Annotated in this window: 62 protein-coding genes (2 of these 62 cut by a window edge); 35 read left to right on the top strand and 27 right to left on the bottom strand. The window is 65.2% G+C overall.

The window, feature by feature from the left end; translation table 11 throughout:
* The 3 genes in view from OWC48_RS23150 to OWC48_RS23160 are tightly spaced (at most 10 nt apart) and all read left to right on the top strand, a layout consistent with a single transcriptional unit that may run on beyond the window.
* Window positions 1-232, top strand: partial view of a VWA domain-containing protein gene (locus tag OWC48_RS23150; RefSeq protein WP_282522024.1) — the end only. Its footprint begins 977 nt before the window's first position; the window shows 232 of its 1,209 coding nt (coding positions 978-1,209); its start codon lies beyond the left edge, outside the window; its stop codon occupies window positions 230-232.
* Between the two features lie 10 nt (window positions 233-242).
* Window positions 243-1,082, top strand: a complete 840-nt coding sequence (locus OWC48_RS23155) for an XdhC family protein (protein ID WP_282522025.1) — start codon at window positions 243-245, stop codon at window positions 1,080-1,082.
* A gap of 10 nt (window positions 1,083-1,092) precedes the next feature.
* Window positions 1,093-1,551, top strand: coding sequence for a carbon monoxide dehydrogenase subunit G (locus tag OWC48_RS23160; protein WP_282522026.1), 459 nt, complete (start codon window positions 1,093-1,095; stop codon window positions 1,549-1,551).
* 147 nt (window positions 1,552-1,698) lie between these two features.
* Here OWC48_RS23160 and OWC48_RS23165 read toward each other — a convergent pair whose 3' ends face one another.
* From OWC48_RS23165 to OWC48_RS23205, 9 genes are all read right to left on the bottom strand, one after another.
* Complete coding sequence (locus tag OWC48_RS23165) at window positions 1,699-2,733, bottom strand: ATP-grasp domain-containing protein (RefSeq protein WP_282522027.1); 1,035 nt, start codon at window positions 2,731-2,733, stop codon at window positions 1,699-1,701.
* Window positions 2,730-3,758, bottom strand: a complete 1,029-nt coding sequence (locus tag OWC48_RS23170; RefSeq protein WP_282522028.1) for a putative zinc-binding metallopeptidase — start codon at window positions 3,756-3,758, stop codon at window positions 2,730-2,732. Before OWC48_RS23170 ends, OWC48_RS23165 begins: the two co-directional genes overlap by 4 nt.
* Window positions 3,759-4,083: 325 nt before the next feature.
* Window positions 4,084-5,037: a ribose-phosphate pyrophosphokinase gene (locus OWC48_RS23175; RefSeq protein WP_014492003.1), complete on the bottom strand. Its 954-nt coding sequence runs from the start codon at window positions 5,035-5,037 to the stop codon at window positions 4,084-4,086.
* Window positions 5,038-5,220: 183 nt separating this feature from the next.
* On the bottom strand, window positions 5,221-5,844 hold the full coding sequence (locus tag OWC48_RS23180; protein WP_282522029.1) for a hypothetical protein: 624 nt from the start codon (window positions 5,842-5,844) through the stop codon (window positions 5,221-5,223).
* 120 nt (window positions 5,845-5,964) lie between these two features.
* Window positions 5,965-6,897, bottom strand: a complete 933-nt coding sequence (locus OWC48_RS23185) for a MerR family transcriptional regulator (protein WP_282522030.1) — start codon at window positions 6,895-6,897, stop codon at window positions 5,965-5,967.
* Window positions 6,898-6,969: 72 nt separating this feature from the next.
* On the bottom strand, window positions 6,970-7,737 hold the full coding sequence (gene pgeF / locus OWC48_RS23190) for a peptidoglycan editing factor PgeF (protein WP_282522031.1): 768 nt from the start codon (window positions 7,735-7,737) through the stop codon (window positions 6,970-6,972).
* Window positions 7,734-8,852: an SAM-dependent methyltransferase gene (locus OWC48_RS23195; protein ID WP_282522032.1), complete on the bottom strand. Its 1,119-nt coding sequence runs from the start codon at window positions 8,850-8,852 to the stop codon at window positions 7,734-7,736. Before OWC48_RS23195 ends, pgeF begins: the two co-directional genes overlap by 4 nt.
* 21 nt (window positions 8,853-8,873) lie before the next feature.
* Window positions 8,874-9,719: a prolipoprotein diacylglyceryl transferase gene (gene lgt / locus OWC48_RS23200; protein WP_282522033.1), complete on the bottom strand. Its 846-nt coding sequence runs from the start codon at window positions 9,717-9,719 to the stop codon at window positions 8,874-8,876.
* Window positions 9,720-9,733: 14 nt separating this feature from the next.
* Entirely contained in the window at window positions 9,734-10,465 is a 732-nt protein-coding gene (locus OWC48_RS23205; protein WP_282522034.1) for a dienelactone hydrolase family protein, read from the bottom strand.
* A 167-nt stretch (window positions 10,466-10,632) separates the two neighbouring features.
* Between OWC48_RS23205 and OWC48_RS23210 the strand changes: the two genes are divergently transcribed.
* The 4 genes from OWC48_RS23210 to ychF all read left to right on the top strand — a co-directional run bounded on the left by OWC48_RS23210 (window position 10,633) and on the right by ychF (window position 13,760).
* Complete coding sequence (locus tag OWC48_RS23210; RefSeq protein ID WP_028151569.1) at window positions 10,633-10,884, top strand: accessory factor UbiK family protein; 252 nt, start codon at window positions 10,633-10,635, stop codon at window positions 10,882-10,884.
* Between the two features lie 343 nt (window positions 10,885-11,227).
* Window positions 11,228-11,944 (top strand): 50S ribosomal protein L25/general stress protein Ctc, encoded by a 717-nt coding sequence (locus OWC48_RS23215; RefSeq protein ID WP_282522035.1) that lies wholly within the window; start codon window positions 11,228-11,230, stop codon window positions 11,942-11,944.
* 58 nt (window positions 11,945-12,002) lie between these two features.
* Entirely contained in the window at window positions 12,003-12,608 is a 606-nt protein-coding gene (gene pth, locus OWC48_RS23220) for an aminoacyl-tRNA hydrolase (RefSeq protein ID WP_282522036.1), read from the top strand.
* 54 nt (window positions 12,609-12,662) lie between these two features.
* Complete coding sequence (ychF, locus tag OWC48_RS23225) at window positions 12,663-13,760, top strand: redox-regulated ATPase YchF (RefSeq protein ID WP_028151572.1); 1,098 nt, start codon at window positions 12,663-12,665, stop codon at window positions 13,758-13,760.
* Between the two features lie 125 nt (window positions 13,761-13,885).
* Here ychF and OWC48_RS23230 read toward each other — a convergent pair whose 3' ends face one another.
* Window positions 13,886-14,182, bottom strand: coding sequence for a DUF4282 domain-containing protein (locus OWC48_RS23230; RefSeq protein ID WP_063985551.1), 297 nt, complete (start codon window positions 14,180-14,182; stop codon window positions 13,886-13,888).
* Between the two features lie 181 nt (window positions 14,183-14,363).
* Between OWC48_RS23230 and OWC48_RS23235 the strand changes: the two genes are divergently transcribed.
* From OWC48_RS23235 to OWC48_RS23245, 3 genes are all read left to right on the top strand, one after another.
* Window positions 14,364-14,816 (top strand): MaoC family dehydratase, encoded by a 453-nt coding sequence (locus OWC48_RS23235; protein ID WP_282522037.1) that lies wholly within the window; start codon window positions 14,364-14,366, stop codon window positions 14,814-14,816.
* Window positions 14,816-15,295, top strand: a complete 480-nt coding sequence (locus OWC48_RS23240; RefSeq protein WP_282522038.1) for a MaoC family dehydratase — start codon at window positions 14,816-14,818, stop codon at window positions 15,293-15,295. The genes OWC48_RS23235 and OWC48_RS23240 overlap by 1 nt, the downstream gene beginning before the upstream one ends.
* A gap of 239 nt (window positions 15,296-15,534) precedes the next feature.
* The gene (locus OWC48_RS23245; RefSeq protein ID WP_166103493.1) at window positions 15,535-15,681 is read left to right on the top strand and encodes a hypothetical protein; all 147 of its coding nucleotides are present in this window, start codon (window positions 15,535-15,537) and stop codon (window positions 15,679-15,681) included.
* Window positions 15,682-15,720: 39 nt separating this feature from the next.
* On the opposite strand, the gene OWC48_RS23250 is transcribed toward OWC48_RS23245, so the two are convergent.
* The 5 genes from OWC48_RS23250 to OWC48_RS23270 form a co-directional block, all read right to left on the bottom strand.
* Entirely contained in the window at window positions 15,721-15,858 is a 138-nt protein-coding gene (locus OWC48_RS23250; RefSeq protein ID WP_212484281.1) for a hypothetical protein, read from the bottom strand.
* 317 nt (window positions 15,859-16,175) lie between these two features.
* The gene (locus OWC48_RS23255) at window positions 16,176-16,598 is read right to left on the bottom strand and encodes a hypothetical protein (RefSeq protein ID WP_282522039.1); all 423 of its coding nucleotides are present in this window, start codon (window positions 16,596-16,598) and stop codon (window positions 16,176-16,178) included.
* A gap of 252 nt (window positions 16,599-16,850) precedes the next feature.
* Window positions 16,851-17,774, bottom strand: a complete 924-nt coding sequence (locus OWC48_RS23260) for a hypothetical protein (RefSeq protein WP_282522040.1) — start codon at window positions 17,772-17,774, stop codon at window positions 16,851-16,853.
* Between the two features lie 382 nt (window positions 17,775-18,156).
* Window positions 18,157-18,597: a nuclear transport factor 2 family protein gene (locus OWC48_RS23265; protein WP_028158003.1), complete on the bottom strand. Its 441-nt coding sequence runs from the start codon at window positions 18,595-18,597 to the stop codon at window positions 18,157-18,159.
* A 232-nt stretch (window positions 18,598-18,829) separates the two neighbouring features.
* On the bottom strand, window positions 18,830-19,282 hold the full coding sequence (locus OWC48_RS23270) for a nuclear transport factor 2 family protein (RefSeq protein WP_282522041.1): 453 nt from the start codon (window positions 19,280-19,282) through the stop codon (window positions 18,830-18,832).
* Window positions 19,283-19,577: 295 nt separating this feature from the next.
* Between OWC48_RS23270 and OWC48_RS23275 the strand changes: the two genes are divergently transcribed.
* Window positions 19,578-19,814, top strand: a complete 237-nt coding sequence (locus OWC48_RS23275; RefSeq protein ID WP_282522042.1) for a hypothetical protein — start codon at window positions 19,578-19,580, stop codon at window positions 19,812-19,814.
* A 120-nt stretch (window positions 19,815-19,934) separates the two neighbouring features.
* Here the strand turns inward: OWC48_RS23275 and uvrB are convergent, their stop codons facing one another.
* From uvrB to OWC48_RS23295, 4 genes are all read right to left on the bottom strand, one after another.
* Window positions 19,935-22,895, bottom strand: coding sequence for an excinuclease ABC subunit UvrB (gene uvrB / locus OWC48_RS23280; protein WP_282522043.1), 2,961 nt, complete (start codon window positions 22,893-22,895; stop codon window positions 19,935-19,937).
* 89 nt (window positions 22,896-22,984) lie between these two features.
* On the bottom strand, window positions 22,985-23,212 hold the full coding sequence (locus tag OWC48_RS23285; protein WP_282522044.1) for a hypothetical protein: 228 nt from the start codon (window positions 23,210-23,212) through the stop codon (window positions 22,985-22,987).
* A 54-nt stretch (window positions 23,213-23,266) separates the two neighbouring features.
* On the bottom strand, window positions 23,267-23,494 hold the full coding sequence (locus OWC48_RS23290; RefSeq protein WP_282522045.1) for a hypothetical protein: 228 nt from the start codon (window positions 23,492-23,494) through the stop codon (window positions 23,267-23,269).
* A 124-nt stretch (window positions 23,495-23,618) separates the two neighbouring features.
* The gene (locus OWC48_RS23295; protein WP_282522046.1) at window positions 23,619-24,536 is read right to left on the bottom strand and encodes a LysR substrate-binding domain-containing protein; all 918 of its coding nucleotides are present in this window, start codon (window positions 24,534-24,536) and stop codon (window positions 23,619-23,621) included.
* Window positions 24,537-24,802: 266 nt separating this feature from the next.
* On the opposite strand from OWC48_RS23295, the gene OWC48_RS23300 reads away from it, so the two are divergent.
* The 3 genes from OWC48_RS23300 (at window position 24,803) to OWC48_RS23310 (ending at window position 26,635) form a co-directional block, all read left to right on the top strand.
* Window positions 24,803-25,582 carry a sulfite exporter TauE/SafE family protein gene (locus OWC48_RS23300; RefSeq protein ID WP_282522047.1) on the top strand — a complete coding sequence of 260 codons (780 nt, stop codon included), beginning with the start codon at window positions 24,803-24,805 and terminating at the stop codon, window positions 25,580-25,582.
* Complete coding sequence (locus tag OWC48_RS23305) at window positions 25,579-25,809, top strand: hypothetical protein (RefSeq protein WP_282522048.1); 231 nt, start codon at window positions 25,579-25,581, stop codon at window positions 25,807-25,809. Before OWC48_RS23300 ends, OWC48_RS23305 begins: the two co-directional genes overlap by 4 nt.
* Window positions 25,810-25,936: 127 nt before the next feature.
* Complete coding sequence (locus OWC48_RS23310; protein ID WP_282522049.1) at window positions 25,937-26,635, top strand: glutathione S-transferase family protein; 699 nt, start codon at window positions 25,937-25,939, stop codon at window positions 26,633-26,635.
* A 64-nt stretch (window positions 26,636-26,699) separates the two neighbouring features.
* On the opposite strand, the gene OWC48_RS23315 is transcribed toward OWC48_RS23310, so the two are convergent.
* The gene (locus OWC48_RS23315) at window positions 26,700-26,924 is read right to left on the bottom strand and encodes a cysteine-rich CWC family protein (RefSeq protein WP_282522050.1); all 225 of its coding nucleotides are present in this window, start codon (window positions 26,922-26,924) and stop codon (window positions 26,700-26,702) included.
* 114 nt (window positions 26,925-27,038) lie between these two features.
* On the opposite strand from OWC48_RS23315, the gene OWC48_RS23320 reads away from it, so the two are divergent.
* The 3 genes from OWC48_RS23320 (at window position 27,039) to OWC48_RS23330 (ending at window position 30,225) form a co-directional block, all read left to right on the top strand.
* Window positions 27,039-28,595: a DUF1800 domain-containing protein gene (locus OWC48_RS23320; RefSeq protein ID WP_282522051.1), complete on the top strand. Its 1,557-nt coding sequence runs from the start codon at window positions 27,039-27,041 to the stop codon at window positions 28,593-28,595.
* Window positions 28,596-28,597: 2 nt separating this feature from the next.
* Window positions 28,598-29,815 carry a DUF1501 domain-containing protein gene (locus OWC48_RS23325; RefSeq protein WP_282522052.1) on the top strand — a complete coding sequence of 406 codons (1,218 nt, stop codon included), beginning with the start codon at window positions 28,598-28,600 and terminating at the stop codon, window positions 29,813-29,815.
* An 86-nt stretch (window positions 29,816-29,901) separates the two neighbouring features.
* Window positions 29,902-30,225 (top strand): antibiotic biosynthesis monooxygenase, encoded by a 324-nt coding sequence (locus tag OWC48_RS23330; RefSeq protein WP_085399303.1) that lies wholly within the window; start codon window positions 29,902-29,904, stop codon window positions 30,223-30,225.
* An 18-nt stretch (window positions 30,226-30,243) separates the two neighbouring features.
* Here OWC48_RS23330 and OWC48_RS23335 read toward each other — a convergent pair whose 3' ends face one another.
* The 6 genes from OWC48_RS23335 to OWC48_RS23360 all read right to left on the bottom strand — a co-directional run bounded on the left by OWC48_RS23335 (window position 30,244) and on the right by OWC48_RS23360 (window position 34,141).
* Window positions 30,244-31,185, bottom strand: a complete 942-nt coding sequence (locus tag OWC48_RS23335) for an aldo/keto reductase (RefSeq protein WP_282522053.1) — start codon at window positions 31,183-31,185, stop codon at window positions 30,244-30,246.
* A 260-nt stretch (window positions 31,186-31,445) separates the two neighbouring features.
* Window positions 31,446-31,901, bottom strand: a complete 456-nt coding sequence (locus OWC48_RS23340) for a GNAT family N-acetyltransferase (RefSeq protein WP_282522054.1) — start codon at window positions 31,899-31,901, stop codon at window positions 31,446-31,448.
* Window positions 31,902-31,988: 87 nt separating this feature from the next.
* Window positions 31,989-32,801 (bottom strand): PAS-domain containing protein, encoded by an 813-nt coding sequence (locus tag OWC48_RS23345; protein ID WP_282522055.1) that lies wholly within the window; start codon window positions 32,799-32,801, stop codon window positions 31,989-31,991.
* A 128-nt stretch (window positions 32,802-32,929) separates the two neighbouring features.
* Window positions 32,930-33,088 (bottom strand): hypothetical protein, encoded by a 159-nt coding sequence (locus tag OWC48_RS23350; RefSeq protein WP_282522056.1) that lies wholly within the window; start codon window positions 33,086-33,088, stop codon window positions 32,930-32,932.
* A gap of 73 nt (window positions 33,089-33,161) precedes the next feature.
* On the bottom strand, window positions 33,162-33,338 hold the full coding sequence (locus OWC48_RS23355; protein WP_187387820.1) for a hypothetical protein: 177 nt from the start codon (window positions 33,336-33,338) through the stop codon (window positions 33,162-33,164).
* A gap of 152 nt (window positions 33,339-33,490) precedes the next feature.
* Window positions 33,491-34,141 carry a glutathione S-transferase family protein gene (locus OWC48_RS23360; RefSeq protein ID WP_282522057.1) on the bottom strand — a complete coding sequence of 217 codons (651 nt, stop codon included), beginning with the start codon at window positions 34,139-34,141 and terminating at the stop codon, window positions 33,491-33,493.
* A 619-nt stretch (window positions 34,142-34,760) separates the two neighbouring features.
* Here OWC48_RS23360 and OWC48_RS23365 point away from each other — a divergent pair.
* The 9 genes from OWC48_RS23365 to OWC48_RS23405 all read left to right on the top strand — a co-directional run bounded on the left by OWC48_RS23365 (window position 34,761) and on the right by OWC48_RS23405 (window position 44,152).
* Complete coding sequence (locus tag OWC48_RS23365; RefSeq protein ID WP_039157959.1) at window positions 34,761-35,963, top strand: pyridoxal phosphate-dependent aminotransferase; 1,203 nt, start codon at window positions 34,761-34,763, stop codon at window positions 35,961-35,963.
* A gap of 186 nt (window positions 35,964-36,149) precedes the next feature.
* The gene (locus OWC48_RS23370; RefSeq protein WP_282522058.1) at window positions 36,150-36,632 is read left to right on the top strand and encodes a DUF992 domain-containing protein; all 483 of its coding nucleotides are present in this window, start codon (window positions 36,150-36,152) and stop codon (window positions 36,630-36,632) included.
* Between the two features lie 153 nt (window positions 36,633-36,785).
* The gene (locus OWC48_RS23375; RefSeq protein ID WP_282522059.1) at window positions 36,786-38,834 is read left to right on the top strand and encodes an elongation factor G; all 2,049 of its coding nucleotides are present in this window, start codon (window positions 36,786-36,788) and stop codon (window positions 38,832-38,834) included.
* A 263-nt stretch (window positions 38,835-39,097) separates the two neighbouring features.
* Window positions 39,098-39,370, top strand: coding sequence for a helix-turn-helix domain-containing protein (locus tag OWC48_RS23380; protein WP_014492044.1), 273 nt, complete (start codon window positions 39,098-39,100; stop codon window positions 39,368-39,370).
* Between the two features lie 95 nt (window positions 39,371-39,465).
* The gene (locus tag OWC48_RS23385; protein ID WP_282522060.1) at window positions 39,466-41,220 is read left to right on the top strand and encodes a SulP family inorganic anion transporter; all 1,755 of its coding nucleotides are present in this window, start codon (window positions 39,466-39,468) and stop codon (window positions 41,218-41,220) included.
* Window positions 41,221-41,286: 66 nt separating this feature from the next.
* Window positions 41,287-41,931 (top strand): YoaK family protein, encoded by a 645-nt coding sequence (locus tag OWC48_RS23390; protein ID WP_282522061.1) that lies wholly within the window; start codon window positions 41,287-41,289, stop codon window positions 41,929-41,931.
* A gap of 52 nt (window positions 41,932-41,983) precedes the next feature.
* Window positions 41,984-42,823, top strand: a complete 840-nt coding sequence (locus tag OWC48_RS23395) for a shikimate dehydrogenase (RefSeq protein ID WP_282522062.1) — start codon at window positions 41,984-41,986, stop codon at window positions 42,821-42,823.
* 67 nt (window positions 42,824-42,890) lie between these two features.
* Window positions 42,891-43,517 carry a hypothetical protein gene (locus OWC48_RS23400; RefSeq protein WP_282522063.1) on the top strand — a complete coding sequence of 209 codons (627 nt, stop codon included), beginning with the start codon at window positions 42,891-42,893 and terminating at the stop codon, window positions 43,515-43,517.
* 14 nt (window positions 43,518-43,531) lie between these two features.
* A complete protein-coding gene (locus tag OWC48_RS23405) occupies window positions 43,532-44,152 on the top strand; it encodes a hypothetical protein (RefSeq protein WP_282522064.1) in 621 nt (206 codons plus the stop codon).
* Window positions 44,153-44,276: 124 nt separating this feature from the next.
* Here OWC48_RS23405 and OWC48_RS23410 read toward each other — a convergent pair whose 3' ends face one another.
* Entirely contained in the window at window positions 44,277-45,413 is a 1,137-nt protein-coding gene (locus OWC48_RS23410) for an alpha-hydroxy acid oxidase (protein ID WP_282522065.1), read from the bottom strand.
* A gap of 119 nt (window positions 45,414-45,532) precedes the next feature.
* Between OWC48_RS23410 and OWC48_RS23415 the strand changes: the two genes are divergently transcribed.
* From OWC48_RS23415 to OWC48_RS23455, 9 genes are all read left to right on the top strand, one after another.
* Window positions 45,533-45,700 (top strand): hypothetical protein, encoded by a 168-nt coding sequence (locus tag OWC48_RS23415; protein WP_208084565.1) that lies wholly within the window; start codon window positions 45,533-45,535, stop codon window positions 45,698-45,700.
* 220 nt (window positions 45,701-45,920) lie between these two features.
* Entirely contained in the window at window positions 45,921-47,264 is a 1,344-nt protein-coding gene (gene glmM / locus OWC48_RS23420) for a phosphoglucosamine mutase (protein ID WP_071909589.1), read from the top strand.
* 272 nt (window positions 47,265-47,536) lie between these two features.
* The gene (locus OWC48_RS23425; RefSeq protein ID WP_282522066.1) at window positions 47,537-48,784 is read left to right on the top strand and encodes an MFS transporter; all 1,248 of its coding nucleotides are present in this window, start codon (window positions 47,537-47,539) and stop codon (window positions 48,782-48,784) included.
* Between the two features lie 229 nt (window positions 48,785-49,013).
* On the top strand, window positions 49,014-49,889 hold the full coding sequence (locus OWC48_RS23430; protein ID WP_282522067.1) for an outer membrane protein: 876 nt from the start codon (window positions 49,014-49,016) through the stop codon (window positions 49,887-49,889).
* 168 nt (window positions 49,890-50,057) lie between these two features.
* Window positions 50,058-50,939 (top strand): outer membrane protein, encoded by an 882-nt coding sequence (locus tag OWC48_RS23435; RefSeq protein ID WP_282522068.1) that lies wholly within the window; start codon window positions 50,058-50,060, stop codon window positions 50,937-50,939.
* Window positions 50,940-51,014: 75 nt separating this feature from the next.
* Window positions 51,015-51,605, top strand: a complete 591-nt coding sequence (locus OWC48_RS23440) for a glutathione S-transferase family protein (protein WP_028151832.1) — start codon at window positions 51,015-51,017, stop codon at window positions 51,603-51,605.
* 30 nt (window positions 51,606-51,635) lie between these two features.
* Window positions 51,636-52,100 (top strand): GNAT family N-acetyltransferase, encoded by a 465-nt coding sequence (locus OWC48_RS23445; protein WP_282522069.1) that lies wholly within the window; start codon window positions 51,636-51,638, stop codon window positions 52,098-52,100.
* Window positions 52,101-52,371: 271 nt separating this feature from the next.
* A complete protein-coding gene (locus tag OWC48_RS23450; protein ID WP_014492058.1) occupies window positions 52,372-52,563 on the top strand; it encodes a hypothetical protein in 192 nt (63 codons plus the stop codon).
* A gap of 79 nt (window positions 52,564-52,642) precedes the next feature.
* Window positions 52,643-53,647, top strand: the 5' portion of a protein-coding gene (locus OWC48_RS23455; RefSeq protein ID WP_014492059.1) for a phosphoserine transaminase. Its footprint extends 168 nt past the window's final position; the window shows 1,005 of its 1,173 coding nt (coding positions 1-1,005); its start codon is at window positions 52,643-52,645; the stop codon falls past the right edge of the window.

The following is a 53,647-nucleotide window of genomic DNA, read 5'->3' on the forward strand; positions in this document are numbered from 1 at the left end:
GTTCGTGTCGGATGGCTATGAGACCGGCGACGCCGCGCTGCTCGGTCGCGAAATGGCGGCGCTGCACCGGCGCTGCCGCCGCATCGTCTGGCTCAATCCGATGATGGCGTGGGAAGGCTACACGCCCGAAGCGCGGGGCATCAAAGCGGCGCTGCCGCATGTCGATCTCTATGCGCCCGCCAATTCGTTGCAAAGCCTGCGTGCGCTCGAACCCTATCTGGCGAAGCTCTGAGGATACGCCGATGACCGCCCATGTCGAAGTACTCGATCTCATTGCGCAGATGAAGGCCGCCGAGCGTGCCTTCGTGCTCGCGACGGTGGTGCGTACGGTGTCGGTGACCGCGGCGAAGGCTGGCGCCAAGGCGATCATTGCCGCCGACGGCACCATCGTCGCGGGTTGGATCGGCGGCGGCTGCGCCAAGGGCGCGGTGCTGAAGGCGGCGCGCGAGGCGCTCGCCGATGGCGAGCCGCGCATGGTCTCGGTGCAGCCGGAAAACCTGCTGGCCGAGCTCGGTGTCAGTGCAGGCGAGAGCCGCGACGGCATCCGCTTTGCCAGCAACATGTGCCCGAGCAAGGGCACGATGGACATCTTTGTCGAGCCGGTGCTGCCGCATCCCTCGCTCGTCATTCTCGGTGCGAGCCCGGTGGCGCTGTCGCTTGCGGCGCAGGCGCGCGTGCTCGGTTATCACGTCACGCTCGCCGCGCCCGCTGCCGATCTCACGGCGCAGCCGGATGTAGACGCGGTCATCGATGGTTATCACCTCAGCGAGCTCAACGACGCAAAGCGCTTCGTCGTGGTCTCGACGCAGGGCAAGGGCGACGAAGTGGCGTTGCGCGCGGCAGTCGCGACCAGGGCCGACTATCACGCCTTCGTCGGCAGCCGCCGCAAGATGGCTTCGCTCCGGGCAAAACTGATCGCGGAAGGCGCCAGTAGCGCCGCGATCGACGATTTCAAAGCGCCGGCCGGGCTCGATCTCGGCGCCATCACGCCGGAGGAGATCGCGATGTCGATCCTCGCCGAGATCACAAGGGAACGCCGGCGTGGCCAGCGCGCGGCCAATCAAACAGCAAGCAGAGAGTGAGACACCGATCATGCAGATGAACGACAGCCAGCGTATTCCCGCCTCGCGTGAACAGGTGTGGGCGGCGCTGAACGATCCCGCTGTGCTGAAGCAGTGCATCCCCGGTTGCCAGTCGCTCGATGTGACCGCGCCGAACGAGATGACGGCGACCGTGGTCTTCAAGGTCGGCCCGGTGAAGGCGACGTTCAGCGGCAAGGTGACGCTGTCCGATCTCGATCCGCCCAACTCCTATCGCATCTCGGGCGAAGGCTCCGGCGGCGTCGCCGGCTTCGCCAGGGGCGGCGCGCTGGTGCGGCTGGAATCCGAGAGTGCCGACGTGACGGTGTTGCATTACGAGGTCGATGCGCAGATCGGCGGCAAGCTCGCGCAGTTGGGAGCGCGGTTGATCAATTCGACCGCGACGAAGCTGGCGGGGGAGTTCTTCAAGTCGTTCGCCGACGTGATGAGCGCGAAGGCCGAGGCAGGCTAGCTGCTGTAGGGTGGGCAAAGCGACTTGTCCGCCGTAGCTCGAAGAGCGAAGGCGGAAGCGTGCCCACCATTCTCTATCGCAAACAAAGACGGTGGGCACGGCGCTTCGCGCCTTTGCCCACCCTACGATAGTCGCGCAAGCCCGCGCTCACCCCAGCGACACCCCAGCTTTGGCCCGGCTTATTCCGAGAGTCAGGATGCGCTGCAGGAGATCCGGATATTTGAGCCCGGCATGTAGAGCCGCCGTGGCGAACTCCTGGCTCTTGGCGATCTCGGGGTTGGGATTGGCTTCGATGAAATACGGCGTCCCGTCGGCGGCGAGACGAAAATCGATCCGCGCGTAGCCGTCGAGGCCAAGCGCTCGGTAGATGCGCTTCGCGGCGCGCTGGATGCGCGCGGTGACTTCGGGCCCAAGGTCCTTCGCCGGCCCGTCGACGATGCCGAGCTTCTCCTGATAGTCGGTGTCGTGCTTGGCTTTCTCCGTGGCGATGTGCCGTGATCTGCGCCCGCCCATGCTGCCGAATTTCAGTTCCCAAACCGGCAGGACGCGTAGCCGGTTGTTGCCGAGCACGCCGACATAGAGCTCGCGCCCCTCGATGAACTGCTCGGCGATCGCGGCGGATTCGACCCGCTCGTGGATGAAGGCGACCCGTTCCGCGAGCTTCTCGTCGGTATCGACGATCGAGGCCTGCGAGATGCCGAACGACCCGTCCATGTTCAGGCTCTTGACGATCAGCGGCAGCGCAAGGCGCGTCGGGCGTTTCACCTTGCGGCGCATCGGGAAGACGGCGAAGGCCGGCGCCGCGATCCGGCGGTGATGCACCAGCGTCTTGGACAAATCCTTGCCGCGCGCCAGGATCAGGCCGCGCGGATTGCACCCGGTATAAGGGACCTTCATCAACTCGAGATAGCTGGCGATGTGCTGGTCGTAGGCAACGTTGTTGTGGAATTCCTCCAGTAACGTGAAGACCACGTGCGGCTTGAACTCCTCGATCGCCTCGCGCACCGGCTTGATTTCGTCCTGCGCGCCGAGGGCGCGAACCTCGTGGCCGGCCGCGCGCAAGGTGCTCACCACGTCGTATTCCGTTTTCCACGCGTTGATTTCCTGCGCGGTGTATCCGTCGCTTGAGTCCGGAGGCATGAAGTCCGGATGCATCAGGACCAGAATGCGTGAGCGTCTCATAGCGCGATCCATTTGCGCCGAGACGGGCCAAACAGCGCGTGCATCGTCTTGGCGGTCACGAGGACGGTGAAATCGAGAACGAGCTTCTGTTCGAGGCCGACGGCGCGCAGGTCGAGCTCACGGCAGCGGGAGATCATATCATCGAGCACGGCATCGAGCGTGAGCTGGTTCTCGCCCGTCCACCGCGCGACCAGTTGCCTGATCTGGGCGCGGTGGCGCCTGATCAGGGCCGAAGCCGGCTTTGAGCGGTGATGCCGTGGATCGGCTGAAAACAGCCTGGAGAGGTCGCGGTCGTAGGTCTTCGGCGGCGTGAAGGCGTAGAACTCCTGCTTCTTCTTGTAATGGTCTTCGAGCGTCTGGCTGAGCCGGCCCAGCGTATCGACACGCTCTCGCGTCGTGATCAGCGGCCGCTTTCCCGCGATCTCGCTCATCAGCTCGTCGACATATTCGAGCTTCTTCAGGGCGGGCCAGCCGGCATATCGCGTCCGCCAGTTCGAGCGCGGCCGCAGCCACACCGCAAAGGTTTCGGCGAAATCTTCATCCGGATGGCTCTGCGCGTACCACAGCCGCAGATGCTGGACGTAGCGCCTGCTGGCAGGATTGGGCCGGTAGTAGCGCGGGTAGTGTTTCGACGACGGGCCGAACAGCTGCTGCCAGCGCCGGCGGCGCTGCAACTGATAGCCGTGCTGCATGGCATGGCCGGCCTCGTGACGGAGGATGGCCATGCACTCGCGCCAGGTCCCGCCCTCGACGTCGAACATCATCTTCTTCTCGAGCTTCATCAGACGGGGATGAGCGAGATAGAACGGGATGGCGATGCCCGGCACATCGCCCGGACTGAACCATTCGCTCGAGATCCATGTATGCGGCCGCAGCCGGATGCCCCGCTCTTCGAGCTCCTCATGGAGCGTGCTGACGCAGTCCTCGAGCCAGGTGCCTTTGACGGTCACCCTCAGGCTGGAGAGGCGCTGCTTGAGCAACTCGTCATCTGACAGCTTCTCCCAGGCAAATTTCCGGCTCGGCATCAGGAATCCAGGGGGCAGAGATGGTTTGGTATCCGGATGATGTCATGGGCGGCAGCCGGCAACAACCCGTGGGGCGGCGTCGTAAGGGACGGACGGCGCTCGCGCTCCCACGACCCGCTCTTGTCCGCCGAAGCCCTGGCGAAGGCGGATGCGGGGCCGCGACGAGCTTCGCTCGCGCTGAGGGGGTTGGGAGAGGGGGAGTCTCCACGGAGGCAGCATCGTAGGGTGGGCAAAGCGCAAGCGTGCCCAGCATCTTCGCGGCAACAAAAAAGGTGGGCACGGCGCTTCGCGCCTTTGCCCACCCTACGGCATCGCGAAACTTAACTTAGTCGAACAGGCTCGACACCGACTCTTCGGCCGCGGTGCGCGCGATGGCGTCCGAGATCAGGCTGGCGATCGGCAGCGTGCGGATGTTCGGAGCCTTGGTCACCGCGTCCGTCGGCAGGATCGAGTCGGTGATCACGAGCTCCTTCAGCTTCGAGCCCGCGATGCGGGCGGCCGCGCCGCCGGAGAGCACGCCGTGGGTGATGTAGGCGTAGACGTCCTTGGCGCCCTTGGCGATCAGCGCGTCGGCCGCGTTCACCAGCGTGCCGCCGGAGTCGACGATGTCGTCGATCAGGATGCAGGTGTAGCCGGCGACGTCGCCGATCACGTTCATGACCTCGGATTCGCCCGCCCTCTCGCGGCGCTTGTCGACGATCGCGAGCGGGGTGTTGATGCGCTTGGCAAGGCCACGTGCACGCGCCACGCCGCCGACGTCAGGCGAGATCACCATCGTCTTGGAGAGGTCGAACTTGTCCTTGATGTCGCGCACCATCAGCGGCGCCGCGTAGAGATTGTCGGTCGGGATGTCGAAGAAGCCCTGGATCTGGCCGGCATGCAGGTCGAGCGTCATGACGCGGTCGACGCCGGCCTGCGTGATCAGGTTGGCGACGAGCTTGGCCGAGATCGGCGTGCGCGAACCCGATTTGCGGTCCTGCCGGGCGTAGCCGAAATAGGGCAGCACCGCGGTGATGCGGCGTGCCGAGGAGCGGCGCAGCGCATCGGTGATGATCAGCAGTTCCATCAGATGGTCGTTGGCGGGGAACGAGGTCGACTGGATGACGAAGGCATCCGAGCCGCGGACGTTCTCCTGGATCTCGACGAAGATCTCCATGTCGGCGAAGCGCCGTACCACCGCCTTGGTCAGCGGCAGGTCGAGGCCTTGCGCGATCGCCTGCGCGAGGGCCGGATTTGAGTTGCCGGCGACAAGCTTGATGGAGCCGTTCTTGGCCGACATGGACGCTTCCTCCCGCGCTTTGCTGGATACGACGTTCAACATCAGAGAATACCCACTGGAAGCACGGTTACGACGGGCGAGGAAATATCAGGCCGGGGGCTGCAATGGCAACCCGGGATGCTACGTTTTCCCTCCGAAATCCTGAGTCCGGCCAACGGTTTGGCCGCAACTTGGGGCCGTGGTTTAGCGGGGGTTATCGCTCGCATAGCCCAGCGCCGAGGCCGGCATCTCGGCCGCCGGAGCCTCCGGGATCACGCTGGCCACCGCCGGTCCCCGCAAGCCGGGAGCAGTGCTCGGCGCGTCCGGCGTGCCGTTGATCATGTTGGAAAGTCCGCTGAATCCGGCCTGGGCGATCTTCCGCAGCACGAGGTCGTCGGCGGCGCCCCAGGGATCGCGGCCGCCCTTGGCGGCGGTCAGTTCCTCGCCTGAGAGGCGCAATGCCCGCTGCTGGTTGGCGTCGTAGACGTCCCAGACCCAGGCGATCACGGTCTTGCCGCGCACGATTTGGGCGGAGAGGTAACTGCGCACGCGATAGGCAGCCGTCCCCTCGCGGGAGACGACGGACAGGCTGCGCAGCTTGGATTCGCTGTCGAGCACGCCGACCATGCGGTCGAACACCTGCGGGGGCGGCCCGTCGATCGATTCGAAGGCCACGGTCGCCCCGGAGCCGGCGCTCGGCGCCATCGCATAGGAGTTGGCGGCACCGCCGCCGCCGGCGCAGCCGCCAAGCGCGGTCGCTACCGCCAGCAACATGACCGCCAGCACGCGCGAACCCGCGCGGCCCAGGATGAATGACGCGTCCCTCATTATGGGGGCAGCGATATCGTTAAAACGCATTAACGTCTAGGGCGGGAATGCTACATCGGCCCTCTGGAGCACATCGCGGCCGGGGCCGGTGGGCGGCCCGGCCGCGATGTGCATGCTCGCTCAGGCTGCCAGATGATGTCGCATCGCAGCCTGGATCCACACCCATTCCCGGTTTGGGCTGGAGTCGGGGGACTGCCCTCTCATGATGGCTACCAGTTCCCAATAGCGGTTCGCGCGAGCATCGTGCCGGACATATTTCGTGCGCATCCAGTTACGGAAGCCGGCGTCGGGCTTCTGGTTCAGCAGGCGAGCCGAGATCTCCAGCCAATCCCGCGCCAGCTCATTGGCTTGCGCGGATGACGGTTCAAGCCCCTGTTCGATGGCTTGCTTCGCCCTGAGCACTATGGCGTCGCTGGCTTCCTGACAGGCCTTCATATCGATGACCTCGCGATCCCAGACATCACCGGCGTTGGCTCGCATATTGGCGATGAAGGAGGGATCGCTCAGGAGGGCTGCAAGCTCGATCCATGCGTCGCATTGCTCAGGCGTTGGCTCGTCGGGCAGTTCCGGGACGGTCGCTTCCACCATCTGGCGGACCCATTCCTGATCGATGTTGATGCCGTCGGACACTCTTTCAAAAAAGCGTTCAACCACGTTGCGTCGTTCCACGCGGGACAGTTGCGTCATGCTCCAAAATCTCCTCAGATCGGCTTCGGTGAGTTGCGGTGATCGCAACGCAGCCCGCAGCGCGGCGGCGACGCGGCGCTGAGCGGCGATCTCCGCCTCCAGCGCTTCGAGCCGTAGCTTCAGAGCCTCGGCAAGCGACAGCTCCTGGCGGAGGACCTCCCGGATCGCATCCAGGCCAAGGCCGGCATCACGGAGACAGCGGATGAGCTCCAGTCGGACGAGTTCGCTATCCGTGAAGACGCGGTAGCCGCTCGCAGTTCGGTCTGCCGGCGGCAACAATCCCTCGTCCGAATAGAAGCGAAGCTTGCGGACCGAGATGCCGCAGAGCCGTGCCGCTTCGCCGATGCTGTAGGTGCGTTGCTTCATTCCGCGTTTCTGCGGTTTCCAGCAGGTGGAGAGTCAAGGCCGTTTTGAAGCAGGAACGAAGCGACGGCCAGCTTACCCCTCGAGCGCTATCGCGTGAATGTGGCGGCCGTAATCCGGCTCCTTGCGATGCACCGAGCGGCGATAGCTGAAGAAGCGCTCGTCGGCATAGGTGTCCAGGCCGAGGTCGTCGATCATCAGGATGCCGGCGGCTTCGAGCCGCTTCCGGATGAAGCCGGCGAGGTCGAACATCGCGTGTCCGGCGCGCACCGACGGGATGAAGAACATGGCGTTGTCCGCGTCCACCTCGATGAAGCGCGCCACGAACTCGTTGCCGACCTCGTAGCTGTCCTGGCGGATCAAGGGGCCGATCGCGGCGATGATCCCGCTGCGCGTGGCGCCGAGCTTCTCCATCGCCGAGATCGTCTGTTCCAGCACGCCGGTCAGCGCGCCCTTCCAGCCGGCATGGGCGCCGCCGATCACGCGCGCGTTGGGATCGACGAACAGCACCGGTCCGCAATCGGCGGTGGAGACGCCGAGCGCGATGCCGGGTGTTGTCGTGACCAGCGCATCGCCCTTCGGCCGCGGCCCGCTCGGCCACGGCGCTTCGGCGACGAGGACATCGGGCGAATGGATCTGGTGCAGGCTGATGAAGCGCTCCGGGGCGACGCCGACATGCTCGGCCATGCGGCGGCGGTTCTCCGCGACATGCGCCGGATCGTCGTTGGAGCCGAGCCCGCCATTGAGCGCCGAATAGATCCCGCCCGAGACGCCGCCCTCGCGGGTGAAGAAGGCGTGGCGCAGGCCGGGCACGGCCGACAGCAGCGACGAAGCAAGCGTCATGAGGCGCCTCCGGCCCGTTCGAGATCGCTGAGGCCGGCGATGCCGGTCAGCCGCGGCTCGGAGATGCCGAGCACCTTGAACATCGAGCCCATGCCGCTGCGCCCGGTATCGGTCAGGCGCTTGAGCGCCACTGAAATGTCGGTCGCAACGTCAGGCGTCGCCTTCTGCATCAGGGCAGCCGCGCGGGTATCGATGCCGACGCGTTTGAGGAAATCACCCTGCGTCACCGGGCCGTGCGCGCGGGCGCCGACATCCTCGGCCGCGCGCGCCAGCGCCTGGAAGTCGACATGGGCGGTGACGTCGGCCTGGCCCGGTGCCTTCAGCGGATCGGTGAAGGTGTGGCGCGCGATCGCCTGGAAGGTGTCGCCGGCATCGCTGCGCAGATGGCCGTAGTCGATGATCAGCGCCGCGCCGTCCTGGTCGCGCACGCGCGTGGCGAGCTTCATGATCTCGCCGTCGGGCCGCCATTCGAACACGGCGCCGACGGGAGCGGCGCGTACCAGAGGCGGCAGCAGCACGTCGAAGCGCGGCGTCGGGTCGGCAGCCGCGCCGAATTGAAGCTTGCCGTTGGGATCGATCTCGATCACGCGCTCGTGCCAGCCGTTCTCGCGCTTCACCATCTGGTGGATCGGCAGCACGTCGAAATATTCGTTGGCGAGGATGATGCTTGGGCCTTCCGGCACGTCGTCGATGCTGTCGTGCCAGGCGATGTTGCGCACGCCCGCCAGCGTCGCACTCTGCCGCTCGCGCAGCACGGGATTGACCTCGACCATGTGGACATGAAGCGCCTGGTAGAGCGGCGGCAACACGCGCAGTGCGCGCAGCGCATCCGCCATCATGGTGCCGCGGCCGGGGCCGAGCTCGATCAGCCGCAGGAATTGCGGCGAGCCCATCTGCTTCCACACCGAGGCGGTCCACAGCCCCAGGAGCTCGCCGAACATCTGGCTGACCTCGGGCGCGGTGGTGAAGTCGCCTTCGCGCCCGAGCGGATCGCGCGAGACGTAATAGCCATAGCGCGGATGCATCAGGCACAGTTCCATGTACCGCCAGACCGGCATGGGCCCTGAGGATTTGATCAGCGCCTTGATCTCGTTGAGTAGCGGCTGTTCGGTCACGGTCTGTCTTCTCGAAAGGAATTAACTGATGGTCCCGGCGGGCTTCGGCGCGCCGCGCCTGACAGCCAATACAATAAGTATGAGGCCTACAATAAGCATCGGGATCGACAACAGCATGCCCATGGTTAATCCGCCCCAGAGGAAGCCGAGCTGGACGTCCGGCTCGCGGAAATGCTCGCCGGCGATGCGGGTCAGGCCATAGATCAGGATGAAGGCGCCGAGGATCATGCCGGGCCGCTTCAGGGCGCCGAAACGGATCATCACCGCGAGCACGGTGAACAGCAGGATGCCCTCCATGCCGGCCTCATAGAGCTGGCTCGGATGGCGCGGCAGCTGCGAGGGATCGTTGGGGAAGATCATCGCCCAGGGTAGGCTGGGGTCGGTGGCGCGGCCCCACAATTCGCCATTGATGAAATTGGCGATGCGTCCGAGCAGCAGCCCGACCGGGGCGACCGCCGTGGTGATGTCGCCCAGCGACAGGATCGAGATGCGGTTGCGATAGGCAAACCACATCACTGCGACGACGCAGCCGAGGAAGCCGCCATGGAAGGACATGCCGCCCTCCCACAATTTGAAGATCGCGGCGGGGTGATCGATGAAGAAGGGCAGATTGTAGAACAGCACATAGCCGGTGCGGCCGCCGAGGATGATGCCGAGCGTGACCCAGAGGATGAAGTCGTCGATCTGCACCAGCGACATCGGCGGGGGGCCGCTCCACAGGCGCTCTTTCTTCAGCAGCGAGCGCGCATAGAGCCAGCCGAACACGATGCCGCTGATATAGGCCAGCGCATACCAGCGGATCGCGAACGGACCGATCTCGATCGCGATCGGCCTGAAGGCGGGAAAGTCGATGAGCAGAAAGGGCATCAGGCCTTCTAGACTTAAACGAGATTGCGGCGATAGAGCGCCAGCAGCCGCTCCCAATGCCGCTCGGCGGCGTCGCGGTCGTAGACCGGACGCTTGGGGAAGGCGAAGCCGTGATGCGTGCCGGGATAGATCTCGACCTCGGCTTTCGCGCCGCTCATGCCCTGTTTGACCTTCTCGATGACCTCGGCGGGCGCGTAGATGTCGGTCTCGGCGCAGGCGAAATAGAGTTCGGCCCTGGTCTTGCCGGCGGCGAGATGCGGGCTGTTGTCTTCGTCGGTCGCCAGATGCGTTCCGTAGATCGAGGCGGCGGCCTTGACGCGGTCGGCAAAGTGCGTGGCCGCGTTGACGGCGTAACGGCCGCTCATGCAATAGCCGACGGTGCCGACGATTTTCGTATTGGCAGCCGCCTGGCCCTCGGCATAGGTGAGCAGGGCCCTGGTATCCTCCATGATCATGGGAATGTTGAGCGAGGCCATGAGCTGGAACATGCGCTTGCGCTCGGGTGCATTCGGATCGGCCGGCAGCGCGCCGAGCTCCATCACGCCGGAGCGGTAATAGAGGTTCGGCAGCATCACGTAATAGCCCGAGGTGGCGAGCCGGCGCGCCATGTCGCGCAGCTCCTCACGGATCGCCGGCGCATCCATGTAGAACAGGATGACCGGAAACGCCCCGCCGCGTTCGGGATGGGTGATGAAGGTTGCGGTGTGGCCGTCCTTGGTGGGAATCGCGATCTGCTGATCGATCATCTCGTGCGCCTTCTGATTCTTGTTATGCAGGGACGTTGAATACGATTGCAAGGAAACCGGGGCATGACAAGGATACCGCCGATCGGCCCTTGAACCGTTTCGCCCGGATTGCCATTGTCTTTTCGCGCGTTCGCGCAAAGTTTATCTGAGGCCGCCAGGAGACCGACATGACCCAGACCAACAACCGGTTTTTCGACGAGATCGGCCGCCTGATGAACGACGCCGCCGGTGCCGCCCAGGGCGTCAAGCGCGAGTTCGACACCGTGATGCGCACCCAGGCCGAGAAATTCCTGCGCGACATGGACCTGGTCAAGCGCGAGGAGTTCGAGGCGGTCAAGGACATGGCCCGCCTCGCCCGCGAGGAGAACGAGGCCCTGAAGGCGCGCATCGTGGCGCTGGAGGCCAAGCTCGGCGGGTAGGGCCGTCGTACGGCGCTCTTCCTTACCCTCCCCTGGAGGGGGAGGGTCGATCGCGCGCAGCGCGAGCGGGGTGGGGTGACAGTCTCGCCGCGTCGAACAGTGCCCGTGGGGAGGGATCACCCCACCCCGGCTCACATTTCGCTGCGCTCAATGTGAGCCGACCCTCCCCCTCCAGGGGAGGGTAAGAGCCCGGGCTGCCCGCCCATTCTCCTTGTCATTTCCGCGTCTTCCGGGTAAAAGCCCGCCAAGTTCACGGCCCCCGCACCCCTGGAGGCTTGCTGTGAGCTATGCCATGGGCCGCGCTGCGGCCCATTAACTTTTGCAAAAACAAGGACTTAACGACATGGCGACGACCGTCAAGGAATTGAAGGCGACCGCACGTCCGAAGAGCGGCAAGGGGGCCGCCCGGGCTGAGCGTCGCGCCGGGAGAGTGCCCGGAGTGATCTATGGTAACAACCAGCCCCCGCTCCCGATCTCGGTTGACGATCGCGAACTGCGCACGCGCATCCTCGCCGGCCGGTTCCTGACCACGCTGGTCGACGTCGAGCTCGACGGCAAGAAGCACCGCGTGATTCCGCGCGACTATCACCTCGATCCGGTCAAGGACTTCCCGATCCATGTCGACTTCATGCGGCTCGGCGAAGGCGCCACCATCCGTATCAGCGTGCCCTTGCACGTGGTGAAGGCCGAAGGTTCGCCCGGCGTGAAGCGCGGCGGCGCTGTCAACATCGTCGCGCATTCGATCGACCTCGAATGCGGCGTCGAGAGCATCCCGCAATTCATCGAGGCTGATGTCGGCTCACTCGAAATCGGTCACTCCCTGCATCTGGCCGACATCAAGCTGCCGGCCGGCGTGAAGGCGCTGACCCGCGAGGACGCGACCCTCGTCACCATCGTGCCGCCGTCCGGCTACGCCGAAGAGCAGAAGGCCGCGGCTGCGGCTGCAGCTCCGGGCGCTGCTGCGGCTGCTCCGGCGGCTGGCGCTGCGGCTCCGGCTGCGGGTGCTGCTGCTCCGGCTGCGGCTGCCAAGGCTCCCGCCGGCGGCGACAAGAAGAAGTAATCTCTCAAAGCCGGCGCGCGATCCTTGATCGCGCGCCGAGCGAGGGGCGCGCCGCGACATGCGACTCTTTGTTGGGCTCGGCAATCCCGGCGCGAAATACGCACGTAACCGGCACAATATCGGCTTCATGGCCGTCGACGAGATCGCGCGGCGGCAGGGCTTTGCGCCATGGCGCCGCAGGTTTCAGGGCGAGACCTCGGAAGGTGCGCTCGGCACTGAGCGCATCATCCTGCTCAAGCCGACGACCTACATGAATGACTCGGGCCGTAGCGTTCAGGAAGCGGCAAGCTTCTTCAAGATCGCGCCCGGCGACGTCACCGTGTTCCACGACGAGCTCGAACTGCCGCCGGGCAAGGTGCGGGTGAAGATCGGCGGCGGCATCGCCGGCCACAACGGCCTGCGCTCGATCTCGGCGCACATCGGCAACGACTATCGCCGGGTCCGGCTCGGCATCGGTCATCCCGGCGTCAAGGAACTGGTGCACGGCCACGTGCTGTCGGACTTTGCCAAGGCCGACAACGACTGGGTGGCGACGCTGTGCGAGGCGGTGGCCGAGCACGCGGCACTGGTTGCCAAGGGCACGGACGCGACCTTCGCCAACAGGGTGCATCTCGCCATGCAGGCGAAGGGCTTTTTGACCAAGGACGAGAACGGCAAGGAATAGGGCGCCGTTTTCTCCGTCAAGCCCGGCCATGACGAATACGGATAGAGGACGACCATGGGATTTAAATGCGGGATCGTCGGGTTGCCCAATGTCGGCAAGTCGACCTTGTTCAATGCGCTGACCGAGACGGCCGCGGCGCAGGCCGCGAACTATCCGTTCTGCACCATCGAGCCGAATGTCGGCGAAGTCGCCGTGCCCGATCCGCGGCTCGACAAGCTCTCGGCCATCGCCAAATCGGCGCAGATCATCCCGACCCGGCTGACCTTCGTCGACATCGCCGGCCTCGTGCGCGGCGCCTCCAAGGGTGAAGGCCTCGGCAACCAGTTCCTCGCCAACATCCGCGAGGTCGATGCCATCGCGCATGTCGTGCGCTGCTTCGAGGATTCCGACATCACGCATGTCGAGGGCAAGATCGCCCCGCTCGCCGACATCGAGACCATCGAGACCGAGCTGATGCTCGCCGACCTCGACAGCCTCGAGAAGCGCGTCGACAACCTCACGAAGAAAGCCAAGGGCAACGACAAGGACGCCAAGGAGCAGCTCGACCTCGTCAACCGCACGCTGGTGCTGCTGCGCGAGGGCAAGCCCGCCCGCCTCGTCGAACGCAAAGCGGAGGAGGAGCGCGCCTTCGGGATGCTCGGCCTGCTGTCGTCGAAGCCCGTGCTCTACGTCTGCAACGTCGAGGAAGGCTCGGCCGCCACGGGCAATTCGTTCTCCAAGGCGGTGGAGGAGCAGGCGGCCAAGGAAGGCGCCGTTGCCGTCGTCATCTCCGCCAAGATCGAATCCGAGATCGCCACCATTTCGCGCGAGGAACGCGCCGACTTCCTGGAGACGCTGGGTCTCGAAGAAGCCGGCCTCGATCGCCTGATCCGTGCCGGCTACACCCTGCTCGACCTCATCACCTATTTCACGGTGGGCCCGAAGGAAGCGCGCGCCTGGACCATCTATCGCGGCACCAAGGCCCCGGGCGCGGCCGGCGTGATCCACACCGACTTCGAGAAGGGTTTTATCCGCGCCGAGACGATTGCGTATGAGGACTATGTCGCGCTGAACGGCGAAGCCGGCGCCCGCGATGCCGGCAAGTTGCGTCTCGAAGGCAAGGAATACGTCGTCGCCGACGGCGACGTGATGCATTTCAGGTTTAATACGTAAGACTCGAAAGAGCGCTCTCGTAGGGTGGCAAAGGCGCATCGCGCCGTGCCCACCATCTATCCAATATAGCGACGGAAGAGGTGGGCACGCTTCGCTTTGCCCACCCTACGGCGCCTACGCCTGCCTCACCGCGCCCCGCCGCCCTGATCGCGGATCGCGCCGAGATGCTCGTTGATGCGGAAGACGATCAGGATCAGCTCCGCGGCGATGCGCGAGAACACGATGCCGACGACGATGCTCGCGATCGACGACAGCAGCACCAGGAAGCCCCCGAACGGGCTGATCGCCATCGTCGCGAGACCGGAGAAGATTCCGGAAAGGCCGAACAGGCAGATCAGCGCGATCACCAGCCAGTAGAAGGTCTTGATGATCGTCGGCGTGATGAAGCGGTCCCATTGAAACAGGTCGCTGAATGAAAACATTGCTCTCCCCAGGGCAAATCGGGACTTCAAATCGGGCCTCGACCGACGGATCCTGGCCCTTGGCTGATCCGACTCAGATCAACGCCGCCGCGTCTTATGTAGCACGAGCCATGCGGGCCAGCGGGTTGAGATTGCCGCAAAGTGCGGCCACAATCTGTCATTTCCGCCAACCAATCCCAAGATGCCCCTGACCTTCGAAGATTTCCCGCCCGGCCGGTTCGGAACATTCGGCCCGCGCCATGTCACCCGCGACGAGATCTTGGCTTTCGCCGCCGAGTTCGATCCACAGCCGATGCACCTCGATGAGGAGGCCGCGGCCAACAGCATGCTGCGCGGCCTGTCCGGCTCGGGCTGGCATCTCTGCTCGCTGATGATGCGGATGATGGCCGATGGCTTCATCACGCGCGCCGCTTCGCTCGGCTCGCCCGGCGTTGACGAGGTGCGCTGGCTGTCGCCCTTGCGGCCCGGCGACGATCTCATGCTCGACGTCGACGTGCTGGAGGCGCGCGCCTCGAAGAGCCGCCCCGAGCTCGGCATCGTCAAGTTCAAATGCACGGTGCGCAATGCCAGGGGCGAGGCGCTGTGCGAAATGACGTCGCCGATCATGATCAAGCGGCGCGAGGGAGCAGTCTGATGCCCTTCTTCGAGGAGATCGAGATCGGTCACCGCCGCGAGATCGGCGCCTATACGTTCACCGCGGAGTCCATCAAGATTTTCGCCGCAAAGTTCGATCCGCAACGCTTCCACCTCGACGAGGAGGAAGGCAAGAACTCGCTGTTCGGCGGGCTCGCCGCCTCGGGCTGGCATGTCGGCTCGGCCGGCATGAGCCTGCTTGTCGCCGACGGCCAGCGTGTGGCGCGTGAGGCCGCTTCGCGCGGCGAGGAGGTCGCGGTGTGGGGCCCGTCGCCGGGCTTTCGCGATCTGCGCTGGATCAGGCCGGTGCTCGCCGGCGACACCGTGGCCTACGTCAACGAAGTCATCGACAAGCGCAGCTCGGCCTCGCGCCTCGGCTGGGGCATTCTGACGGCCCGCACCACCGGCACCAACCAGCGCGGCGAGGAGGTCTATTCCATCACCGCCAGCGCCTTCGTGCCGATGCGGAAGGGCGTGTAATTTAGAATCGATCGAGCCGCGGCTTCCTTAACCTCTCCCCTTAAGAACGGGGAGAGGGAGAAAAGAGAAACCGAGCGAGTGTTGCCTCCGCGCTATGGACGCGATTCCGGGCGGCTGCCATAAGCCCCCGAGATGGCTGGCCCGCGAAGCAGCTGGCGGAACCATCGAGTTGCTAACCAATTATGAACCTGTCGCTGTCTAATTGAAACGAATTGGGCAGAGAACAGGGGACGAGGACCATGGCAGACCGCGGCGCACTCAAGCTGGTGGGATTTATCTTTGCGACCGCGACGCTGGCAGTGATGCTGGTCGCCGGCATGGTGGTGAAGGGCTATGCCGATGGCGGCTACACCCTGGAAGCCTCGACGGTCGACGCGAGCCGTTAAGGGCTCGTTAACTTTTCGCGCCGCCTTCCGGGCCCGCCGTCAGCGGCTATAGACGAACGCCAGCACCGCGATCGCGATCGCCAGCAATCCGACGAAGCGCAGCATGATCGTGCCGAACTGGTTCGGCGCGGGCCGCAGCGGGATAGGGTCCGTATTGTCGGGCCGAATGCTTTCCATCTGAAATGTCCCCAGGCCCGGCCGCAAGGCTGCGGGCGCTTGGCATTGGTCGGCGCCGGGGCGCGGAGGGTTCAAAGGGGATGTTGTCGCCCGCGCGGCGCTCACCAAACCCTCCGTCGTCATGCCCCGCGAAGGCGGGGCATCCAGTACGCCGCGGCTTCTCGGCTCAATCACTGTCGTCTCTGGAATACTGGATCACCCGCTTTCGCGGGTGATGACGCCTGTACAGGAGAGACGGAGTACCGCTTCACTCTCGCGAATCAAAACCGCCGCGCCCCTTGCGGAACGCGGCGGCTGGTGATGCCAGACGTGAGTGATCAGCTGTTGCGCAGGCCGTCGGCGGCGCGCTTCCACTGCGCGACGTTGTCGGCGATCATGCGGGTCGACTTCATCGCGGCCTGGCTGAGCTGGGCATAGCCGGAGATCTCGCGCTGGACGCGCTGGCCTTCGGCATGGAGCAGGTCGCGCAGGCTCTCGAGCTCGGAGATCAGGTTCTCGATCTCGGCGAGCGAGGTGCCGGCGACGCGCTGGATCAGCGAGTTGACGTTGGTGACGGTGGCTTCCGCGCTCGGATCGAGCGGCGGCGCGTCGGTGGTGCCCGATGCCGGCCGGCGCAGATAGGCGATGTCGTTGCGGACGAAGTCACGGATGCCGGCTTCGACTTCCGTCACTGCGGCGAGGTTGTTGTCGACCGTCTCGGTCTCGGTGGATTCGGTCTTTTCCGGACGCATGGCGTTCATCGTTATTCCCCTGTTCGCGTTGAGCGCAGCGCGAGGGTCCCCCGCACGACGAGTTCGGTCATTCGACTAGGGCGTCGGATTTTGACCGCAACTTGGCCGAGATACGGCAAGGGCGGACGATTCGGGGGCTTTGCCGTGGCGTATGGTTACGAGTGTCTGAATGGCCGGGGGTAACGAAGTTCCATCCCCCTCATGGTTCGAGACGCGCGTTCCGAGTTCCTCAGGATGAGGGGAGAGAGTGGAGCGCTTAAGCTACCAGCTCTTCTTGAAGCCCGCCGTCAGGCTCTTGTTGATCGCGCCCTGCGAGGTCTCGCCGACCGAGCCGGAGACGGTGACGTTGTCGAACAGCTTTTGCTCGGCGCCGACCTTGCGCAGCCATTTGTCGTCGGTGGTCGACAGCGACTGGCCGGCGGTGATGCTGGTGCCGGTGTCGGTGAGGGTGACCTTGGCGGTCTGATCCGTCTCGTAGTTGCGCGTGACGTGCCCGCCGACGCCCGGCACCGCGGTGGTGCCCTGCTGGTTGACGCTGTAGCCGTTCTGGAGCGTCAGCGACGTGTCGCTCGACAGCGGCACCGACTTGATCAGCGACGCTCCGATCTTGCTCTGCTCGGCGCCGGGATCGACCCGGGCTTCCACCGCGGTCTTGTCCCAGATCGAGCCGGCGCCCGGCGCGGTCGCCGCCGCCCAGGCGCTGCCGGATGATTGCGGCAGGCTGCCACCATTGGTGGCCTTCTGCGCCAGCAGCTCGGACATCGTCCGCGGCTCGCTCGTCACCGTCATGTCGGCGCCGATGCGGGCGTCCCAGAACGAGGAGACCGACTGCTTCACCGTCACCGCCGAGGAGCCGTTGGCATTCGCGTTCGACGACCAGTTCAGGCCGTCCTTGGCGGCGGCCTGGGCGCGCTTCTTGGCGGCCATGACGTCGTTGCCGGTGCCGGCGTCGACCGCGAGCTGGCTCCAGTCGAGCTTGTCGACGTCGATGCCTTTGAGCACGTCGGGGTCGTTGACGTCGGGGGCCTCGGCGGTCTCTGCGGCCTCGGCCTCATTGTCGGGCGCGGCCGCGGCGGGAGAGAACGGCGGAATGATCTGCGCCGAGACCGTCAGAACCGAGCCTAAAATGAATGTGGCCGCCAGCACCGGCAGCCTGGTCCAGCCAAAACCTGTCGAGAATTCCATCGTCCTGCCCGCGAGCCCAACGCATGCTTGCCGCCACTATAGTGTGGCCTTCGGTGATGACCATGCGCCATTCGGTCCGCTCAACACATGGTGATCTATCGTTGCGAAATTGTGGCGGCTCGCCTCGGCCACAGCATGATCCGGACCCGAAGGGCCGCGCCAGCGCAAAGCGTGCAGCGGTTTTCCCTCGCGACAAACGCGGAACGCGTTTGCGCGGAGATATGCTCAAACAACAAAAATAACGAACCAACGGGCCGCGCGAAAGGCGCGCGCCCGATGACGAGCTTCGCCACGACGACATCCGGCGGGGCTGGAGGCCAGGACGCGGGTCGGGCGAGCATCAATCATCGGTCCCGGCAAGGGGGGCCCGTTGGCGTCCCCCTCAGCCGACGCGGGTCATCTTCGGCAGATGAATGGCGCGGCCGAGTGCCTGTTCGACCAGATCGAAGGTGTCGACCAGCACGCGCATGCTGATCAGCTTGCCCGCCCTGAACTGGGCGAACTGCGCGACCCGCAAGCTGATCGGCTTGTCGGAGTCCAGCGCGGTCAGCGAATAGCGCAGCATCGAGGCGGCGGAATCCACGCCGAGCATGATGCTCTCGCGGTCGAAGCGGCGGACACGGAAATTGTCGGCGAGCTGGCGGATGACGTCGAGCACGGCGTCCCGGCCCTGGCGCGCGCCGAGGAACGGAAACATGTCGATCGGGCCGTAGATCGCCCACTCGACGTCCTCGTCGATCAGGGACTCGATGTCACTGAAATCCCGGTCGTTCACCGCGCGGTGCAACGCGCGCGAGAAACGCCAGAGGCTGTGCTCTGTCATTTGGGGGCGTCCTGAAGCTGGCTTGCAGAAAAAAACGGAAAACAACCCCATGCACAGCAATGTGCCCCGGGGCCGCTCAACTCATTTGTATACGAATAAAATACGCAACTTCGGCCAAAACGCAATTCACGTTTTTGCAATGCACAATTGATGCGGCTTTGTGAGATTTACAACAGAACCCCGTAATCTCCCGGTCTCTGCTTCACCTCTGCCCGTAAGAAAGGAAGAAGGGTCATCCCCCGTCGGCCCGCGCGCCCACGATCAGCGGCCCGATCTCCCGCTCCAGCACCTGCTGCACCAGATCATAGGAATCGATGATCTCGCGGATCTGCGCCACCAGTCCGCCCCGGAAGCTATAGAACACCGCCATGTCGAACTGCACGACGCGATCGTTGCTGCGCTTCTTGAAGTAGGTGTGCAGGTAGGTCGCGACCTCGTCGCCGTCGGCGAGGATGTGCGGCGCCTTGTAGCGGATTTCGGAATAGCGCGACCAGACCGTCTGCCACAGCGCACGCAATTCGGCCTTGCCGTGGCGCGGCACCATGTGCGGCAGCACGTCGATCGGCGCGTGGGTGAGAAAGTCGACGTCGTCGGTGCAGCACGACAGCGCGGCCTCGATATCGCCGCGCCCAAAACTGTCCAGCAGATGCAGCACGCGTTGCCTGTTCAGCGATTCAACCGTCATGCCGCTCCCGCCCTCGTGGAGTGTGGAATGCAAACGCCGATGCGGGCTCTGCGGGTCCATCAATCCGCAAAAACACAGGCGTCCGGATCATATGACGCGCAGATGCAATACCGGGTTCATGATATGCAATTAACGGTTGCGTTTATGGTCGCCTGCACGAATTCAAGCGGATTTTCGTGGCCCCCGATGACGCCGCATGCAAACCGGCGGGCGCGCCCCGCCATGCACGGCGCACTGGAACCCGCGCCCATCGGTGCTCGTTGAGACGCCGAAAACTGATCCGGAGACATCGATCATGAAATCCCCGCTTCTCACCGTCGCCGCAGCACTTCTGATGCTGGGCGCGACCTCCGCCGCCAACGCCAAGGGCTGCATCAAGGGCGCCGTCGTCGGCGGCGTCGCCGGCCATTATGCCGGCCATCACGGCGTCCTGGGCGCCGCCGCCGGCTGCCTCTACGGCAGGCATCACGCCAAGGAGCAGGACAAGCAGCAGCAACAGCAGGGCCAGGTGAACGGGCAGGGGAAGTTGTAGGCGCGAACGGCACCACATGCTCCCTCGTCATTCCGGGGTGCCGCAAAGCGGCGAGCTATGACGCGCAATTGCGCATCTGAGAATCCATAGCCCCGACAAGCGCGGACGACACTCCGTCGTCTACCTCTTCTTCCACCCGCCCCGCCGTCCCGGCTGCCCGCCTGTCGACTTCGGCGCCGGCCCGAACTCCGGCCCCGACTGCCGTGAGTCCGTCGGCTGGATGATCCGGCTCGTGCTGCCGAACGGCTTTGCCGGCAGGCTCGCGTTCTCGCGATAGGGCAACGACTCCGGCCCGTGCATCTCGTCGAGATGTGGCTTGTGCACTTTCGAGCCGCTGCCGCCGCCGCTGGCTTTCAGCGCGGAGCTCACGGTTTTCTTCTTCATCGCGCTGACGGGCAGGTTGGCGGCGTCGCCATACTTCTTGGTGCCGGCGTAGGCGCCGGCCTTGCCCTGCACCGTGCGCTGCTTGACGGTGGGGTCGTCGACCACTGCGAGCTCGGTGGCGCGCAGGCGCTTGACTTCGTCGCGGAGGCGGGCGGCTTCCTCGAAGTTCAGATCGGCTGCGGCCTCGCGCATGCGGGTTTCGAGATCGGCGAGCACGGCTTCGAAATTGTGGCCGATCGAGATGACGTCGTCGGTCATGTCGTGGCCGCCGACCTCGACCAGCACGTGGTCGCGCTCGTAGACGGAGTTGAGGATGTCGCCGATCTGCTTCTTCACGCTCTCCGGCGTGATGCCGTTGGCGGTGTTGTACTCGACCTGCTTTTCGCGGCGGCGGTTGGTTTCCGCGATCGCGCGCTCCATCGAGCCCGTCATCTGGTCGGCATAGAGGATCACCTTGCCGTCGACGTTGCGCGCGGCGCGGCCGATGGTCTGGATCAGCGAGGTCTCGCTGCGCAGAAAACCTTCCTTGTCGGCGTCCAGGATCGCGACCAGCGCGCATTCGGGAATGTCGAGGCCTTCGCGGAGCAGGTTGATGCCGACCAGCGCGTCGAACGCGCCGAGGCGGAGGTCCCTGATGATCTCGATGCGCTCGATGGTGTCGATATCGCTGTGCATGTAGCGGACGCGGATGCCCTGCTCATGCAGATATTCGGTAAGGTCCTCCGCCATGCGTTTCGTCAGCACGGTGATCAGCGAGCGATAGCCGGCCTGGGCTGTGGCGCGGACCTCGCCGACGAGATCGTCGACCTGGGTGCGGGCGGGGCGGATATTAACGGGAGGATCAATAAGGCCCGTCGGTCGGATCACCTGCTCGACGAACACGCCGCCGCTCTCGTTCAGCTCCCAGCCGCTCGGCGTCGCCGACACCGCGACCGTCTGCGGCCGCATCATGTCCCATTCCTCGAAGCGGAGCGGGCGGTTGTCCATGCACGAGGGCAGGCGGAAACCGTATTCGGCCAACGTCGCCTTGCGGCGGAAGTCGCCGCGGAACATGCCGCCGATCTGCGGCACGGTGACGTGGCTCTCGTCGGCGAACACCAGCGCGTTGTCGGGGACGTATTCGAACAGCGTCGGTGGCGGCTCGCCGGGCAGGCGCCCGGTGAGATAGCGCGAATAGTTCTCGATGCCGGCGCAGCTTCCGGTCGCCTCCATCATCTCGAGATCGAAGGTGGTGCGCTGCTCCAGTCGTTGCGCCTCCAGCAGGCGGCCCTGGTCGTGGAGCTGGTCGAGCCGCTGCTTCAGCTCCGATTTGATCGACTTGATCGCCTGCACCAGCGTCGGGCGCGGCGTCACATAGTGCGAGTTGGCGTACATCTTGATGAATTCGAGCTCGTCCTGCTTGTGGCCGGTGAGCGGATCGAACTCCTCGATGGTCTCGATGGTGTCGCCGAACAGGTTTACGCGCCAGGCGCGGTCCTCATAGTGCGCCGGGAAGATGTCGATAACGTCGCCGCGCACGCGAAACGTGCCGCGGGTAAAATCGGCCTGGGTGCGCTTGTACTGGAGGGCGACGAGGTCGGCGATCAGCTGGCGCTGGTCGATGCGCTCGCCCTTCTTCAGCGCGAAGGTCATTGCGGTGTAGGTCTCGACCGAGCCGATACCGTAGATGCAGGACACCGACGCCACGATGATGACGTCGTCGCGTTCGAGCAGCGCGCGCGTCGCGGAGTGGCGCATGCGGTCGATCTGCTCGTTGATCGAAGAATCCTTTTCGATGTAGGTGTCCGTGCGCGGAACGTAGGCCTCCGGCTGGTAGTAGTCGTAATAGCTGACGAAATACTCGACTGCGTTGTCGGGGAAGAAGCTCTTGAACTCGCCATAGAGCTGGGCGGCGAGCGTCTTGTTCGGCGCCAGGATGATGGCGGGCCGCTGCGTCGCCTCGATCACCTTGGCCATGGTGTAGGTCTTGCCGCTTCCGGTGACGCCGAGCAGCACCTGCGAGCGGTCGTTACGCTCTATGCCTTCGACCAGTTCCGCGATCGCGGTCGGCTGGTCGCCGCGCGGCTGGTAGGGCGATTTGATCTCGAAGCGCACGCCGCCTTCGGACTTCTCCGGGCGCGGCGGCCGGTGCGGGGTCCACACTTTCGTGGAGCCGTCGTCCTTGCGGAACTCAGGCCGGCCCTCGCGGATCAGCGACTCCAGCGCATCCGCGGTCGCCTTGACGCCGAGCGCCTCCATCTTGGTGCGCGGCGGACGCGCCAGCGCCTCGGCATCGTCCTCCTCGGTAGGCAGACCGAGCTGTCGCGCCAGTTCCGGATCGAGGGTCGGGATCGTGGCCGCGGTGCCGTAATTGGCCTGCGGCGCCTCGTCGAAACCGCCGCTCTCCGAAGCGCGCGCCCCCGGTGGCTGCGGGTTGGGACGAAGCGGCATCGGTCGCGTCGTATCCTGTGGAAACTCCTTCGGCGTCGAGGCGCGTGCCCGATGCGCGGCAGCCTCGCCCCCGGCGCGGCGGTCGCGCGAATTGTCCGGCGGCGGCTGCAGCCCGGTGCCCGATCCAAGCCCGGCATCGCCGCGATTGATCGCGGGATTCAGAAGTTCGGCCAACGCCGGCCCGATCGGCTGCACGTCGGGCCGATGGGCCTTCGAGTTCGGAGCTTTGGATTTGGGGGATTTCGGGGGAGCAGGTTTCTTCGCCATGCCCCGAATATGGGACGAGTCCGGCCTTCAGAAAAGGGCGAATGCTCGTCCGTGCTCAGGCTGCTGACAGCAGGTTGGCAGCAGCCTCTTTAAGCCGCCGGCGGCGGGGCCTCGTCGTCGCTCGCCCGGTGCGGCTCGAGGATGTCGAGATGGATCCCGCCGCAATCGGTGCAGCGCATGGTCCAGTACTCGCATCCGGCGCGGCCGCCGATCACACGAAGCACCGCGAGGTCGCCGTCGCATTCGGGACATTTCGACAGCACATTGCGGGCATAAATCCTCGGCCGCGGCGTGTCTTCGAATTCGATGACTGACATGACCGGTTCCCCCTTTATGCTGCGCTGTCCCCTGGTTCGCTTGGAGTCCCGCGCTTATTCGTCGTCGCTGTCGTCGGCCCGCCGGCGGAAGCGGTCGATGTGGTGCTTGGCATCGGCGATCGCCGCGTTCTGATCAGGCCAGGCGAAACCGACTTCCATCGCCGGAAACAGCACGCCATCGATAGCGAGGGGGCTGAGATCGGCGCGGCGGATACGGGCATGCCAGAGGCCTTTGCCGGCCTCGAAGGATTCGATGTCAAAACCGTCGTAGAGGGTCGTCATTGTAGTCCCCAAATGTTCCGTAAGTGTCTTGTTGAAGGGTCAGGGGACCACGTTTGGCGGGTTCAGTATGTGAAGCCATTCACAAGCGGCCGGCTTTTTTGCCCAAGGCCTCGTGGAACGGGTGTCAGTTCCGTGGCGCGGCGCGGCCGATCCGCCTGACGGGGCGTGCGGCGGGCTCTGAGGCCGCCCGCATGATCCAGCGCCGGAACGCGGCGAAGTCGCGCTGCTCGGTCTGAAAACTGCGATACAGCAGGTACCAGCGCATGCCCTTAGGAACCGAGAGATCGAACGGCGCGACCAGCCGGCCGGCGGCGAGATCGTCGTCGATATAGGGCCGGATGCCCATGGCGATGCCGAGGCCGTCGGCGGCGGCCTGGAGCGCCTGGCCGTAGAACTGGAATTCCGGTCCGCGCGCGTTGATGCGGGTGAGGTTCGCGGCCTTGAGCCAGATCGGCCAATCCTCCGGCGAATGCGTGACGCGGATCAGGCCCGGCCCTTTGAGGTCGGCGGGCCGCTTCAGGCCGGTGGCGAGGCGAGGCACGCAGACCGGCGTGAGGTCGCCGGCGAATAGCGGCTCCGCGACCAGGCCGGGCCAGTCGCCGGTGCCGAGCTTGATGCCGCAACTCCAGTCCTCGCCGAATGGGACCTCGGCACCGCCGGTGGTGAAGCGCACCTCGATGTCGGGCTCCTCGCTGCGAAATTCCGACAGCCGCGGGATCAGCCAGCGCATCGCAAAGGTGTGGCCGACACCGATGGTGAGCACGCGGACGCTGGAGGGAGCCGTCACCTGCGCGGTGAGGCTTGCCAGCGCATCGAAGATCGGCGTCAGCCCGCTTTGATAGGCGCGGCCTGCCTGCGTCAGCACGAGCTTGTTGGCCTTGCGCTCGAACAGCGCGACGCCGAGACGTTCCTCCAGCAGATGCACCATCCGGCTGACGGCCGCCGCCGACACGCTGAGCTCGAGCCCGGCCGCGGCAAAGCTGCCGGTCCGCGCCGCCGCCTCGAATGCCTTGATGCCGTTGAGAAACAGCAACCGCCGCAAATGACCTACCCTCAGGAAAGCTGATGCAAGGCCAAGATAACTCAGTTTGCGAAGCCAGGGCAAGCGAGGCACGTTCTTCTTCGCCTCTCCCCGCGTGTGGGGAGAGGCCGACACGCGAAGCGTGCGGGTGAGGGGGAGTCTCCACGAGTCGAACTGCCGCAGTCCCCGCGGAGACTCCCCCTCACCCCTCCCTCTCCCCGCGGGCGGGGCGAGGGAGTGAAACAGCGTACGTCCCTGACTTGAACCGTGCCCCAGGAGAATCTCTCGTGACGCCCATCATGATCGCTGCCCTTGGATTGCTGATGGTCGCCACCGCGTTCCTGTCGGGGCTGTTCGGCATGGCGGGCGGGCTGATCCTGATCGGCGTGCTGCTGGCGCTGATGCCGTTGCCGACGGCGATGGTGCTGCATGCGATCACGCAGATGGCCTCGAATGGCTGGCGCGCGTTTCTGTGGCGCGCGCATATCCGCTGGCGGCCGGTCGCGAACTACATGGTCGGCGCTGCCATCGCGCTCGCGGCCTGGTCGCTCACCCGCTATGTGCCGGACAAGCCGATGGCGCTGCTGCTGCTCGGCATCACCCCGTTCATGGCGCGGCTGCTGCCGTCGAACATCAAGCCGGATCCTGATAGGCTCTGGCAGGGCACCGTCTATGGTACGATCTGCATGGGCTTGATGCTGATGACCGGCGTGTCGGGACCGCTGCTCGACACCTTCTTTCTCGGCGGCGATTTCGGCCGGCGCGAGAAGGTTGCGACGAAGGCGATGTGCCAGCTCGTCAGCCATTTCACCAAGCTCGTCTATTTCGGTGGCATCATCGACCAGGCCGCGAGCCTCGATCCCGTGCTCGCCGGCGTCGCGATCGCAGCCTCGATGCTCGGCACCACGCTGGCGCGGCGCATCCTCGAAGCCATGACCGACCAGCAATTCGTGGCCTGGTCGAACAAGCTGATCACCACCATCGCCTGCTACTACGTCGCCTATGGCGGCTGGCTCCTGCTTCGGACCCCGGTGCTGGCGGCCTTCGACAAGGGAGGTTTGCAATGAGCGGCAACGCCGATCCTCTGGTGCTGGACTTCGTCGAATGGGTCGCGCGCGAGCCGCGCGCCTATGCCGAGGTGATCGCGACCTGGAAGACCTCGTGCCCGCGCCTCACCATCTGGGAAGACGCCGCCGAGCAGGGCTACGTCACCCGCGAAACGATTGCAGGCGTGGGGCTGATCATCGCGGTGACGACGGACGGCGAGAGGCTGCTTCGAACGAACGGGCGGTGACACACACCTCCGCCTCGACAACGTCATTGCGAGCGCAAGCGAAGCAATCCAGAATGCTTCCGCGGCGGCAGTCTGGATTGCTTCGTCGCAAGAGCTCCTCGCAATGACGGAGCATGTGGAGGCAGCCATGTCGCTCAAGCTCTTCGAACTCGTCGGTACCGATGCTTCGCGCCCGTTCAGCCCGTATTGCTGGCGCACGCGAATGGCGCTGGCGCACAAAGGCCTGTCGGCGGAATCGCTGCCCTGGCGCTTCACCGAGAAGAGCGCGATTTCGCCGCACGGCTCGGAGAAGGTCCCGGTGCTCCTGCATCATGACAAGCCCGTGATCGATTCCTGGGCGATCGCGACCTATCTCGAGGACAATTTTCCAGACCAGCCGTCGCTGTTCGGCGGCGACGGCGGCCGCGCCATGGCGCGCATGCTCAACGCCTGGGGCGACATCGCCATCGTCGGCGGCATCTTCCCGTTGATCATCGCCGACATCCCGAAGAATCTCGCGGAGGTCGATGCGACCTATTTCCGCCAGTCACGCGAGGCGCGCTTTGGCGGTAAAACGCTGGAAGACGTGATGGCGAGCCGCGACACCGGCGTGGTCGCGTTCCGCAAATCGCTCGAGGTGATGCGGCAGACCCTGAAGAGGCAGCCCTATATCGGCGGCAGCGCGCCGAACTATGCCGACTACATCGTGTTCGGCGGTTTTCAGTGGGCGCGCGTGACGAGCCCGTTCAAGCTGCTGGAGAGCGATGATCCCGTCTATGCCTGGCGCGGGAAGCTGCTCGACGCGTTCGACGGCATGGCGCGGATGTCGCCTGGGCACGCGGTGTAAGCTTTGTAGCCCGGATGGAGCGCTAGCGAAATCCGGGGCCGGTGCCCGCAGAAGGATTCCCGGATTACGCTTGCGCTCCATCCGGGCTACGCACCGCCGCCGCCTTGCGCAGACATTCCCGGCACAAACAATCCTCGCCCTTGACCGGCATCGGCAGCCGCGCCGTTTCCTCCGCGCACCAGCAGTTTCCCGAGAGATCGCAGCCGAACTCGGTGCCGCAACGGGAGCAGGCGAGGCGGCGCGGTTCCGGCAAGGGAAATTCGAAGGGAAATTCTTTCGGATTTGTCATGATTTGCCCAAAGGCTGCGCCGTCATTTTCATGCCGGGTTCATCTCCCGCTACGGTATATTAGGCGCTGCGCTCAGACTCGGAAAGCGGTTGGCAACGCGCGAAGGACACATCGATGGCCCGCGATTCGCAAGCTGCCCTCGTCGCGCTCAACCGTTTCGGTTTCGGGGCGCGCGGCGGGGCGTCCGGCGATCTCATCAACGCGGCGTCCGATCCGCGCGGCTTCGTGAAGGCGGAACTCGCGCGCCCCAACGGCGTGCTGCTGGAGGCGCCGGGGCTGCAATCGACGCCGCAGCTGGGCCAGGCCGTGTTCGCCTATCAGGACCAGGTCAAGCAGGCGCGCGAGGCCGCGAAGGCCGCTGCGCCCGCTGAAGGGGCGCAGCAGGCACCGGCCGATCAGAAGCCGGGGCTGCGGCGCAATCTCTCGCTCAATGCGGCCGCGACCGAGATCGCCGGCCAGATGGCCGAGACCAAGCCCGCCGACAATGCGGCGAAACCGGACGCCATGCAGCCCGGCGCTGCCGCGCCTCCTGCCGCCAAGCCCGCGCCGCAGCCGCTCAACGTGATCCAGAAAACCTTTCGCGCCGAGGCGCTGGCGCGCTTGCAGCGCGCGACGCTGGTCGAGTGCGGCTTCACCGAGCGGCTGGTGGTGTTCTGGTCCAACCATTTCTGCATCTCCGCGAGCAAGGGCGAGCTGGCGCGCATATGGGCCGGCGCGTTCGAGCGCGAGGCGATCCGGCCGCATGTGCTCGGGCGCTTCGCCGACATGCTCAAGGCCGTCGAGCAGCATCCGGCGATGCTGTTCTTCCTCGACAATCAGCAATCGCTCGGGCCGGATTCGCGCGCCGGGCAGAACCGCAAGCGCGGGCTGAACGAAAATCTCGCGCGCGAGATCATGGAGCTGCATACGCTCGGCGTCGGCGGCGGCTACACGCAGGACGACGTCACCTCGCTCGCGCGCATCATCACCGGCTGGACCTTTGCCGGCCGGCAGGGGCAGCTCGGCACGCCGGGCTCTTTCGTGTTCAACGCCAATGCGCACCAGCCCGGGCCGCAAATGCTGCTCGGCAAGACCTACGGGCCGACCGGCCTTGCGCAGGGCGAGGCCGCGCTCGCCGACATCGCGCGGCATCCCTCGACCGCCAATTTCATCGCCGCCAAATTCGTGCGCCATTTCGTCGCCGACGATCCGCCGCCGGCGCTTGTGGCGCGATTGCGCGACGTCTTCGTCAAGACCGATGGCGATCTCAAGGCAATGGCTGTTGCGCTGGTCGATTCCGACGAAGCGTGGAAGGCGCCGCTGACCAAGATGCGCTCTCCTTACGACTTCGTGATCGCGAGCGGCCGGCTGCTCGCGCGCGTGCCGGAAGATCCCGGCGGCTATCTCAGCAATCTGAACCTGCTCGGCCAGCCGCTGTGGTCGCCGGCCGGGCCGAACGGTTTTCCGGATACCAGCGCGGCCTGGGCCGCACCCGAAGGCATCAAGCTCCGGCTCGACATCGCGGCGCAAATGGGCGCGCGGCTCGGCAACAACATCGATCCGCTCGACTTGCTGGAGTTCGCCGCCGCCGATGCGGCCTCGATCGAGACGCGTAAAACCATCGAGCGCGCGGAGTCGCGGCAGCAGGCGCTGGCGCTGCTGCTGATGTCGCCGGAAATGCAGAGGAGATGATGATGATCGACTGCGTCGAGAACCGGCTCCTCACCTCGCGCCGCGGCCTGCTGCTCGGCGGCTCCTCCTTCGCGGCCTGGGCTTATTTGCCGAAATTCGCGCGCGCGGCCGGCGGGCGCGATCCGCGATTGATCGTGGTGATCCTGCGCGGCGCGCTCGATGGGCTCTCGACCGTCGCGCCGCTCGGTGACCCAGATTATGCCGGCCTGCACGGCTCGATCGCGCTTGCCGCCGACGGCGCGCATCCGGCGATCATGCTCGATACTTTCTTCGCGCTGCATCCGGCGATGCCGGAATTCGCGCGCATGTATCGCGACATGCATGCCGCGGTGATCCACGCGGTGGCGACGCCCTATCGCGACCGCTCGCATTTCGATGGCCAGGACGTGCTCGAAAGCGGCTATGCCGGCCCCGGCCGCGTGCAATCCGGCTGGCTCAATCGCGCGCTCGAAGCGCTGCCGCGCGGCGAGCGTGTGTCGAGCGGGCTCGCGGTCGGTCCCACCACGCCGCTGGTATTGCGCGGCAATGCGCCGACCGTCGGCTGGGCGCCGGTGGCGCTGCCGCAGGCCGACGACGACACCGCGATGCGGCTGGTCGATCTCTATCGCCACCGCGATCCCGCGCTGGCCTCCGCGCTGTCGCAAGGTCTCCAGCTCGACAAGGTCGCCAGCGGCGACGACATGAAGCCGAAGGGCGGCAACCAGGTCGCGCAGATGCGGCAGATCGCGCGTGGCGCCGCAAAACTGATGGCGGCCGACGACGGCCCGCGCATCGCCGCGCTCGCCTTCGACGGCTGGGATACGCATGCCAATGAAGGCGGCCCGGTCGGGCGTCTGGCCTTCCTGCTCGGCGGCCTCGACGGCGCGCTCGCCGAATTCGAAAGCGGCCTCGGCGAGCGCTGGCGCGACACCGCAATCGTCGTCGCCACCGAGTTCGGCCGCACCGCGCGCATCAACGGCACCGACGGCACCGATCACGGCACGGGAACGATCGCGCTGCTCGCCGGCGGCGCGGTGAAGGGCGGCCGCGTCATCTCCGACTGGCCCGGCCTCAAGCTCGCGAACTTGTATGAGGGACGCGACCTCAAGCCCACCACGGATTTGCGCTCGGTAATCAAGGGCGTGCTGCAGGGTCAGTTCGGCCTGTCCGATCGCGTGCTGGCGGAGACGGTGTTCCCGGACAGCGCCAGCGCGAGACCGATGAAGGGATTGGTGGCGTAATAGCAGCCACCGGCATTCCCGGCCCGCGCCTTGCGGTACGTCTCGGAATGACGACATGATGAGCCGAGCATCAGGAGATCACCCGCATGTACATCGCCATGAACCGCTTCCGCGTCACCAAGGGCTCTGAAACCGCTTTCGAACAGGTCTGGCTCTCGCGCGACACGTTTCTCGACGGGGTGCCTGGCTTCGTCGAGTTTCATCTGCTGCGCGGCCCCGAGCTCGAGGACCACACGCTCTATGCCTCGCACACGATCTGGGCGAACCATGCCGCATTCGAGGCGTGGACCAAGTCGGAGGCGTTTCGCGCGGCGCATCAGCGCGCTGGCGATAACAAGCCGCTTTATCTCGGCCATCCCCAGTTCGAAGGCTTTGAGGTGATGCAGACGGTGGGACGCGGCGCGAAGTAACGCGCCGCGCTTCAAACATCAGCCCTGGGTGATCTTGTCGATCTGCGCCATCTCATCGGCGCTGAGCTTCCACGCGATTGCCTTGACGTTCTGCTCGATCTGCTCGACGCGGGTGGCGCCTGCGATGACGCTCGAGACCTGCGGGCGGCCGGCGAGCCAGGAGAAGGCGAGCTCGAGCATCGAGTGTCCGCGCGCTTGCGCAAAGGCCTGCAGTTTCTCGACGATCGCCTCGTTGCGCGGGGTAACGTAGCGGTCGCGCAGTCGCGGAGTTTGGCCGAAGCGGGTGTCGCCGGGTGCGGACTCGCCCTTCCTGTATTTGCCGGTCAGAAGTCCGCTCGCGAGCGGGAAGAACGGCAACAGGCCGAGCTTGTATTCCGTTGCTGCCGGCAACAGGTCCTTCTCGATGTCGCGCACGACCAGGGAATATTCGTCCTGGCAGGAGACGAAGCGGCTGACATTCATCGCGCGCGCGACGTACTCCGCTTCCGCAATCCGCCACGCCGGAAAGTTCGAATTGCCGATGTAGCGGACCTTGCCCTGGCGGACGAGATCGTCGAGCGCGCGAAGACTCTCCTCGATCGGCGTCAGCGGGTCGTAATCGTGCTGCTGGTAGAGATCGATGTAATCGGTCTTCAGCCGCTTCAGGCTCGCGTCCACGGCCTCCATGATGTAGCGGCGCGAGGCGCCCTGCTTGGTTCCGTCCTCCGCCATCGGCTTGGAATATTTCGTCGCCAGCACGATGTCCTTGCGGCGATCGCCCAGCACGGCGCCGAGCACGTTTTCCGAGCCGCCCATGTTCGAATAGATGTCGGCGGTGTCGAACAGCGTGATGCCGAGATCGAGCGCGCGGTGGATCACCTTGCGCGAGGCCTCGAGGTCGATGCGCTGGCCGAAATTATTGCAGCCGAGCCCGACCGCGGACACGCGGAGGCCGGAGGCGCCGAGATTACGAATTTCCATGGGAGATCCTGTCAGAGATGAGCAGGGGCGCATTGTGACCGCGGCGGCCGCGACCGGCAAGCTGCCCGCCGCGCTGCTGCCATGCTGACAGAGCGGACAAAAAAATGCGGCCCCTGTCAGACGCGGCGACTGACGGGGACCGCTTTGGGGCGCTTGATCGGTGACGGGGGGCCTGATCAGACGCAGGTGCAGCGTAGTCCCGCTATGTTACGCGCGGGTGACAGGCAGAGTTATCCACAGGGGCTCCGCGGGCGCCGCGATCAGAAGATCTTGCGATAGACGATGAAGCCGGAGCGCTCGGCGACCTTGTCGTACAGGCTCTGCGCCGTGACGTTGGTCTCGTGCGTCTGCCAGTAGACCCGCGGGGACCCCGCGAGCTTTGCGCGCTCGTAGACGCCGTGGATCAGCGCCGAGGCGACGCCCTTGCCGCGCGCGGCCTCCAGCGTGAACAGGTCCTGCAAATAGCAGGACGGCTCGATCGCGGTGGTGCTGCGATGGAACAGGTAGTGCGTCAGCCCGAGCAGGCGCCCGTGGCTCTCGGCGACCAGCCCATGCACCGGCTCATAGCCATCGAAGAAGCGCTGCCACGTCATCCGCGTGATTTCGGGCGCCAGCGCGGTCGGGCCGGAGCGGCCGTAGAAAGCGTTATAGCCATCCCACAACGGCAGCCATTGATCGTAGTCCTGCTTCGTGATGGAGCGAATGGTGAGCGACATGTGAGTATCCGCGATCTCGGAGGACGCAAGGCGATGAAGCGTCCTTCATACGTGATGATCGCACCGCCGATCAATCGCGCCGTCGCATCACTCCGCGACGCGCAAATACCGCATCAGCCTGCGGCTCGCGGGATCGCGCAGCGAGCGGTAGTAGTCGGCGCGCGCGGGCGGGTCGGTGTGGCGCACGAGGTCGGTCACGGGCGTGTAGCCCAGCATGCGACCGCCATCGGGCAGGGCGGCGCAGACGAAGCGCAGCACCTCGCCATTGCGCAAGGCGATGTTGATCGGCGTGGCATCGCCGATCCGCACCATTTCCATCCGCTGCGCGATGAAGGTACCGAGCTCATCCTCGGGCAGCTCGAACGCGCCGGTGTCGCGGCCGTGATACATCAGCGCAATGAAGGGCGGCTTGCCGTCGGCCACTTCGTCCGGCAGCGCAAAATAGTCGCGAAATGCGCGGTTGATGAATTCGGCACGCGTCTCGGCGTCGAGCAGCACGATGCCGATGTCGACCTGGTCGAGCGCGGCCGACAGTCGCGCGGCGGTGGCGTGGCTCTGGCGCTCGGCGGCGAATGTGCCGAGCAGCCGCTCGCGCATCAGGCCGGTGATTGCGGCCGTGCCGGCAGTCGTCACGGCCAGGAGGCCGAGCCGGACCAGATCCGCCGCCGCATAGCCCGGCAGGGCCCGATGGGCCAGAAAGAACAACGCCGCGCCGATCACCGCGACGGCAGCGCTCGTCATGGCGGAAGCGAGACCCGACAGCGAGCCGGCGAGCGCCACGATGCAGACGAACAGGGGCGCAGGCGAGGGAACAGGGACATAACGATCGAGCAGGATCGCCAGCAGCGCAATTGCCGCCGTCAGCGCCGGACCGGAGATCGCACGCCATCCGAACCGCATGGACCAGTCTCGCTGCTCCTGAACGAGGTAAGGCCGCAACACTGGCTGATCGTTGCGCCCACGCGATGCAATTTCACGCGATGCGCTTAAGGGGCAGTTGCCGGCAGGGGCAAAGCTTGCGGCTGTTTTTAGACGAAATGCGCGTGCCTGAGGCGCTGCTGCTGCCCCGGCGCATTCAGCGTCGACGTCCCCGGGCTCTTGCGCATGCCGGTGAAAATCAACAGCGATGCCGCGACCAGGATGGCCGCAGTCAGGGTGATTGCAACGACTACCACAGGCGATTTCATCGGTGTCCTGTCGCGATGCCGGTCGGCGCGGGCCGCGCGGCACCTTGAAGGCGGGTCCGGGATGAAACGGGGATCAGACCGGCAGGCCCATCGCCATGGTCGCCTTGGTCGACAGCACTGTCAGGGTGACGATCAGGCACAGCGAGAGTGCGGCGACGGCGAGCGAGGCCACGACCGCGTTGGTCAGCCGGGAAGACGAAACGGTAACGGTTTGGCCTCGAAAGCCTGCCGTGCCGGACGCCCGAATCATGGTCTAAATCCTTCAACGTGCGAGCGAATCACCCGCGACTCGAACAATTTCCCTGTTTCAACCGGCAATATTGGGGCGGCCATAGCGGCGAAGATGGCGAGAATGCGGCGTAGGCTGCCCTTATGCCCGCTATTCCCGGAGCCAGCGCGCCGTCAGGCGCCCGCCGCGATGCTGGCGGGGTCGTCGACGTCCGCCGGCCGCCAGTCCATCGATACGAAACCGGGGGCGGCCTCGACGCGCTTCAACCAGTCCCGGATCGCCGGGAAGGTCGAGAGGTCGAAGTCGCAGCGGTCGGCGAGGTGCGTGTAGCCGTAGAGCGCGATGTCGGCGACCGTGAGCTGGCGGGCGGCGAAATAGGCGTTGGTCTTGAGGTGGTTTTCCATCACCTGGAGCGCGCCATAGCCGCGCTCCATCCAGTCTTCCAGGGAGTGGGTCTGGAGATCGCGGCCGCCCTTGACCAGCGACAGCCAGAAATAGGCGGCGCCGATGTTCGGCTCGAGCGCGTGCTGCTCGAAGAACATCCATTGCAGCGCCTCGGCGCGGTCGATGCGGTTCTCGGGCGCGAGCGGCGTGCCGACCGCGACGTACCAGAGGATGGCGTTGGACTCGGCGAGATAGCGGTCATCGCCGACATCGAGCAGCGGCACTTGTCCGGACGGGTTCTTGGAGAGAAAGTCCGGCGTCTTGCTTTCGCCGCGCAGAATGTCCACCTCGACCGCTTCGTAAGGCACGTTCAACAGCGCCAGCGCAAGGCGGACCTTGTAGCTGTTGCCGGAGCGTTGCATCGAATAGAGCTTGTACATTCTGGGAGTTCGTTCCGAGGACGGGAAGGTGCGGTGTTCGTTACTTCGCATCGCGGCTAAACAATGATGCCGTTGCGAATCCGCCGCAAGACCCGCGTCATAGAAAAACTCGAAAACCCTACCGCACCGCAATGCCGCGGAAGATCATTTCCTGCGACGCTGCAAATCAGATCACGCTTGCGTCAGCGCGCGGCCGCGGGACGATCGCGCCTCGCGAGAGCGGTCAGGACGCAGAAGCTTCCGCATCGTCATGGCCGGGCTTGACCCGGCCATCCACGCTCGACATACGACACAAAGAACGTGGATGCCCGGGCCTTCGCCGCGCCGAAGCGGCTTCGGCCGCGCAGGCGGGACAAGCCCGGGCATGACGGCGTTCAGATTTCGCTATGGCGACACGCAAAATTGCTCCGAGGACAAGCCTTCCCGGATATGAGCGATTTGCGTGGCAAAGTTACGGAAAATTGCGGAAAAACGCGTCTAGAAGCGCTCCAGATCCGTAAACTTTTTCGAGATCGGGCCGAAGTTTCTTGCGGCGCAGCGGCACACGTTTTAGGGTGGCTCATTCCCACAATTGGAGTCGTGAGGCCAAAGGGTTCACGACGCTTGTCAGGAGATGACGATGTCCTTCCTTGCCGCTGCGCTCGACCGTGTGAAGCCGTCCGCGACCATCGCGGTCACGGATAAAGCACGTGCGCTGAAAGCGGCGGGCCGCAACGTCATCGGCTTAGGTGCCGGCGAGCCCGACTTCGACACGCCCGCCAACATCAAGCTGGCTGCGATCCATGCCATCGAAGCCGGCAAGACCAAGTACACCGCCGTCGACGGTATTCCCGAGCTGAAGGAAGCCATCATCGGCAAGTTTCAGCGCGAGAACGGCGTGGCCTACAAGCCGAACCAGATCATCGTCGGCACCGGCGGCAAGCAGGTGCTCTACAACGCGCTGATGGCGACCATCAATCCGGGCGACGAGGTGATCATCCCCGCGCCGTACTGGGTCAGCTATCCCGAGATGGTGGCGCTCGCCGGCGGCGAGCCGGTGCCGGTGGTCTGCACCGCCGCGACCGGCTTCAAGCTCCAGGCCGAGGCGCTGGAGCGTGCGATCACGCCGAAGACCAAATGGGTGATCCTGTGCTCGCCGTCGAACCCGACCGGTGCGGCCTACACCAGGACCGAGCTGAAGGCGCTCACCGACGTGCTGGTCAGGCATCCGCATGTCTGGGTGATGACCGACGACATGTACGAGCACCTCGTCTATGACGACTTCCAGTTCACCACGGTCGCGCAGGTCGAGCCGAAACTCTACGACCGCACGCTCACCGTGAACGGCGTGTCGAAGGCCTATTGCATGACCGGCTGGCGCATCGGCTACGCCGGCGGTCCGGCGCAGCTCATCAAGGCGATGTCGACGATCCAATCGCAGTCGACCTCGAACCCGTCGTCGATTGCACAATGGGCCGCGGTGGAAGCGCTGAACGGTCCGCAGGACTTCATCCCCGCCAACAACAAGGTGTTCAAGGAGCGCCGCGACCTCGTGGTCTCCATGCTCAACCAGGCCAAGGGCATCGAGTGCCCGCGTCCCGAAGGCGCCTTCTACGTCTATCCCTCTTGCGCCGGCACGATCGGCAAGACCGCGCCGTCGGGCAAGGTGATCGACAATGACGAGACCTTCGTGACCGAGTTGCTCGAGACCGAAGGCGTCGCCGTGGTGCAGGGTTCGGCGTTCGGCCTCGGCCCGGCCTTCCGCATCTCTTACGCGACCAAGACCTCGGACCTCGAAGACGCCTGCAAGCGCATCCAGCGCTTCTGCGGCAATCTCCGCTGAGCCTGTCGCAAATATCTATCGACAAATACCTATCGAAAAGGCCCGCCTCCGGCGGGCCTTTTTATTGTTTGCACGCTTATCGTCACGCGTGATCTGGCACCACCACGGCTCTTGTGGCATAGACCATCGCGCAACACGGGTGGGGCGCTCTCTCTGCTCGCATCACATTCATCGCCGGAGACATTCATGCGCCGTTCGTTCATCCTCGCCGGGCTCGCCGCGGCCAGCCTCGTTGCCTCCGTCGCAAACAGCGGCGCTCAGCAGCAGCGGATGGTCCGGGTCGGCGTGCTCGAATGCCGCGGCGGCGCCAGCGTCGGCTTCATCGTGGGATCGGTGACCAATCTCGGTTGCGTCCTGCGTGCCGACGGTTTGCCGGAAGATCGCTACGTCGCGACCATCCGTAAAGTGGGCCTCGACATCGGCATCACCCAGGAGACCACGCTTGCCTGGGGCGTGTTCGCGCCGGTCGACCGGCTCGGCCCCGGCGATCTCTCGGGCAATTATGCCGGCGCGCAGGGCAGCGCCTCGGTCGGCGTCGGTATCGGTGGCAACGCGCTGGTCGGCGGCTCCAACAATTCGATCGCGCTCCAGCCGCTCAGCGTGCAGGGCCAGGTCGGCCTCAACGTCGCCGCCGGCCTCGAGAGGCTGGAACTCCGTCCGGGTCGTTGACAATTTCGCGTGTGCTGATCGCGTCGGTCCGACGCGATTTCGGCAACGACGCACCGCAGCGATTTTTGATGCTTGCCAAATCTCGGGGACGGGCAGAGCATCGGCGTTTGCCGACCCAATCATGGGCCGAGCTCCACACCAAGGAGGCGGCGAATGGGACAAGACGTCAGAAGTCCCCGAGGTCCACGGTGCATCGCACTGGTGGGCCCATTCCAAAGCGGTAAAACCACACTTCTCGAAGCAATACTGGCGCGAACGGGCGCAATCCCCCGCGCCGGCAGCGTCGACGCCGGAACATCCGTCGGCGACGCCTCCGCGGAGGCCCGTCATCACAAGATGACCGTCGGCCTGACTGCCGCCACCACGAGTTTCATGGGCGACAGCTACACCTTCCTCGATTGTCCCGGTTCCGTTGAGTTCGCCCACGACATGCGTGCAGCGCTTCCCGCTGTCGACGCCGCGGTTGTGGTCTGCGAGGCCGACGAGAAGAAGCTGCCGCAGCTTCAGATCATCCTGCGCGAGCTGGAGGAGCTGAAGATCCCGCGTTTCCTGTTCCTCAACAAGATCGACCGCGCCAACAAGCGCATCCGCGAGACGCTGGCAACGCTCCAGCCGGCCTCGCGCGTGCCGCTGGTGCTGCGCCAGATTCCGATCTGGAAGGGCGAGCTGATCGAGGGCTTCGTCGATCTCGCGCTGGAACGTGCGTTCATCTACCGCGAGCACAAGGCCTCCGAGGTGGTCGCGCTCGAAGGCGGAGATCTCGATCGCGAGAAGGAGGCCCGCTTCTCGATGCTGGAGAAGCTCGCCGATCACGACGACGCGCTGATGGAGCAACTGCTCGAGGACATCCAGCCGCCGCGCGATGCGGTGTTCGACGATCTCGCGCGCGAATTGCGCGAGGGGCAGATCTGCCCCGTGTTGCTGGGGGCCGCCGCGCGCGAAAACGGCGTGCTGCGCCTGATGAAGGCCCTACGCCACGAGGCGCCCGGCATCGAGGAAACTGCAAAGCGTCTCGGTGTGCCGGCCAGCAAGGAGGCGCTCGGCTACGTCTTCAAGACGCTGCATTCGCAGCACGGCGGAAAGCTGTCGCTGACGCGATTGCTCGCCGGCCATCTCGACGACGGCGCCACGCTGCAATCCGCCTCCGGCGGGAGCGGCCGCATCTCCGGCATCCTCGCCGTCAACGGCGCCTACGATACCAAGCGTGCCGCGGCCGAAGCCGGCGACACGGTTGCGCTCGCCAAGGTCGACCCGATCAAGACCGGCGATACGGTCTCGAGCGGCAAGTCCCCGCCGGCTGCGCTGTTCGCCCCGGAGCCGACGCCGCCGGTGCTCGCGATCTCGGTCGCCGCCACCGACCGCAAGGACGACGTCAAGCTCGGCCAGGCCCTTGCCCGGCTGCACGAGGAGGATCCCTCGCTCGGCATCGTGATGAACGCCCAGACCCACGACACCGTGCTGTGGGGCCAGGGCGAAATGCATCTGCGCGTGGCGAGCGAGCGGCTGCGCGACCGCTTCGGCGTCAAGATCACCTCGCAGCCACCCGCGATCGGCTACCAGGAGACCATCCGCAAGCCGATCGTCCAGCGCGGCCGGCACAAGAAGCAGTCCGGTGGCCACGGGCAGTTCGGCGACGTCGTGCTCGACATCAAGCCGCTGCCGCGCGGCGAGGGGTTCAAGTTCGCCGAAAAGGTCGTGGGCGGCGCGGTGCCGCGCAACTATATCGGCGCGGTGGAAGAGGGCGTTGTCGACGGACTGACGCGCGGCCCGCTCGGTTTCCCCGTCACCGATCTACAGGTGACGCTGACCGACGGCTCCTACCACAGTGTCGACTCCTCCGACCTCGCCTTCCGCACGGCGGCGCGGGTCGGACTCAACGAAGGTCTGCCGCAATGCCAGTCGGTGCTGCTGGAGCCGATCCACGTGGTCGAGATCGTCTGCCCGACCGACGCTACCGCCAAGATCAACGCGATCCTGTCGGCGCGGCGCGGCCAGATCCTCGGCTTCGACACCCGTGACGGCTGGAGCGGATGGGACTGCGTCCGCGCCATGATGCCGGAGGCGGAGATCGGCGAGCTCATCGTCGAGCTGCGTTCGGCCACGGCCGGAGCCGGCAGCTTCACCCGTCAGTTCGACCACATGGCCGAGGTGACCGGCCGCGCTGCCGACCAGATCATCGCCGCGCATCAGCACGCGGCGTGATCCGCCTCGCGCGGTGAGGGAGGCTCCGCTCGCTCACTTCCTCTCCCCCTTCTTACGGGGTGAGGAAGTGAGGCGGTGTCCTCTCCACGCGTCATTGCGAGCGCAGCGAAGCAATCCAGAGTCTTTCCACGGAGGGATTCTGGATTGCTTCGCTGCGCTCGCAATGACGGAAGGGCACTTGCACCAAGCGCTCGCAATGATGTATTTTACATCATTGTGCATGCTCCAGATATCACTTATAAGCTCTGATACGTGAGGCCACGGTGATCACGTCGTTCCAGATGCGGGCAGCCCGCGCGCTGCTTGGCATTGACCAGAAAGCCTTGGCCGAGCTCGCCGGCGTTTCGCTGCCGACCATCCAGCGGATGGAGGCCAGCACCGGCAATGTTCGCGGCGTGGTCGAGACCTTGATCAAGGTGGTCGAGGCGTTCGACCGGGCCGGCGTCGAGCTGATCGGCGAGCAGGCCCGCAGCGACAGCGGCGGGCGGGGCGTTCGCCTGAAGGAGCCGGGGCCGCCGCGCCGCGTCGGGGCATGATCGGTGTGATGATCGTGCCCGGAATCAGGATGAGCTAGCGCATCGTCGCACGCGCGCGCTGCACGATGCACCGGAGCATTGTGGGGCAGCGGAGCATGAGCATCACCAGCGAGCGGGCAGGCGGGCTGCATCGACCGCGTCAGCCGACCTTTGCCGAACTGTATTTGCCAAAGCTCGTCACCGTCTGGCGCGAGGGTTATGGCGTCGCTGATTTCCGCGCCGATGTGTTCGCGGGCCTGACAGTTGCCATCGTCGCGCTGCCGCTGTCGATGGCGATCGCAATCGCCTCCGGCGTGACGCCGGACCGCGGGCTCTACACCGCTGTCGTCGGCGGCTTCATCGTATCGCTGCTCGGCGGCAGTCGCTTCCAGATCGGCGGGCCTGCCGGCGCCTTCATCGTGCTGGTCGCGGTGACCGCGGAGCGGCACGGCGTCGACGGAGTGATCCTCGCCACCCTGATGGCGGGCATGGTCCTGATCGCCGCGGGCCTGTTGCGGATCGGCACCTACATCAAGTTCATTCCCTACCCCGTCACGGTCGGCTTCACCGCGGGCATCGCCGTGATCATCTTCGCCAGCCAGCTCCGCGATCTCTCAGGGATCACGCTGGCCGGGAAAGAGCCCGGCGAATTCGTGCCGAAACTCGTTGCGCTCGCCGGAGGCCTGCACACGATCAATCCGTCCGCCGTCGCGGTCGCGATCGTCAGCATCGTCATCATCGCAGCCTTGCGGCGCTGGCGGCCGTCCTGGCCCGGCATCCTGATCGCGGTCGTGCTCGCGGCGGTCGCGACTGCCGTGCTGTCGCTGCCCGTGGAAACCATCGGCAGCCGCTTCGGCGGCATTCCGCGCGAATTGCCGTCTCCGGCGCTGCCGGCGTTCTCGCTTGCGAAGGCGACGGCCGTGCTGCCTGACGCGATCTCGTTCGCGCTGCTGGCCGCGATCGAATCGCTGCTGTCGGCGGTGGTCGCCGACGGCATGACCGGACGCCGCCACCGCTCCAATTGCGAGCTGGTGGCGCAAGGCGCGGCCAACATCGGTTCGGCGCTGTTCGGCGGCATCTGCGTCACCGGCCTGATCGCGCGCACCGCCACCAACATCCGCGCCGGCGCGCGCGGGCCGCTCGCGGGGATGCTGCATTCGGCCTTCCTGCTGCTGTTCATGCTGATCGCGGCGCCGCTCGCGAGCTACATCCCGCTGGCCGCGCTCGCCGCCGTGCTCGTCGTCGTCGCCTGGACCATGGCGGAGAAGCACGAATTCGCAACGCTCTTGCGCTCATCCTGGGGCGATGCCGTCGTGCTGCTCGCGACCTTCCTGCTCACCATCTTCCGCGACCTGACCGAAGGCATCCTGGTCGGCTTCGCGCTCGGCGCGGTGCTGTTCATCCACCGCATGGCGGAGATGACTGGCATCGAGGAGCGCTCCCCGCTGGTGGCCGCCGATCGTCCCGATGACGGCAATGGCGAGCGCGTGCCTTACGATCCCGCGCTCGCCATCGATCGCGACGTGCTGGTCTATCGCATCACCGGCGCGTTCTTCTTCGGTGCCGCCTCGGCAATCGGAAACGTGCTCGACGGCATCGCCGAGCAGCGCAAGGGTCTCGTGGTCGATTTCGCCGCGGTGCCGTTCCTGGACTCGACGGCCGCCAACGTGCTCGGCCGCGTCGCCGCCAAGGCGCACCGCCATGGCATCCGGCTGTTCATCACCGGGGCGTCGCCTCCGGTTCGCCGCGCGCTGCTCACCCATGGCGTGACGCCGCCGCGTGCGCGCTATCGCGAGACCATCGCGCGTGCCGTCGCCGACATCAAGGCCGGCGCGGCGCAGCCCGTGGCCGACGACGCGGCCGCGACCTGACGGCAGCGCACTTCTCAAGCCGGCCGATTTGATCGACACTGCCGCGTCACGGCGGTGGTGCAGGGAATGCTGGATTCGCGTCGCAACATCGTGCTGGCCTGCGCGCTCAGCATGCTGGCGGGCTATGTCGACGGCATCGGCTTCCTGCATCTCGGCGGCCTGTTCGTCTCGTTCATGAGTGGCAACTCCACGCGTCTCGGCGTCAGCCTTGCGGAAGCGCAATGGTGGCATGCCGCCAGCGCCCTCGGCCTGATCGCGCTGTTCGTGGCCGGTGCTGCGGCCGGCAGCCTCGTCGTGCTCGGCGGCGGGGCCGAGCGGCAGCCCTGGCTGCTTCTCATTGAAACCGGGCTGCTTGCGGGTGCCGGACTTTGCCATGCCTACGGCCTGTCCAACCTCGCGATCGCGGCCATCGTGCTCGCGATGGGCCTGGAGAACGCCGTGTTCCAGATCGATGGTGGCGCGGGCCTCGGCCTCACCTATGTCACGGGCGCGCTGGTCAAGGTCGGCCAGTTCCTCGCGGTGAGCCTCACCGGCGGGCCGCGCTGGAATTGGGCGCCGAACCTGCTGTTGTGGGCGGCGCTCGTTGCGGGCTCGGCGGCCGGGGCGCTCGGCTATGCCCGGATCAACCTCGCCGCGATCTGGTTCGCCGCTGCCGCGGCGCTGGCTTTGGCTGCGATCGTGGCTGCGGCGATGCGGCGGCCGCGCGCTTGACAGAGCCAGCGGGACGCGAAATGGATCGCCTCGAACACGACCCGAGGGAAAGATGACCGCGCCCAGGACTCCCGCAGCTTGTTTGATCGGATGGCCGGCCGCGCATTCGCGCTCGCCGCTGATCCATCGCTACTGGCTGCGCACGCTCGGGATCGAGGGAGGTTACGTCATCGAGGCGGTCCCGCCCGAGGATCTGCGCGACTTCGTGCTGCGGCTGTCGCTGCGCGGCTTCGTCGGCGCCAACGTTACCATCCCGCACAAGGAAGGCGTGCTGGCGCTGTCCACGCCCGATGCGCGCGCCAGGGCCGTCGGCGCTGCGAACACGCTGTGGTTTGCCGACGGCGAGCTGCGCTCGACCAATACCGATGTCGAAGGTTTCATCGGCAATCTCGATGCCGCAGCGGCCGGTTGGGACAGGGCGGAAGAAGCATTGGTGCTCGGGGCCGGCGGTTCCTCGCGCGCGGTCGTGTTCGGCCTGCTCGAACGCGGCATCAAGCGAATCCACCTCGCCAACCGGACCATCGCGCGCGCCGAGACGCTGGCAAGACAGTTCGGGCCGAACGTGCATCCGCTTCCCTGGGACGGCATCAACGATTTGCTGCCGCGCGCAAGACTTCTCGTCAACACGACCTCGCTCGGCATGCACGGCCAGCCTTCACTCGATGTCGACGTGGCGCGCCTGCCGGACGGGGCGGTCGTCGCCGACCTCGTCTACGTTCCCCTGGTGACGCCGCTGCTGGCGGCTGCGAAGGCGCGCGGCCTGAACACCGCCGACGGCCTCGGCATGCTGCTGCACCAGGCGGTGCGCGGCTTCGAGCTGTGGTTCGGCCAAAGGCCGGAAGTCACCACGGAGCTGCGTGCGCAGGTCGAGGCCGATCTCACAAAGACTTGAAAGAATAACGGCGAATAGCGCCCCATCTCCGGAGTTCTATCCCAGTGGGGACAATCCGGAGACCGTCATGCCTGTTCAACGTGCAACATTCACACGTCCGCTCATCGCCGTCGCGATGGTGGCCGCTTCCACCCTCTATGCCGTCGCGCAGAAGGCGCCGGTGCCGACGCGCGTGCGCGGCACGATCGAGAGCGTCAATGGCGACACCATGCAGGTCAAGTCGCGCAGCGGCGAGGACGTCAAGCTTCGCATCGCCCCTGACGTGAACGTGTCGGGCATTACCAAAATTTCACTCGCCGACATCAAGGTCGGCTCCTTCGTCGGTGCCACCACGGTGCCGGGTCCGGACGGCGGCCAGAACGCGGTCGAGGTCCACGTGTTTCCGGAGAGCATGCGCGGCACCGGCGAGGGCTCGCGGCCCTATGACCTCAAGCCGAACTCCAGCATGACCAATGCCACGGTGTCGGAGAGCGTGGTCGGTAATGACGGCCATACGCTGCTGGTGAAGTACAAGGACGGCGAGAAGAAGGTGTTCGTCGCCGACAACACGCCGGTCGTGACCTTCGTGCCCGGCGACAAATCCGAGCTGAAGGCCGGCGCGAAAGTCATCGCCTTCATGAAGCAGCTGCCGGACGGCTCGTTCGAAACCAACCGCGTCAGTGTCGGCCGCGATGGCCTGACACCGCCGATGTGATGGAGGATGGCCACATGTCGAAATCAAGCTGGATGCCACGTCTGTTCGTGGCCGCGTTCGCCGTCACTTCGATGTTCTCCGCCTCGGCGCAGCAGGCGCCGACGGTGCGCATCCGCGGCACCATCGAGAGCGTCGACGGCAACACGCTCGGCATCAAGACGCGCGAAGGCAGCGACGTGAAGGTGCGCATGACCGACAACGTCGCGGTCTTCGCCGTGGTCAAGACGTCGCTCGCGGAGATCAAGGAAGGTTCTTATATCGGCGTGACCGGCATGCCCGAGCCCGACGGCACGCAGAGGGCGATCGCCGTCCACATCTTCCCCGAGAACCAGCGCGGCGCGGCCGAAGGTTTTCGTCCCTGGGATGCGCGCGCCAACTCGACCATGACCAACGCGACCGTGGCGCAGACGGTGGAAGGCACCGACGGCCAGAACATCACCGTCAAGTACAAGGACGGCGAGAAGAAAGTGGTGGTGCCGCCGGACACGCCGATCGTCACCTTCGTCGCCAGCGACAAATCCGAGATCAAGCCCGGCGCCAAGCTGATCATCTTCGGCGCGGCGAAAAAGGACGACGGCTCGCTGGAGGCCAACCGGGTGAACGTCGGTCGCGACGGGATTACGCCGCCGATGTGAGGGACTGGCGCTGAACTCGTAGGGTGGGCAAAGGCGCACTTGCGCCGTGCCCACCACTTTCCCGCGTTTCGCGAAATTGGTGGGCACGCTTCGCTTTGCCCACCCTACGGCGCCGCCGCTTCGGTCACACCGCAATAATATGATCGTCGATCTCGTCGATCCTGTTGACGCCGCACAGGCCCATGGTCGTGAGCAGCTCTTTCTGGATGATGTCGATCGCCTTGGCGACGCCGGCCTGGCCGCCGGCACCGAGGCCATGGGCGTAGGCGCGGCCGATCATGCAGGACTTTGCCCCGAGCGCGAGCGCGCGCATCACGTCCTGGCCGGAGCGGACACCGCCGTCGAACATGATCTCCATCTGCGAGCCGACCGCGTCGACGATCTCCGGCAGCACCTCGATCGAGGACGGTGCGCCGTCGAGCTGACGGCCGCCATGGTTGGAGACGACCAGCGCCTGCGCGCCCGTCTTCGCGGCGAGCTCGGCGTCCTCGACGTCGAGGATGCCCTTCAAAATCAGCTTGCCCGGCCAGATGCTGCGGATCCACTCGATGTCGTTCCAGTTCAGCGAGGTGTCGAACTGCGAGTTGATCCAGGTCGACAGCGACGTGATGTCGTCGCTGACCTTCAGGTGACCGGCGAGATTGCCGAAGGTGCGGCGCTTGCCCTGCAGCACGCCCGACACCCAGGCCGGCTTGGTGGCAAAATCGATCAGCTTCGACAGCGACCATTCCGGCGGCACCGTCATGCCGTTCTTGATGTCCTGGTGACGCTGGCCGATCACCTGGAGATCGACGGTCAGCACGAGCGCGCTGCATTTCGCCGCCATCGCGCGCTGGATCAATTCCTTGATGAAGCCGCGGTCCTTCATCACGTAGAGCTGGAACCAGAACGGCTTCTCGACATTGGCGGCGATGTCCTCGATCGAGCAGATCGACATCGTCGACTGCGTGAACGGGATGCCGGCGGCCTGCGCGGCGCGGCAGGCATGAATCTCGCCGTCGCCATGCTGCATGCCCAAGAGGCCGACGGGCGCCAAGATCAACGGCATGGTCGAGGACTCGCCGAGGATCATGGTCGAGGTGTCGCGCCTGGAGACGTCGACCAGGACGCGCTGGCGGAACTTGATCGCCTGCATGTCCTCGCGGTTGGCGCGCAGCGTTTCCTCGGCATAGGAGCCGCGGTCGCAATAGTCGAAGAACGCCTTCGGCACGCGGCGCTGATGCAGCGTGCGCAGGTCGTCGATACAGGTGATGTGCTTCATGAACGTTTCCCCGGCCCGTCTTGCATCAGAAGTCTTGCTTCAGAAGTCTTGCATCGGAAGATCGAGGGGTCATCTAGCATGGTTGGATGCACAGCCAAATCGTTTGCGAGGAGGGCGCCATGAGCAAACCGCACGGACAGCCGACACCGGAAGAGATCAAGGAGAAGCAGGATCTCGACGACGCGCTGGAGGAGGGCCTGGAAGAGACCTTCCCGGGTTCCGATCCCGTCAACGTCACCCAGCCGGCGCCGAGCCGCCAGGACGGCCATGTGAAGCGCTCCGACTAGGGGGCGGGTTCCGCTCCGGTTCGCCCCGTCGGTCGGAAATATAGTGCTAACAATAAGTTACCGGGGCGGCTTGGGCCCGGTCCCGTAATGATTAATCACATTTTTTGAAGCCAAGTTAGCCTCGAAGGCATTATAACGTCTCAGCAAATCAGGGATGCGGGTCCCTTTCGGGCATCCCGTAGTTGTAGAGGGGTCCCTGGTTGTTGCGTGGGGGACGATTATGAGCCGCAAATATTTCGGGACGGACGGGATCCGGGGCCGCGCCAACGGACTGATCACGCCGGAGCTCGCGCTCAAGGTCGGCCAGGCGGCAGGTCTCGCGTTTCAGCGCGGTGATCATCGCCACCGGGTCGTGATCGGCAAGGACACCCGTCTGTCCGGCTACATGATCGAATATGCGATGGTCGCGGGCTTCACCTCGGTCGGCATGGACGTGCTGCTGGTCGGCCCGATGCCGACGCCGGCAGTGGCGATGCTGACCAAGTCGATGCGCGCCGATCTCGGCGTGATGATCTCGGCCTCGCACAATCTGTTCGAGGATAACGGCATCAAGCTGTTCGGCCCGCAGGGCTTCAAGCTGTCCGACGACGTCGAGAAGCAGATCGAGCAGCTGCTCGACGAATCCCTCGACAAGCGGCTCGCTCAGAGCGCGAGCCTCGGCCGCGCCCGCCGTATCGACGGCGTGCACGACCGCTACATCGAATTCGCCAAGCGCACGCTGCCGCGCGATCTCTCGCTCGACGGTCTGCGCGTCGTGGTCGATTGCGCCAACGGCGCCGCCTATAAGGTGGTGCCGGAAGCGCTGTGGGAATTGGGCGCCGACGTCGTGCCGATCGGCGTCGAGCCCGACGGCTTCAACATCAACAAGGAATGCGGCTCGACCTCGCCGGAAACGCTGTCGAAGAAGGTGCGCGAGATGCGCGCCGACATCGGCATCGCGCTCGACGGCGACGCCGATCGCGTCATCCTGGTCGACGAGCGCGGCCACACCGTCGACGGCGACCAGCTGCTCGCGGTGATCGCGCAGAGCTGGAAGGAAGACGGGCGGCTGTCGCGGCCGGGCATCGTCGCCACCGTGATGTCCAATCTCGGCCTCGAACGCTTCCTCAAGGGGCAGGGGCTCGATCTCGTGCGCACGCCGGTCGGCGACCGCTACGTGCTCGAGCAGATGCTGAAAGGCGGCTACAATCTCGGCGGCGAGCAGTCCGGCCACATCATCCTGTCCGACTATGCCACCACCGGCGACGGCTTCGTTGCGGCCCTGCAGGTGCTGGCCGTGGTGCAGAAGCTGCGCCGGCCGGTGTCGGAAGTCTGCCACCGTTTCGACCCGCTGCCGCAGATCCTGAAGAACGTCCGCTACAAGAGCGGCAAGCCGCTCGAGGATTCCGACGTCAAATCGGCGATCTCCGACGGCGAGAAGCGGCTCAACGGCCACGGCCGCCTCCTGATCCGCTCGTCCGGCACCGAGCCCGTGATCCGCGTCATGGGCGAGGGCGAGGACCGCCTGCTGGTCGAGGACGTCGTCGACACCATCGTCTCCGCGCTCGGACAGGCCGCGGCCTGAGGTCTTTCTTACCCTCCCCTGGAGGGGGAGGGTCGGCGCGAAGCGCCGGGGTGGGGTGATCTCTCCTCACGGGCAGCTTTCCATGTGGAGAGATCACCCCACCCCGCTCGCGCTGCGCGCGATCGACCCTCCCCCTCCAGGGGAGGGTGAAGCGCTCTTGACCGGCCGACGACACTCGCATCCCAGCCATCGACGATTGGCGGTGGTTCCACCGTCGCTTGCATCGTAATTGGCTGGTCGCGGCAATCTGTCGTGCCCGCCGGGATGCTCCATTGAACAAGCCTGTCGTCGTCTCCGAGGAAACGCTGACCGAGCCGGTCGTCGTCAGCGACGTCACGCCCGCCCGGGCTGCCGCAGGGCCGGCCTATGTCGTGCTTGCCGGCATCAGCTTCTCGCACTTCCTCAACGACACCATGCAGTCGCTGATCGCCTCGGTGTATCCGATCCTGAAGGACACCTACGCGCTCGACTTCGCGCAGATCGGCATGATCACGCTGGCCTTCCAGTTCACGGCCTCGCTGCTCCAGCCGGTCGTCGGGCACTACACCGACAAGAAGGCGCAGCCCTATTCGCTCGCGATCGGCATGGCCTCGACCTTCTTCGGCCTGCTGCTGCTCAGCGCTGCACACCAATATCTCGTCATCCTCGTCGCCGCCGCGCTGGTCGGCCTCGGCTCGGCAGTGTTTCACCCTGAATCCGCGCGCATCGCGCGGCTCGCCTCCGGCGGCCGTTATGGTTTCGCGCAATCGGTGTTCCAGCTCGGCGGCAGCTTCGGCACGTCGATGGGGCCGGTGCTGGCGGCGCTGATCGTGGTGCCGTTCGGGCAGGGCAGCATCGCCTGGTTCTCCTCGATCGCGTTCCTCGCGATCCTCATCCTCTGGCGCATCGGCCGCTGGTATGAGCCGCAGATCAAGGCGAAGAAGACGGCGACGGTTCAGGCCCATCCCGACGCGCCGAGTTCGCGCCGCGTCGCGGTCGCGCTTGCGGTGCTGGTGGCGCTCTTGTTCTCGAAGCAGCTCTACGTCTCGAGCCTGTCGAGCTACTACATCTTCTATCTGATCGATCGCTTCGGCGTGTCGACGCAGGCGGCGCAGATCTATCTCTTCATCTTCCTTGCCGCGAATGCGGTCGGCGCGTTCTTCGGCGGTCCGCTGGGCGATCGCTTCGGCCGCAAGATCGTGATCTGGATCTCGATTCTCGGCGCGCTGCCGTTCACGCTGGCGCTGCCCTATGCCGAGCTCTATGCGAGCGCGGCGCTCAGCGTCATCATCGGCCTGATCATCTCCTCGACGACGTCGTCGATCATCGTGTTCGCGCAGGAACTGGTGCCGCACCGCTTCGGCATGATCTCCGGCGTGTTCTTCGGTGTCGCCTTCGGCATCGGGGGCCTGGGTGCCGCCGTGCTCGGCAAGCTCGCCGATCACACCTCGATCGAGTTCGTCTACCAGGTCTGTGCCTGGCTGCCGGCGATCGGTCTGCTTGCGGTGTTCCTGCCCAAGCTGCCGCGGCACCTGCGTTAACAAATCCTGTTTCGCTGCATTGCGGCTTCATCAATCGTTAGCAATTGGGGGCGTCTGGGCGGCTCTTTTTTGCAACGCTTCTGCTGCATGCACGCGAGTGGTGAGAAAAAATCAACCTTAAAAATTAGGGTTAAGTGGCGCTTAAACATTTGGTGCCATCGTCCTCCCGTGAGTTTCCAGAACGTGGGGCGTCAGCATTTTGCCTCACCGGCCATAAGGACGAAGCCAAATGCGTAGCGTTAAGTCTCTCCTTGCCGCGGGTGCGGCGACCCTGATCTCGTCGATGGCGTTCGCCGCCGATATGCCGATCGCGGCTCCGCCTCCGATGTACGCGCCGCCGGCTCCGCCCGTCGACTTCGGCGGCTGGTATCTCCGCGGCGACATCGGGTTCAGCAATCAGAGCGTGAAGAGCATCCGCAAATCCGACGAGTCGGCCTATTCCCAGATCAGCTCGCTCAATCAGACGACGGGCTTCGACGCCGCAGGAATCTACGGACTTGGCGTCGGCTATCGGGTCAATAGCTGGTTCCGAACGGACTTCACCGCACAGTATCGCGGCAAATCCAATTTCAAGGGCTCGGATGTCTTCCAGGCGTCCGCCTACGGCGTTGGGTATTCCGGGATCGACAATTACAGCGGCAGCAAGTCGGAACTGCTGTTCCTGGCAAACGCCTATGTCGACCTCGGCACCTGGTGGTGCATCACGCCGTTCATCGGAGCTGGTGTTGGCGCTTCGCGCGTCAGCATTTCGAACTTCACCGACACCGGCGCTGTCTCGCCCTTCGTCGCGCCGGGACCGACGGTTACGCCCGGAACCTTCCCGAGCTACGCGACCGCAGCGAGCGGGTCCAAGTGGAATTTCGCCTGGGCAGCCCATGCCGGTCTGGCCTACAAGGTCAACCCGAGCCTCACACTCGAACTGGCCTACAGCTACGTGGATCTGGGACCTGGCACGACCGGAGCCATCTCGGACTTCACGGGGTTCACCCGGGGCAACACCTTCAAGTTCAACGAGATCACCTCGCACGACGTCAAGCTCGGCGTGCGTTGGGATCTGAGCAGCCCGCCGGCCTACATGCCGCCGCCGCTCGTCACCAAGGGCTGATCGTCAGCCTCATCGCTTAACGTCTCTTAACGGCGCGGGATCATCCCGCGCCGTTTTGCTTTGCATATTTTTCATGGCGGGCGGCGACGAAAACGTCAGACGCAACCATTGGTTAAGGTTAACGAGCCATGATCACGAGTGAAAGTTCGAGTTCGATGGAGCGTTGGGATGCGTAGGCTTCTGTTGGCGGCGGCGATGTTGGGGACGGTGTCTGCCGCGCAAGCGGCCGACATGCCGGATCTGCCCATCCTGCGCGGCGGCTTCACCGATGGTCTGTCGAAGACGACGCGCAACTGGGACGGCTTCTATGCCGGCGGCAATTTCGGCTACTCCTCGGCATCAACCGACTTCAGCCAGAGCGTCGTCGGCCTCACCAATTTCATCTTCCGCGACAGCGTGCTGCAAGGGCCGACATCGTCGTGGTCGCTCCTCAACAAGACCACGACGCAAGGCACGAATTTCGGCGGCTTCGTCGGCCGCAACTGGCAATGGTACGATGCCGTTCTCGGTCTCGAGGGCACCTACACCTATTTCAACAAGATTTCCTCGCAGTCGTCCGGCTCCAATGCGCTCGATATCGTCAACCCGCCTGGTGACGTCCAGCCCACCGGCGTGACCAACCACTATCTCACGACATTGACCGGCACCGCCGCGGCGACGGTCAAGGACATGGTCACGCTCCGCGGGCGCGTGGGTTGGGACGGTGGCGATTTCATGCCTTACGCGTTCGCCGGAGCCGCCATCGGCCGCATGGACGTCTCCCGCACCGTGACGAGCGATGTGAAGCTGCGTCAGGATGCCACCGTGCAGGACGCATTCGGTAACGTCATCACCATCATCGGAACGCCGCATCAGGTTCTGGCGCAGACGCAGACCCAGCACAGAACCAACAATTTCGTGGTCGGCTGGACCGCCGGTCTCGGACTGGAATACTGCCTGTGGGAAGGACTGTTCGCGCGGGTGGAATATGAATACGTGAAGTTCTCTCCCGTCATGAACACGTCGGTGACGCTGAACAATGCGCGCGTCGGGCTCGGTTACAAGTTCTGACGCTGCTTCGCCGCGCCGCGGTTGACAGGTTCCCTCCGTCCTGATGCTCTGTCGCTCCAAAACGGGGCGACGGCGATGAAGATCTACGGCGACACCAATTCCGGCAATTGTCTCAAGGTGAAGTGGGTCTGCGACAAGCTCGCGCTGCCTTACCAATGGATCGAGATCGACACCCGCAAGGGCGAGACGCGCACGCCGCAATTCCTGAAAATGAACGGCGCCGGCCAGGTGCCGACCGTCGCCTTCGACGACGGCCGCACGCTGGCGCAGTCCAATGCCATCATCCGCTATCTCGCTCGCGACAGCGCGCTCGTTCCGCGCGATGCCTTCACTGCGGCCAAGATGGACGAATGGCTGTTCTGGGAGCAGTACAGCCACGAGCCCTATATCGCGGTGTGCCGCTTCCAGTTGGTCTATCTCGGCAAGGACGCGTCCGAGCTCGACCCTGACAAGGTCAAGCGCGGCTATGCGGCGCTCGACCGCATGGAGCAGCATCTTGCGGCAAGCCGCTTCTTCGCCGGCGAGGAAGTTTCGCTCGCCGACGTCTCGCTGCTCGCCTATACCCGCCTCGCGCATGAAGGTGGCTTCGATCTCGGTCGCCATGCCGCCATCCGCCGCTGGATCGGCGAGGCCGAAGCCTGGCTCGGCCTTCCACCGGCGCGCTGAGAGTCACGCTGATTCTTGGAGTTTCCCGACATGAACGAGAAGTCCGTCTCCATCCGTCCCGCGCGCCGCGAGGACGTTGCGGCGATCGTCGCCATGCTTGCCGACGATCATCTCGGGCGGGCCCGCGAGCGCGTGGAGGATCCGCTGCCTGGGTCCTATTACCAGGCGTTCGAGCGGGTCGCGCGCGATCAAAATCTCACGCTCGTGGTCGCAGAGAGCGAGGGCAGGGTGGTCGGCTGCCTGCAACTTGCGATCTTGCCGGGCATCAGCACGCAAGGCGGCATCCGCGGTCTGCTCGAAGATGTCCGCGTTGCCACTGATTGTCGCAGCCGCGGCATCGGCGAGCAGCTGGTGCAATGGGCGATCGCGGAAGCGAAAGCGCGCGGCTGCAATCTGGTCGAACTGCTGACGCATCAGACGCGAACAGATGCGCAGCGCTTCTACAAGCGGCTCGGCTTCGCTGCGAGTCACGTCGGCATGACTGTCCGCTTTTGAGGCAGTAAGAGCGTTTTCGAGCGAAGTGGATACCGGTTCGCGTAAAGAAAACGCGTCAACACAAAAATCAAGAGTCCCATTCCGATTGTATCGGAATGGGGCTCTGGCCGCGAGCCTTGCGCGATCAGCAAATTCGGATCGCGCATTCGTTCATATTAAGAGCCGGTAAACTACCCAGCCGTCGTTCACGTTGAGCCGGGAACGATCGGTGCTACGGCAGCGTCAGACACCGGGCTCGGTCGGTTCGGGGATTTCGATGACAAGCTATTCCATGATCAAGGTCGGCAACGATTACGTCGTGCAGGCCAATGACAAATGCATTTTGAAAGTCGGCAGCCGCCGTCGTGCCGCGCAATTGATCAGCGATGCCACGGACTTGTTGAACGCGCTTGCCGTGGTCGAATCCCCCAAGATTGCGCCGGAAGCGCCTTCACTCCAGCGTGAGACGCCGGAACTTCCTTGACTGCACTTCCCGTTTCCCGTATCAGCCGCGGCGGGACACCTCCCCCCAACGGGAGGCTTACTATCTGGAAGGGTAGATCATGACTGTAGCGAAGCCCGCTTCGCGGCCGAACGTGCCGCATTTCTCCTCCGGCCCCTGCGCCAAGCGCCCCGGCTGGAACGCCCAAAATCTCAAGGACGCAGCGCTCGGCCGCTCGCATCGCGCGAAGGTCGGCAAGACCAAGCTCAAGCTCGCGATCGATCTGACGCGCGAAGTGCTTGAAGTGCCCGCCGATTATCGCATCGGCATCGTGCCGGCCTCCGACACCGGCGCGGTCGAGATGGCGCTGTGGTCGCTGCTCGGTGCGCGGCCCGTCACCACGCTCGCCTGGGAATCCTTCGGCGAGGGCTGGGTCAGCGACATCGTCAAGGAATTGAAGCTCAAGGACGTCACCAAGCTCAACGCTGCCTATGGTGAAATCCCCGATCTCTCCAAGGTCGATCCGAAGTCCGACGTCGTCTTCACCTGGAACGGCACCACCTCCGGCGTGCGCGTCCCGAACGCCGACTGGATCAGCGCGACCCGCGAAGGCCTGACCATTTGCGACGCCACCTCGGCCGCGTTCGCGCAGCCGCTCGACTGGGCCAAGCTCGACGTCGTCACCTTCTCCTGGCAGAAGGCGCTCGGCGGTGAAGCCGCGCACGGCATGCTGATCCTGTCGCCCCGCGCTGTGGAGCGGCTCGAGACCTACAAGCCGGCCTGGCCGCTGCCAAAAATCTTCCGCATGACCAAGGGCGGCAAGATCAACGAAGGCATCTTCGTCGGCGAGACCATCAACACGCCGTCGATGCTGTGCGTCGAGGATTATCTCGATGCGCTGAACTGGGCCAAGTCGATCGGCGGCCTGAAGGCGCTGATCGCGCGCGCCGACGCCAACACCAAGGTGCTGGCCGACTGGAAGGCGAAGACGCCCTGGATCGACTTCCTGGCCAAGGATGCCGCGATCCGCTCCAACACCTCGGTGTGCCTGAAGTTCACCGATCCCGCGATCACGTCGCTCTCCGAGGACGCGCAGGCCGACTTCTCCAAGAAGCTGGTCGCGCTG

Origin of the sequence: Bradyrhizobium sp. Arg816 (genome assembly GCF_029989365.1) — a bacterium.
Lineage (GTDB): Bacteria > Pseudomonadota > Alphaproteobacteria > Rhizobiales > Xanthobacteraceae > Bradyrhizobium.

Excerpts from the sequence above, each read along its gene's own strand:
- OWC48_RS23345 (WP_282522055.1), bottom strand. The coding sequence starts at position 32,801 with ATGCGGTTCGGATGGCGTGCGATCTCCGGTCCGGCGCTGACGGCGGCA.
- lgt (WP_282522033.1), bottom strand. The coding sequence starts at position 9,719 with ATGCCCTTTCTGCTCATCGACTTTCCCGCCTTCAGGCCGATCGCGATC.
- OWC48_RS23395 (WP_282522062.1), top strand. The coding sequence starts at position 41,984 with ATGACCGCGCCCAGGACTCCCGCAGCTTGTTTGATCGGATGGCCGGCC.
- OWC48_RS23270 (WP_282522041.1), bottom strand. The coding sequence starts at position 19,282 with ATGACGGTTGAATCGCTGAACAGGCAACGCGTGCTGCATCTGCTGGAC.
- OWC48_RS23260 (WP_282522040.1), bottom strand. The coding sequence starts at position 17,774 with ATGGAATTCTCGACAGGTTTTGGCTGGACCAGGCTGCCGGTGCTGGCG.
- OWC48_RS23365 (WP_039157959.1), top strand. The coding sequence starts at position 34,761 with ATGTCCTTCCTTGCCGCTGCGCTCGACCGTGTGAAGCCGTCCGCGACC.
- OWC48_RS23430 (WP_282522067.1), top strand. The coding sequence starts at position 49,014 with ATGCGTAGCGTTAAGTCTCTCCTTGCCGCGGGTGCGGCGACCCTGATC.
- OWC48_RS23415 (WP_208084565.1), top strand. The coding sequence starts at position 45,533 with ATGAGCAAACCGCACGGACAGCCGACACCGGAAGAGATCAAGGAGAAG.
- OWC48_RS23440 (WP_028151832.1), top strand. The coding sequence starts at position 51,015 with ATGAAGATCTACGGCGACACCAATTCCGGCAATTGTCTCAAGGTGAAG.
- OWC48_RS23165 (WP_282522027.1), bottom strand. The coding sequence starts at position 2,733 with ATGAGACGCTCACGCATTCTGGTCCTGATGCATCCGGACTTCATGCCT.
- OWC48_RS23265 (WP_028158003.1), bottom strand. The coding sequence starts at position 18,597 with ATGACAGAGCACAGCCTCTGGCGTTTCTCGCGCGCGTTGCACCGCGCG.
- OWC48_RS23390 (WP_282522061.1), top strand. The coding sequence starts at position 41,287 with ATGCTGGATTCGCGTCGCAACATCGTGCTGGCCTGCGCGCTCAGCATG.
- OWC48_RS23400 (WP_282522063.1), top strand. The coding sequence starts at position 42,891 with ATGCCTGTTCAACGTGCAACATTCACACGTCCGCTCATCGCCGTCGCG.
- OWC48_RS23285 (WP_282522044.1), bottom strand. The coding sequence starts at position 23,212 with ATGTCAGTCATCGAATTCGAAGACACGCCGCGGCCGAGGATTTATGCC.
- ychF (WP_028151572.1), top strand. The coding sequence starts at position 12,663 with ATGGGATTTAAATGCGGGATCGTCGGGTTGCCCAATGTCGGCAAGTCG.
- OWC48_RS23170 (WP_282522028.1), bottom strand. The coding sequence starts at position 3,758 with ATGCCGAGCCGGAAATTTGCCTGGGAGAAGCTGTCAGATGACGAGTTG.
- OWC48_RS23325 (WP_282522052.1), top strand. The coding sequence starts at position 28,598 with ATGATCGACTGCGTCGAGAACCGGCTCCTCACCTCGCGCCGCGGCCTG.
- OWC48_RS23240 (WP_282522038.1), top strand. The coding sequence starts at position 14,816 with ATGCCCTTCTTCGAGGAGATCGAGATCGGTCACCGCCGCGAGATCGGC.
- OWC48_RS23450 (WP_014492058.1), top strand. The coding sequence starts at position 52,372 with ATGATCAAGGTCGGCAACGATTACGTCGTGCAGGCCAATGACAAATGC.
- OWC48_RS23410 (WP_282522065.1), bottom strand. The coding sequence starts at position 45,413 with ATGAAGCACATCACCTGTATCGACGACCTGCGCACGCTGCATCAGCGC.
- OWC48_RS23375 (WP_282522059.1), top strand. The coding sequence starts at position 36,786 with ATGGGACAAGACGTCAGAAGTCCCCGAGGTCCACGGTGCATCGCACTG.
- OWC48_RS23290 (WP_282522045.1), bottom strand. The coding sequence starts at position 23,494 with ATGACGACCCTCTACGACGGTTTTGACATCGAATCCTTCGAGGCCGGC.
- OWC48_RS23155 (WP_282522025.1), top strand. The coding sequence starts at position 243 with ATGACCGCCCATGTCGAAGTACTCGATCTCATTGCGCAGATGAAGGCC.
- glmM (WP_071909589.1), top strand. The coding sequence starts at position 45,921 with ATGAGCCGCAAATATTTCGGGACGGACGGGATCCGGGGCCGCGCCAAC.
- OWC48_RS23275 (WP_282522042.1), top strand. The coding sequence starts at position 19,578 with ATGAAATCCCCGCTTCTCACCGTCGCCGCAGCACTTCTGATGCTGGGC.
- OWC48_RS23340 (WP_282522054.1), bottom strand. The coding sequence starts at position 31,901 with ATGTCGCTCACCATTCGCTCCATCACGAAGCAGGACTACGATCAATGG.
- OWC48_RS23305 (WP_282522048.1), top strand. The coding sequence starts at position 25,579 with ATGAGCGGCAACGCCGATCCTCTGGTGCTGGACTTCGTCGAATGGGTC.
- OWC48_RS23250 (WP_212484281.1), bottom strand. The coding sequence starts at position 15,858 with ATGGAAAGCATTCGGCCCGACAATACGGACCCTATCCCGCTGCGGCCC.
- OWC48_RS23175 (WP_014492003.1), bottom strand. The coding sequence starts at position 5,037 with ATGTCGGCCAAGAACGGCTCCATCAAGCTTGTCGCCGGCAACTCAAAT.
- OWC48_RS23180 (WP_282522029.1), bottom strand. The coding sequence starts at position 5,844 with ATGAGGGACGCGTCATTCATCCTGGGCCGCGCGGGTTCGCGCGTGCTG.
- OWC48_RS23215 (WP_282522035.1), top strand. The coding sequence starts at position 11,228 with ATGGCGACGACCGTCAAGGAATTGAAGGCGACCGCACGTCCGAAGAGC.
- OWC48_RS23335 (WP_282522053.1), bottom strand. The coding sequence starts at position 31,185 with ATGGAAATTCGTAATCTCGGCGCCTCCGGCCTCCGCGTGTCCGCGGTC.
- OWC48_RS23315 (WP_282522050.1), bottom strand. The coding sequence starts at position 26,924 with ATGACAAATCCGAAAGAATTTCCCTTCGAATTTCCCTTGCCGGAACCG.
- OWC48_RS23310 (WP_282522049.1), top strand. The coding sequence starts at position 25,937 with ATGTCGCTCAAGCTCTTCGAACTCGTCGGTACCGATGCTTCGCGCCCG.
- OWC48_RS23255 (WP_282522039.1), bottom strand. The coding sequence starts at position 16,598 with ATGAACGCCATGCGTCCGGAAAAGACCGAATCCACCGAGACCGAGACG.
- OWC48_RS23370 (WP_282522058.1), top strand. The coding sequence starts at position 36,150 with ATGCGCCGTTCGTTCATCCTCGCCGGGCTCGCCGCGGCCAGCCTCGTT.
- OWC48_RS23350 (WP_282522056.1), bottom strand. The coding sequence starts at position 33,088 with ATGAAATCGCCTGTGGTAGTCGTTGCAATCACCCTGACTGCGGCCATC.
- OWC48_RS23330 (WP_085399303.1), top strand. The coding sequence starts at position 29,902 with ATGTACATCGCCATGAACCGCTTCCGCGTCACCAAGGGCTCTGAAACC.
- OWC48_RS23435 (WP_282522068.1), top strand. The coding sequence starts at position 50,058 with ATGCGTAGGCTTCTGTTGGCGGCGGCGATGTTGGGGACGGTGTCTGCC.
- pgeF (WP_282522031.1), bottom strand. The coding sequence starts at position 7,737 with ATGACGCTTGCTTCGTCGCTGCTGTCGGCCGTGCCCGGCCTGCGCCAC.
- OWC48_RS23405 (WP_282522064.1), top strand. The coding sequence starts at position 43,532 with ATGTCGAAATCAAGCTGGATGCCACGTCTGTTCGTGGCCGCGTTCGCC.
- OWC48_RS23185 (WP_282522030.1), bottom strand. The coding sequence starts at position 6,897 with ATGAAGCAACGCACCTACAGCATCGGCGAAGCGGCACGGCTCTGCGGC.
- OWC48_RS23445 (WP_282522069.1), top strand. The coding sequence starts at position 51,636 with ATGAACGAGAAGTCCGTCTCCATCCGTCCCGCGCGCCGCGAGGACGTT.
- OWC48_RS23235 (WP_282522037.1), top strand. The coding sequence starts at position 14,364 with ATGCCCCTGACCTTCGAAGATTTCCCGCCCGGCCGGTTCGGAACATTC.
- OWC48_RS23320 (WP_282522051.1), top strand. The coding sequence starts at position 27,039 with ATGGCCCGCGATTCGCAAGCTGCCCTCGTCGCGCTCAACCGTTTCGGT.
- OWC48_RS23230 (WP_063985551.1), bottom strand. The coding sequence starts at position 14,182 with ATGTTTTCATTCAGCGACCTGTTTCAATGGGACCGCTTCATCACGCCG.
- OWC48_RS23355 (WP_187387820.1), bottom strand. The coding sequence starts at position 33,338 with ATGATTCGGGCGTCCGGCACGGCAGGCTTTCGAGGCCAAACCGTTACC.
- OWC48_RS23205 (WP_282522034.1), bottom strand. The coding sequence starts at position 10,465 with ATGATCGATCAGCAGATCGCGATTCCCACCAAGGACGGCCACACCGCA.
- uvrB (WP_282522043.1), bottom strand. The coding sequence starts at position 22,895 with ATGGCGAAGAAACCTGCTCCCCCGAAATCCCCCAAATCCAAAGCTCCG.
- OWC48_RS23385 (WP_282522060.1), top strand. The coding sequence starts at position 39,466 with ATGAGCATCACCAGCGAGCGGGCAGGCGGGCTGCATCGACCGCGTCAG.
- OWC48_RS23245 (WP_166103493.1), top strand. The coding sequence starts at position 15,535 with ATGGCAGACCGCGGCGCACTCAAGCTGGTGGGATTTATCTTTGCGACC.
- OWC48_RS23160 (WP_282522026.1), top strand. The coding sequence starts at position 1,093 with ATGCAGATGAACGACAGCCAGCGTATTCCCGCCTCGCGTGAACAGGTG.
- OWC48_RS23210 (WP_028151569.1), top strand. The coding sequence starts at position 10,633 with ATGACCCAGACCAACAACCGGTTTTTCGACGAGATCGGCCGCCTGATG.
- pth (WP_282522036.1), top strand. The coding sequence starts at position 12,003 with ATGCGACTCTTTGTTGGGCTCGGCAATCCCGGCGCGAAATACGCACGT.
- OWC48_RS23360 (WP_282522057.1), bottom strand. The coding sequence starts at position 34,141 with ATGTACAAGCTCTATTCGATGCAACGCTCCGGCAACAGCTACAAGGTC.